Genomic DNA, 57,671 nt, shown 5'->3' on the forward strand with positions numbered 1-57,671 from the left:
TGACTCACGGATCCAACCGCTGAGCGCTCAAGGAATGGGCGCCAAGCGTGCGGATGTGCAGCCAGAGCCTCGTGCTATTCCGACGGCGATGAAGTAGTCGACAGCGGAATAGTCTCGGTCAAGACGGGGGAGCTGCGCGTACAGTGTGGCTCCCCCGTTTTCTTAGAACAGTGCGTCTGCGCACTGAGCGGCATGGTTGAAGCGCTGTCGCCCGCAGGGACGATAGGGAAGGACCTAGATGCCGGTCAAGTATGTCGTGCTGAATCAGGGATCGCTGGTGCTGGAGTTGTGGACGGGGGCGGTCTCCCACGACGAAGTCCTCGCGCATGTGCGCCAGCATTTGAGCGATGCCTCGATTGCACACGGCGCATCCGTTCTGGTCGATGCCACAGGCGCATCATTCGAGACAAGCACGGAAGCGGTTCATGAAGTCACCGATCTCTATCGACGATCGATAGAAAAATTGAGAGTGGGGAAAGCGGCGCTTCTGGTGAATGAATTGACCTATGATCGCGCGCGAGTATACGAGAAGCAATCAATAGACCTTGGCATGCGGGTCATCCTATTCAACTCGCTGGATGTGGCCTCTGCATGGTTGGGGGTTGACGTCACGAGGGCGCGTGAAGCATTTGAAAAGCTCCGGTCCTGTCTCGCTGGAATGGGAACGGTTTCACATCCCACGTAAACGGTGAGAGCGGTCGGTTTGCTGATGAGGGATGAGGCGATAGGCATGAGGGGATGGGGCGACATCTGTGAGAAGTGGGGCCGGGGCGTCCTATTGGTGCTCGCTGCGAGCCTCTTGCCGCTGGTCACTTGCTCGGGCATGGCGTACGCCGATCATTTGTCTCCCAAGCATGATCCCTGGGCGCAACCCTGGGAGCTGGAACGGTTGGCGTTGCTGGAGGTTCCCGAGGGGATGGTTCCTGTGCCGGGAGGACCGTTCTTGATGGGCAGCGATCCCAAGGTGGATCGCGCAGCCGGTCCTCAGGAGCAGCCGCAGCGGCCCGTCTCCCTCGATGCCTTCGAGATCGACCGGTATGAAGTCACCAACGTGCATTACCTTCGATTCGTGTTGGCGACAGGGGCAGCCTGGCCGGAGTTTTGGATGCAGGATCCCTTTCTCGAAAAGATGGCTTCGCATCCGGTGATCGGGGTGAGTTGGGGCGAGGCCACGGCCTATTGTCGGTGGGTGGGGAAACGTCTGCCGACCGAAGCCGAATGGGAAAAGGCCGCGCGCGGTGAGGACGGTCGCATGTTTCCATGGGGGAACGAACCGGCCGGGTGGCTGAAAAGTAATATCGCGCATTCGGGATCGAAACGCGGATTTAAGTATCCGCCGCTGGCCAATGTGAACCGGTATGACAAGGGTGTCAGCCCCTACGGTGTCCATCAAATGGCCGGTAACGTAAGTGAGTGGGTGTCGGATTGGTTCGACCCCGAGTACTACCGGAGCAGCCTGCCGGACAATCCGACGGGGCCGGCGACCGGCGAACTCAAAGTGTTCCGTGGCGGCTCCTGGAACGAAGATCCGGAGGTCGCGCGATCCGCCGGGAGGAATGGCGGCACGCCGGACCGCAGAAGTTATTTGACGGGATTGCGATGTGCGAAATCAACAGTGGGCAAGGGGCTAGAGGCGAAAGGCGAGGGGGGTGAGTCTGTCTCCCCCTCGCCTATTGCCTCGCGCCGCTAGCCTGGGCAACAAAGGAGGCCGGATGATGAATGTGGCGGGAATGGAAAGGTTGGTGACGGTCAATCGGGTGGTGAATGCGATCATCGCCACGGCAGTGGCCCTGGTGATTGCGAACGTCGCTTGGGGGCTCGATACGCAGGACGTGACGATGGAGTGGACCGGGGTGGGTAAACAGCTTGCGGCAGAACGGGTGGCCACATGGAAAGCCAAGAACGACATGGTCCTCGTGCCGGCCGGTGAGTTTATCATGGGCAGCGATAAGAAGACGGACCGGCTCGCCTATCGCGGCGAGATCCCGCAGCGGCGCGTCTATCTGGATGCGTTCGAGATCGGCAAGTACGAAGTGACGGCGCTGGAGTATCTCAAGTTCGTGCTCGCCACGAACCGCCCGCCACAAGTGGATTGGCGGTATGAGGGTGGAAATTTCCAGGAAGCGATGGCGCACCATCCGATCATGCACGTCTCCTGGTATGACGCCGATGCCTTCTGTAAGTGGGAAGGAAAGCGGCTGCCGACCGAAGCGGAATGGGAGAAAGCGGCGCGGGGAGTGGACGGGCGTCTCTTTCCCTGGGGCAAGGAATATGCGGGACCGAGCAGGGCGAATTTCGGGAGAACCGGCCTTTCCGGTCCGGTGCGGGATCGTCCAGAGCGACTCTTGCTCTATCCCCCGATTATTTCGGTCGATAAATATGAGAATGCCGTGAGTCCCTTCGGCCTCTATCAGACGATCGGGAACGTGTCTGAATGGGTGTCCGATTGGTACGACCAGGACTATTACGCCACGGCACCGGATCGGAACCCCAAAGGCCCTGAGGTCGGCACGCAGAAAGCCTTCCGTGGCGGTGGCTGGATGGACAGCACCACGACCATGCGGGTTGCCATGCGAAACGGGACCGATCCCAATACGAAGATCAACTGGATGGGATTCCGCTGCGCGAAGGATGCACACGAAACAGCAGGGGCCAAGGTGTCGCAGCTCGTGCCGTAAAGGAAGTCACCTGTGAAGGGTTTATTCATCATGCTGATGTCTCGGGCCGGCGAGCGCAAGTCAGCGCAACTGTCGGAGGACAAGGACTGTCCTCCGATGATCGCCCAGGGAGGGGAACATCATGCAGGTTCGGAAGGGAAACAGGAACATTGGAGTCAGGTCTGCCGTAGTTGCGATCATGCTGGGGCTCGCTGTCTGTGGTGCATCGCCGGCTTCGGCTGACGAGAGTATTGGCGCCGGCAACCAGGTGTTCTTCCGGGGGGGCGCTGCCGGGATGAATAGTAATCGGTCGGGCGAGGTGTTCACAGATGTGTACAGTGGTGCCGGTAGGAGCGGCCGAAGCAACGACAGTACGGCTGGCTACTATGTCGGGGGAGGCCTGGATCTCCTGATGCACAAGGATTTCCTGGGAATCAAAGGCATGTCGTTGCTGGGAGAAGTCGGGGTGGAGTTCAAGAGATGGAATTCCAATACCGTCAACCAAGCTGTACCGACTGTGGCTGGCGCCACAGGAGCAACCGTGACCGATAAAGTCCAAATGACCATGCTGACGGTGGATATCGCGCCGAAGCTCAAATTCATGGAAGGGAACAAGTTCCGTCCCTGGGTCATTCCGGTCGGACTGGATTTTCACGTGATCAGCCCGCCGTCGAATCAGTCGCAGTATCTGGACATTGGTGTGCAATTCGGAGCGGGTTTCGAATACAACTTCTGGGGGCCGCTCAATCTCGGGGTGGATGCACGCTATCACTTGGCGTCCAATCAAACCAACACCGTGAACAGCTATGGCACGGCGGGCGCGTATTTGGGGATACTGTACTAAATCATAGGCGACTATCTTTTTGAACTAACTCGTGGCGAGCGGATGAAGATCATCGGGAGCTAAGATGCAACTCGTCGTCCACATTCCATATCTGGTCGACGAAGACAGCGCACGAGCCTTGGGCCTAGCCCAGCAGGCTCCGAGCTTCACGATGAAATGGGTCGATGCCCGGAAGGTGGCGATTGGGATGTTCCCGTCGCTGCCGTCTGGCATCGACCTGGCGATTCAGCTCGTGGGCGAAACGGTTAGACTGTCCGGAGCCTGGGCGAGCATGAACTCGGAGCGAGTTTCGAGTTTAACCAAGCTCTGGCAGCGACTGAACTGTTATCGTGACAGTCTGAACGCGCAGGATCGCGAGCGGTATTGTCTGCAGAAAACCGCCTTCTTCAATACCCTGGTGGGGTGCGAAGGGCATCGGTGTCCTGTCTCGTGCCAGTTTATTTGCACACCCTGTATGCGCATGACCCAGGACCAGTCCTCTGTCGATGGAGAGGATCGATTCACGGTCGCGACGGAGCTGGCAGAAATTTCCTGGTGCCCGAACCTCAGCCTGTCGGGGCCAAGCAGTCAGGCCGGACGTCCACTTCTCACCATTGACCCCAGAATGACGAGCGGGTGATCGGTGGATTGGTTGCGGCGATGATCGTTCTCCTGGTCTGGTTCCATATGCTTGCGGCGGTCGCGTGGATTGGCGGGACGATTTTCTTGTCGGTGGTGCTCGTGCCGGTGCTTCGAGGTGAAGCGTTTGCTTCACAGAGATCGTTGCTCTTTCGGACCACAGCTCGGCGATTTCGCGCGGTGGTGTGGAGCGCTATTGCCGTTCTCCTCCTCACGGGCCCTCTGTTGCTGCATCAGCGGGGGATCCCGATTGCAGACCCATCAGGATGGCCGACGGTCCTGGCAGCCAAGCTGGGGCTCGTGGCGATCCTTTTTTTGTTGACGCTGACCCACGATCTCATCCTCGGACCTCGCGTCGGGAAGATACGACAACTCCCTGTGGAGAGCCGAAGCAGGTTCGATCAGGCCCTGGTTCTGTGGTCTCCCTGGGTGGCTCGCTTTTCACTCGCTCTTGCGCTGGTCATCTTACTTGCCGCGGTCCTGCTTGTGCGGACCTAACAGGACGCTAAGAGGCCGCCATTGTCACCTCCCCCAGCCCTCGGTGCGCCGTGCCCGCCAGCGTGCGTGGTACGTGAAGTACAATTAACAGGCAGGTTGCCCTGAATCTGTCTCGTCTATGTGGTCCATGTGGCCCGTCTCATGTGCTTGGTTGAAGCAGGCAAACCACTTAAACCGCGCGTTCAATAAGTGGAGTCAGCCTCTCGCTGGTATTTACTTGGACTCATAGCCGTCGCATCAGGTGTGGGCGTCATTCTGAAGAGAAATGGCATGCGCGGCCTGGGGCTTACCAAAGATCGCCTGATGGATTGATGATGCTGCCGACTCAGAGATCCGGGTTGATTGGCGCTTCGTAGGGGGATTGAAGTCCAAGGGAAGGTGAGCGATTTGCCCAACTGGCCCTTCAGATAGCTCCCTTTCTTGTCTCGCTCCATGCAGGTCGTGAGGGAACACTCCAGGGGAAACCTCGTATCGATTGACGCGTCGCATCATCGGTGCCTGAAGACAGGTGTGCCGACGGGAGTCCCCGCGACAGCCCCTGCTGAGAGTGAAGCCTCGTGCGTAGTGACGCCATCGATCGCATCAGACAGAAATCTTGGCATCGTGTGCGCACGAGACCGCAACCCACGCACCGTACTCAACGAGTCCGCAAACAGAGAGGGGGAATGGTCTTGCCGCATCATATGCTCGACAAATCCGTCAAGGAGGGAGAAATTTTCCGGTGTCATGCCCTGCATATTCCATATGGACATATTGCGCGGAAAGGATTGCCGATTCGCATGGACAAACTCGTGGGGGTGGCAATAGAACACCAGTCGTGAAGCACGTCGGAATATCCGGCGGACCATCCACTTCATCACCGGCAGGCCGAGCACTCTGAGCGTGGCCATATTGATAGGGAAGAGGAGCGCCGAGGGGGCCATCTCAATGATCGAGCTGTGTCCAGGCACGCGAAGGTGGCTTGATGAAAGACGATACGGCTCACTCGGAGCACGAAAGTATTTCAGGTAATGCACCCGCCCAAAGCCGCAATCGAATCGCCTGGCCGGAACAGATGAATCGTAGCGGTATCCCTCGTCTTCGAGCGCACGCAAAGTCGTTTCACCGATCCACAAGCTCGGTGCGCGAAAGACGACTGGACGAACCCCTGAGGCGTTCTCCACGGCCTCCGTGGCCCTTCGGATCCAATCTCGTTGCTGGGTATAACTGGCTGACCTGAAATCCTCGTCGCGCTCGAGACTCCCGTGTTCCCACCCATGAGTACCGAGTTCGTGCCCTCGCCGCCGGCATTCTCCGATCAGATTTCCATGAGTTTCCGCAAACCGCCCGGCCACAAAGATCGTGGCCTTCATCTTCCATCGGTCACAGAAATCCAGTAAGCCTTCCAGTCCGACCTGGGACCCTGGAACCCAGTCGACATCGATAGTGAAATGCCACGGCAGAACGGTTTGTGTACGCAGGGGATGGAGATGTAGCGATCCATCCAACGGCTCAGAGGGAACTCGCGCCTGAGCCCAGTGGATCGGTTGCTTTTCCAGTACTTGAACCTTCTTGTGCATCTCGGTTTTCGGTATATCTGACGTGGTCTTCGTATTCACTGTGCTCATCTTGGCTTGCATCGTATTCACCTCAGTGCGCCTCCGTTCAGATGCGCGCGTGTTTCTTCGTCCGGTCTTCCTTGACCCTCTCTGTCGCCTTCTTGGATTTCCTCCCGACGTCCTCGGCGGACATCAGACAAGTCTGCCGCCGACTACGCCGGCAGACGAGGAGAATTTCATCCACGTTTGCGACGTCGATCAGACCAGAGGCCCAGGCAAGGCGCGGTTGTAAGAATAGCCCGATGGGGAGAACGAGCCCGTTGTACCAACGCATGGCCTGAGCCCGTTTGTGAGTCATGCCCCACACGGCGAAGTCCAGGAGCCAGCCGCTTCGGGGTTGCATGCCGAATACGGCGCTTTGCTCAAGCACAAAGGCATGTTCTTCGAGGATGGCCAGGAGCTCGCCGGGGTCATAACGTCGAGCGTGGCCGACGAGGGCGTCGAAGCCTGTCCAGCGGTCTGGATGCAGTGGTACCGAAAAGATGACCGTCGCATCGTCCTTCGCCACCCGACTGAGCTCGCGAAAGGCCTGCCGGTCATCCTCGATGTGTTCGACGATGTCGAAGGCACAGACGAGGTCAACGCTGCAATCGGGGAAGGGCAGGGCGGTAATTTCGCCGAGCATCGCGTGACCGCCGCAGGACTTCAGACCGGAGAGCGCCAGCCGGCTGATGTCGATAAAGGACGTACCCAGGATAGGGAGTCTCGGGCGCAGGCCTGGGCCGATTTCGAGTCTCGCCGGTGCCGAGGCGGCGAGTACGGCGAGCAGCGGCCATGTGTTGAAGCGATGCGGCAGAACGACATGGCTTCCTGCCCAGAGTCCGTCGTAGAAGTTCTGGTTGATGGTCGCAACGGTCGGGCGCGTCGCCTCCTGCACCTGGCTGATCGGCGTGAGGCCACCATAGGCAGAGCCCGCGGTCCCCGCATTACTATGTTGACTATGGCTAAGCTCTCTTGAGGCGATTAGGCTCATATTGGGACATCATAGGTTCGTGGAGATGGGCAGGAGGTGGCGACACTGTTCGATTCACGTCAATGGTCGATTCTTGACTCAGGACGCCTTCGATCTCCAGCAATAACTCGCGTCGGCACATCTCTCCTTGAAGATACAGGACCTGAGCATGGGACGGTAGCCGGCTTTGGAGGACGTTGCGGATCGCCGAGGCATGCTCCGGGTGTCGGACATACGTCTTGAAGAGGGCCTGCCCGGACCACTGCCCGCGAGAGATTCCATGAAGCCGCTCTGTCTGCGTGAGTAGTGCCTTCAGGTTGTAGAGTATTTCGAGCGTCTGTTTGTGAGGCTCGCCGATGTGAGCACTGATATGACCGACCACGCTTGCCGTGCCGGCGATGAGCAGATTGGCCCCGGAGACGGAGGGTCGTAGGGTGGCTCTCGCGAACGACGGGCTGCGCGGACCGTACACAGGAGGATACTCGTACGCGCGCACCTGGCGTGGATTTTCGACATGCGTTCCCGGAAGCTTGGCTGCCAGAAAGTGGATGCTCAGCGGGCCGGACAATGTCCCGACGGCGGTTCCCGCAGGCAGGGTGCGAGGGAAGCCAGAAAGGCCCTCGGCCAAGGCCTGGTAGCGGCCGGCGCAAAATTGTTGGTATCGTTCAAGCCCGTTGGATTCACGGTTGATGTGGGGGAAGTAATTCCACATCCGCAACAGATGAGGGTAGCCCAGGGCACGGGTTTGGACGAGCAGGCGTCGATAGGCGTTGTAGGTCACGGTATCCAACTGCGTGCCCGGGCGTTCTTCTACGTGCAATGCGCCAAAGAGCACCTCATCGTTCATGGCGCAGTGGATGTCCTCGGCCTGGTGATAGGTGACTGGCTGGGTGCTCGCCCATATCTCGGCCAACGGAGGCCCGTTCAATTGTGGAAGATCGAGGTAGACAACCGGGCAGGCACCGGAATCACGGGGCTCCCCGTGATTCCGGTCATGACGGACGATACCCAAGACGTGAGAGGGCAAGGCCTTCAGAAGTGTGTCGAGCCGAGTAATCTCCACATATTCCATGCGGAACGCATGCGCAGTGGATACTGGGATAGGCGGAGCGGGCGTGACTAGGGGCCACGTAAGGCCGCGTTCCACCACACATTGGTTTGACTTGGTTCGGCTCACACCCTGATCTCCACTTGTGGTCGACGCGGCGGGAAGGCCGGCGAATTCACCGGGTCACTCGTGACCCCGGTCACCTCTCAGAAGACATCCATCTTGGTACGTCGGTATCACGGGAGAAACCAGTCTCACGTTGCGGCAGGATACCTCCCTCGCGGGTCATGGACCCCCTTGGGAGATATCCTTGAAACCAGGGCTCGTCGGGTATCACGCTTCGACTACGGAAGCAGCGCGTCTCCCGCGACGTTCGTGTATACCGGGGTGAAAATGAACCCCAATCCTGGAATGAGATACCACATGACCGACGTGTCAGATTGTACGATCCGTACCTTCGTGGCGCCGACTTTTTTGGCCTCATCCGCGAAGCTCTGGACGGTCGCGTTGAGTGTGGCGTCTCCCACGATCGGTTTGCTCATGAACAGGTTAATTGCATAGTTCCTCGTGTTGATGTGCGTCAGCTTGTCGCCGTCAACTCCTTTTATGCCGCGTAAATCACTCGCGGTATCGGTGATGGAGCAGCCGGCGCCAACTCCCATGACTAACACCAGCATCGCCATAGCGGAATATCTCATGGTTCCCTCCTGTGGATGGACACATGCCTGCGCATGTGTAAGTTCTGGTTAAGCCTATCTCACAAGCAGTCGGCAATCTGGTCACAATTGCTCACATTACAAATTAATGCGGAGTATGCGCAGCAACGTCTACTTGACGATAGTCGGCGAGGGGCGGCTCGCCTGTATTCTTCGGGCAGGGTCGTCACGACAATACCCGATGACGGGTTTCTAGCCAGAAGATTTTGGAACCGACGGCTGATAGCAGGCGAAGAGTTACCGAAACTTCCATTGGGGCCAGACCTTTCCTCCAGACTGAGCAATTGTGATCAGACGCTGAATCGTGCTCAGGGCAGACTAGACATAGTCCCGATCCGGACGCCGTGCGATGTTCCAGTGCCGGGCGGACTTGCCGGTGAAGTTGATGAAGCAGGATCAGAGTCGGTTCGGTGAACGGCTAGAGATAGACCGAAGAGATGTGCTTGTCAGGGGTTCGCGTGGCCCATCGCTGAATACTATGGTGCGGGATAGATCGAACAGATCCTTAATCGGAGGTGATATGTGAGCACAATACTTCTTGTCATTCTCATCCTTCTCCTTGTCGGCGCCTTGCCGACCTGGCCTCATAGCGCGAACTGGGGTTATGGCCCCAGCGGCGGACTCAGCTTGGTGCTCTTGGTGTTGCTCATTCTGTTGCTGACGGGTCGGCTGTAACGGCTGCTTCACTATCTTCATAGGGCCTGACGGGCGCTCACGTGAGCAAAGAGAGGACTATTATCATGATCCGAATTCCAAACGTTCTGATGACGCTAGCTGCTTCCAGCTTGCTTATCATCGGTTGCCAATCGAATCCTCAGACCACGGGGCATTATATCGACGACGCGGGCATTACGACGGCGGTGAAGGCGCATCTTGCTACGGACGGTCCGCTCAAGACGATGACACAGATCAGCGTCAAGACCGTCGAGAACACCGTCTATCTCACCGGCGTGGCGGCAACTCCGCACGATAAGAATCGAGCGGAGGAGATTGCACGCCAAGTGGAGGGGGGTTACACGGTTGTGAATAACATTACCGTTCAACCGTAGTGTTTGTCAGCGTTCAGCCCCGATACTCAAGTCAGCACTCTTCGGGGTGCATCGCCGGTCTAGCCTTTCCGACAACGACCGGGTTTCCTCTTTCATGTTGAATGGCCTCACCTCGGATATGAACGAGAAATGGCACTAGTTGTTGTGCGCACAATCAAACCAGTCTGAGTTGCTGCCGCATTATTCTTGAATTGAAAGTGCCTAGCCGCGCAGATCGTCTTCTCCGAATCGAAACAAAATCCGCTGTTCGCTCCGCGCGTTGCGGAAAACGGCCGAGTGAGGCCGAGGTCCTATCGTATCATTGCCCTGGCGATTCAGCGGGAGCCTGCGATCTGTTGCTTGCCCACGTCGGGAGAGTCAATAAGCCTGAGACGGTTCATCCAAAGATCAGTCAAGGTATGCTGGCGGACATCGCCGGTAGTACGCACTGTCGCGTCAGTTGCTTCACGACTACGTTCCGCAAATTGGGCTTCATTGACGGCACCTGCGAGTTAACCGTACACAATTGCCCTCCTCAACATCGTCCTTCACGACTACGTCCCCTGTCATTATCGGTGCCTTCGTTCAGCGAAGGTGCGATCTTGCATGCCTTGAATAATATTTTTCAGACCTGATCAGTTTTGACCAGCCTGGAATTAATCTACACGTCAGACTGTAATCAGAGCTGAAGGGATTGCAGCAAGCGGTACTGGCTGCGCTGATGCGGTGACCGGGTTCAATTCATTGTTTACAGGTTCTAACCGATTCAAGGAGGTGTCCCCATGAGACAGGTCAAGAAGATTGGCGCATTCGCGGGTGGGTGCATGTTCGTGCTGACATTGGTTGCCTGCTCGTCGATGACGAGCGCACCAACGATCGACCCGAGCGTGAAGCATTTGCAAAAAGAGAATGCGTTTTATGACCGGAATGTCAACGCAGCCTATAACCATGCGCGAGCTGCCGAGATCGCAGGGGGCCAGGGCAATAACGGCTTGCTCGTCCACCATGCACAAATAGCCTTGGGGCAGGCGCAAGAGGCGCAACGGACAGGAAGTAATATGCCACTGGACGAGGCAGTCATGTCGCTGAGGAAATCGGTAGAAGAAGGCCAGCAAAATGCCACGCAAGATGCGATGCAATCTGCGAAGGATGCGCGCGAGAAGCTCTCGCATGCGGCTGACGTGCGCATCGTCGAAAGCGCCAATAAGATCTCCTAGGAGGCTGCACATGGAGAAGTGGCCGGCGGAAAGCTGGAGAGGCAAGCTGTCAGGAAATCGAGTGGCAGTGCCTGTTCTGCTGCTTCGTCGGCCTGTAGAAGTCGTAAATTCACATGACCCAATCAAGGAGGTGCAGCATGAATGCAGATCAACTCAAAGGAAAATGGATGCAATTCAAAGGGGAACTGAAACAGCAGTACGGCAAGTTCACAGATGACGACCTGACGCAGATCGAAGGCAATTACGATAAGTTCGTCGGCAAAGTTCAGGAACGGTACGGCGACAAAAAAGATGAGCTCATGAAATGGGCTGACCAATGGCATCTGAAGTCCGCGCCGGATACGACGAAGATCAAGACGCATTAACGGAAAGTCATCAAGACGAGAGAGAGATCGCTGGGCAATTTCACATTTCAGTGAGGGGGAAGACAATGAACACAGGTTATGTACTGACACTTTGCACGGCCCTGGTTGTTGGTGGGGCATTCATCACCGGAGCAGTGACCGCTGCGGACAAGGCCGCAGAGAAGACTCCGATCAATGACACGTGGCTCACGGCGAAAACGAAGATCGCCCTTGCTGCCGATGGTCGGGTCAAAGGGCGGCACATCGATGTCGAGACCACGAAGAACGTCGTAATGCTCCGAGGCAAGGTCGATTCCGACGCGGCCAAGCAGGCGGCGGAGGGCATTACCAAAATGCTTGATGGCGTCAAGACAGTGAAGAACGACCTCGAAGTGGTGGCTCCATCCAAGCGTGAAGCGGTGGAGGAGAAGGATGAGGCTATTACGGTACGCGTCCAAAAGAAGATTGCGAAGGACGCACATCTGAAGAAGGCTGATATTGCCGTTCAGACCAACGCGGGAGTTGTCTCGCTGACTGGCGAGGTCAAGGACCTCATGACCAGCGCTAATGCGTCCTGGACGGCTTGGTTCGTGCCGGGGGTGAAGTCCGTGAAGAACGATCTCACGGTGAAAGAGAAGGCCTAAGGCATTGGGAAATGCCTCGCCCATTGTAGTTCGAAACGACAGAGTCAGCGCAATCGGATACACCACAATTACGTACAAGGAGGTTATGTCATGAAAAAGCTCATCGGGTTGTTCGTATGTGCAATGGCCATCGGTGTCGGCGCAGCATCCCTTTCATACGCAGCTGATGGCATGGCTGTGCAAGTCAACCAGACAGTCACCGGGGATCTGCTGAAGATCGACGGGGAGTTTTACGTGGTGAAGGACATGACCGGCAAGGAAATCCGCCTGCATGTCGACAAGACTACGACCCTGGATGGCTCCATCAATGTCGGCGAAAAAATCGAGGCCCAGGCTACGGAAAAAAACCACGCCGTGTCCATTAAACACGTACAGCCAAAGAAGTAGGTCGGCGGTGGAAATTCAAGCATAGAGAGCGGGCCAGTCTTTAGGATTGGCCTACTGTGCTCAAGAAGAGTTGGCCTTCTCGTCATGAGAGGGGGCCAACAGCAGGAGGGTTGTCTTATGCGCATCATGACGTTGACTAGGCTTGTGGGGGCATTGGTTCTGGCAGGCGTCGGGCTCGTTACGACTGCCTGTAACACGTCCAAAGCCACGGTCGATACGTTCGCCAAGTTTACATCGAGCACGAGTCCTGGGGAGATGTTCGATGCCGATGGCTACGTCAAGCAAAGCCAAAAGGCGCGTCTGTTTGCCGCGGTCGCGTTCGAGAATCTTGAGCAGGACATCGCACGCGGGAATGGAGAATATCTCGCATCGTTGGACTTGTTGCTGGACATTCCAGCCGCGGAGCAGGAGGAGTTTAGGACGCGCGCTCAGAGCGCATATCCCTTCCTATTCGCGTCCAATCGGCGGACGGCGGAAGGCCTATTGGCTATGCTGGCCCGCCAAAGAGCAGACGACCGAACCGACCGACAATAAATAGGCTACGTGTATCTGCCCGGACGTTCACCTTTATTTCTTAGCCCAAGGAGGCCGCTATGTCGTTATTTAAAATGTTCATCGTGGGTGGATTGATCGCCGTAGGCGCGTTGTCTGCAGAGGCTGCGGATATGGAGCTGCAGCTGGTCGATAAGAACTGTTGGATCGAGGTGTTCGATGACACCAAGTACGACGCTGATGATCCCCATGTCAAAATTCAGGGCCCCAAAGAGTACGCTTCGCTGAAGGATCTCAATGGTCGGGATTGGAACAATGACATTCAAAGCGTCATTGTCGGATCAAGCGCGACGGTGCTTGCCTATAAAGATAAGGATTTTAAAGCCACGGAGATCGCCTTCGCATCGGGGCAGCGCATTCCGGATCTGTCCAAGCTGGACATGTCCAACGACATTGAGTCGATGAAGATTGCCTGCGTGAAGTAGCCGTCCGTCGGATCATGCTCGGGATGAGCACTGCACGTGCTCATCCCGGCATGTCCTGCCGGTCGACCTGGACAGCGGGCGGCGGTCTTTCTGGCTGCGAGACCGTCGTGCAGGCACACGTTCACCGAAAAACAGGGAATCGTCCTTCGCCAGTAGTTTTCCCTTCACGAGACTTGTGGGCTCCGACCACGCGAGCGTGAAATTGCCTGCCTCTGGATTCTTCAGGCTGAGCAATTTTGACCAGACGGCCTTCCGTCGAGTTGGATAGAGTTGAAAAAAACTTTGCGCGCGTGGATTGCTAGCGTGCTGCCTTGTGACGAGCCTTCGATCGGTCAGGCCTCTGGCACGCACCTCCCTCCTCATGTCAGGCGCGGCGAGCGAGGAGTTCCTGGACTCCTACAGTCTGACGTAGATCGCAGTTGCGCGGGTGTTGCCAGGATCAACGGTCCAAGGGGAAGGATGCAGCCGCTGCTCACTCAGTCTACTCGCCAGCGCTCGATCTTCTGTTTCGCATTGGACGTCGACATACACGTTGGCCTTGAGACCTTCGTCTCGACCCGAACGTGGCCTTCGGTCGGACGCGCCGAAGAGCGGCATCCACATCCTTCACCTGATTGCGGACTGGTTCGCAAGACCTCGCCTCGAAGAAAGAGACCTCATAGATGAAGGTCCGCAGCAAGATCAATCTCAGCAGCTTGCTCCATCTGAGAGCAAGCTTTCCTGAAAACGATTTGGCAGAAAAATACGCCGGTGGCGAGCCTCCGCTGCGTTCGGAGCTTTTTAGCGCCGATCAAATGGAACAACATGGCAAGATTTTGGCTGGTCAGCACCAGTTAAGTCCGGGACAGGCCCCAGACCAGCTTCTAAGCAGGCTGGCTGAGAATGAAGACGTGCTGGTCGGCGTGCGCGATCTGTTGGCCGAAGCGGTCAAGGCGAACCGCCGGATTACGCCGGCGGGGGAATGGCTGCTCGATAATTTCTATCTCATCGAAGAGCAGATTCGCACGGCCAAGAGACATTTGCCCAAGGGGTACAGCCGGGAGCTGCCTCGCTTACTGAATGGCTCATCGGTCGGGCTTCCACGTGTGTATGCCATCGCGCTTGAAACGATCTCGCATGGCGATGGACGAGTCGATCCGGGAAGCCTCAGCCGTTTCGTGGCGGCCTACCAAACGATGACCAGCCTCACGTTAGGCGAATTATGGGCCATCCCGATTATGCTCCGCCTGGCCCTGATCGAGAATCTCCGGCGCGCAGCCACGCGCATCGCCGCGCACAGGATCGACCGTAATCGCGCCGACTACTGGGCGGATCAGATGATGGAGATCGCCGAAAAGGATCCCAAAAGTCTGATTCTGGTGACAGCGGATATGGCGCGGTCGAGCCCGCCAATGGCGAGTGCGTTTGTAGCGGAGTTCGCGCGCCGGCTGCAGGGACAGAGCCCCGCATTGGCGTTGCCCCTCACCTGGATCGAGCAGCAGCTCTCCGAGTCCGGCCTGACGATTGAACAGTCGGTGCAATCGGAAAACCAACAGCAGGCCGTCGATCAGGTCTCCATCAGCAACAGCATCGGCAGTCTCCGGTTTCTGGGCACGATGGACTGGCGCACGTTCGTTGAGACGATGAGTGTGGTCGAGCAGACGCTGCGGGAGGATCCCGCAGCCGCCTACGGCAAGATGGACTTTGCGACCCGCGATCGCTACCGCCATGTGGTGGAGAAAATGGCGAGGAGTAGCCGGCTCTCCGAAAGCGAAGTGGCGCGCCATGCGATCCGTCTCGCGCAGCAGAGCGCGAGCGGGCATGGCGGCGACCGTCGAGAAATCCATGTTGGGTTCTACCTGATCGACAAGGGGGTGCCGCAGCTCGAACGAACGGCAGAGGTGCGCCTCTCCACATACGACGCGCTTCAGCAAGCGAGCAGCCGGGTTCCGTTGCTCCTGTATGTCGGCACGATCGCGTTGATGACGGGGGGCTTCACCGGCGGCTTGCTGGCACAGGTGTCTATCGAGGGTATGGAGGGTTGGGTCCTCGCGCTGGCCGGCCTCCTGTCCCTGCTCGGCACTAGTCAATTGGCGGTGGCGCTGGTGAATTGGCTTACAACAAGGCTGGTGACACCACATGCGCTGCCGCGACTGGACCTCACCGGCGGCATCCCCCCGGAGTTGCGCACGCTGGTCGTGGTTCCGACGATGCTGAGCAGCATTGAACATATCGATGAGCTGACCGAAGCGCTCGAAGTCCGGTTTCTGGCCAATCGAGACGAATACCTATATTTCGGCCTGTTGACCGACTTTCGAGACGCGCATGAGGAAACACTTCCTGAAGATGAGCCCCTCTTGCGGCTGGCTCAGAAGAGAGTCGAAGCGCTGAATGAAAAGTACAGAGAGGTGACGCGCGATGCGTTCTTTCTGTTTCATCGCCCCCGCCGGTGGAATCCTGAGGAACGGATCTGGATGGGATATGAGCGAAAACGAGGAAAACTTGCCGACTTAAACCAGCTGCTTCGCGGTGGCTCACCGGATCGCTTCTCACTGATCGTCGGTGAGACGACCGTGCTGTCGAACGTGCAATACGTGATCACCCTCGACACGGATACACAATTGCCGCGCGATGCGGCGCGGCAGTTCGTGGGCGCGATGGCACATCCGCTGAATCGTGCGCGATACGACGAAGCCAAACAGCGGGTCTGCGAAGGATATGGCATCCTGCAGCCACGCGTCGCCGTGAGCCTCCCAGGCACGAGCCGATCGCACTATGCGCGACTCCACGGGAGTGAGCCAGGTATCGATCCCTATACGCGCGCCGTCTCCGATGTCTACCAGGACCTGTTCGCTGAAGGTTCGTTCATCGGTAAGGGGATCTATGAGGTAGACGCGTTCGAACGCGCCCTCGCAGGCCGCTGTCCCGAGAACCGGATTCTCAGCCACGATCTGCTGGAAGGATGCTACGCGCGGGCTGGGCTGTTGAGCGATGTGCACTTATACGAGGAGAATCCCTCTTGCTACAGCGTGGATATGAGCCGGCGGCACCGCTGGATCCGTGGAGATTGGCAGCTTGCGGGGTGGATCCTGCCGCGCGTCCCAGGTCCCGGAGGGCGGCGTCAGAAGAATCCGCTCTCCGGACTGTCTCGATGGAAGCTCTTCGATAACCTCCGGCGAAGTCTCGTCCCGTCGGCATTGACCCTCCTGTTGCTGCTCGGCTGGACGGTCGTATCCCCGTTCTGGTTGTGGACCCTGTCGGTGATCGGCATCGTCCTGATTCCTCCTATACTCGCCGCGATTCTCGATCTGTTTCAGAAGCCGGAGGATGTGTTGCCGGAGCAGCATGCCGCCACCGCGCTCCGCACGGCCGGCCGCCACGTCCTTCAGACGGTTTTGACGATCGCATTCCTTCCCTACGAGGCGTTCGTCAGTGTGGATGCGATTGTGCGCACGATCTGGCGAATGGCGGTCACGCAGACACGACTGCTGGAGTGGAGCCCGTCAAGTCACCCGGATCTCGATCGCCGCACAGACCTCGTCGCCTACTGTCGGACGATGTGGCTCGGACCCGTTCTTGCCACGGCCGCAGTGGTTTGCCTGGCGCTGTCGGAGCCGGGCGTCTTCGGTGTCGCGATGCCCATCCTGAGTCTCTGGTTCACCTCCCCTGCGATCGCGTGGTTTATCAGCCAACCGATCGTTCGGCGCGACGCGAATCTGACGGCCGACCAGACGATCTTTCTTCGGAAGCTCGCCCGAAAGACCTGGGCCTTCTTCGAGCAGTTCGTCGGGGCGGGTGATCATTGGCTGCCGCCTGACAATTATCAGGAGCATCCCGTGGCCGTCGTCGCGCATCGCACGTCGCCGACGAATATGGGGCTCGCGCTGCTCGCGAATTTGTCCGCATACGACTTCGGCTACCTGTCGGTCGGACAACTCATCGAACGCACGTCGAATGCGCTCCACACGATGAAAGCGTTGGAGCGGCATCGGGGGCACTTTTACAACTGGTACGACACGCAATCGCTGAAACCGTTGCTGCCGACCTATGTGTCGACGGTGGACAGCGGAAACCTTGCAGGCCATCTGCTGACACTTCGGCCGGGTCTGCTCGCACTCCCTGATCAGAAAATCCTGGGGTCGCGATTCTTCGACGGGCTCAGCGACACCCTCAGGATCCTCGAAGATAGGCTCGGGGGAGCCATTCCGGTCCAACTCGCGCACTTTCAGCAGCATCTGGATGCTGCCTGCGAGACCCGGCCAACGACGCTTACGACGGCGCGGCTCTGTCTCGACCGGCTGGCGACGACCGCCGAGGAGATACACTCGAACGTGAAGGCGGTCCCTGAGAGCCAGGCGGCCTGGTGGGCGCGCGCACTTGCCCTGCAATGCCAAGACGCCCTCGCGGATCTCATGTTTCTCGCTCCATGGGCCTTGCTGTCGGCCTCACAGAACAGGCTTATCGAATGTGGCGACATCGACGAGATCCCCACATTGCGAGAATTGGCGCGCCTTGACGAGGTGTGTCTACCGGCCATCGAACATCGAATGGACCTGGAGCCGACGCATGAGGGGAATGCATGGGTTGATCGTCTGCATGCACTCATCGCGGAGGCTAGCCAGCGCGCGCGAGAACGAATCGCGGCGGTCGAAGCCCTGGCACGTCAAGCCGGTCACTTTGCGAATGTGGAATACGATTTCCTGTTCGACAAGGGCTGTCATTTGCTCGCGATCGGCTACAACGTCGGCGAGCGCCGGCGGGATTCGAGTTACTACGATCTGCTGGCGTCGGAGGCGAGATTGTGCAGTTTCGTGGCAATTGCACAGGGACAACTGCCGCAAGAAAGCTGGTTTGCGCTCGGGCGTCTCCTCACGACCGCCGGTGGAGGGTCGGCACTGATCTCGTGGAGCGGGTCGATGTTCGAGTACCTCATGCCGCTGTTAGTGATGCCGACCTACGAGAACTCCCTGCTCGACCAAACCTGCAAGGCGGCGGTGGAGAGACAGATCGAATATGGCAGGCAGCGCAGCGTCCCGTGGGGCATTTCGGAATCCGGCTATAACATGATCGATGTGCATCTCAACTACCAGTACCGCGCGTTCGGCGTGCCCGGACTGGGACTCAAACGCGGGCTGGCCGACGATGTCGTGATTGCACCCTATGCCTCGGCGCTTGCGCTGATGGTGGCGCCCGAGGCGGCATGCCTGAATTTGCAGCGGCTCTCGGCTGAAGGAGTTGAAGGACCATTCGGGATGTATGAAGCGATCGACTATACGCCTTTCCGGCTCCCACGCGGGCAATCGAGTGCCGTGGTTCGATCGTACATGGCCCATCACGAAGGCATGAGCTTGCTATCCCTGGCCTACCTGCTCCTGGACCGTCCGATGCAGAAACGATTCGAGTCGGATCCCATGTTCCAGGCGACCACGCTGCTGCTGCAAGAGCGGATTCCAAAGGCCACGGCATTGTATTCGCCCACTGTCGAGTTGTCCGACGTCCAGACGGCTGCCAGTGGATGGGAGACGCCGGTGCGCCGATTCAGCAGTCCGCACACGCCGATCCCGGAAGTCCACCTATTGTCGAACGGCCGGTATCACGTGATGATCACGAATGCAGGTGGCGGCTATAGCCGTTGGAGGGACCTCGCCGTGACACGCTGGCGGGAAGATAGTACCTGCGACAACTGGGGGACGTTCTGTTACATCCGCGACGTGACGAGCGGGGAGGTCTGGTCCACGGCTTATCAGCCGACACTTATGCCACCGAAGTCCTACGAAGTCATCTTTTCCGAGGGACGGGCTGAGTTTCGCCGGCGTGACCACGATGTCGAGACGTATACCGAAATCGTGGTGTCTCCGGAAGACGACATCGAATTACGTCGAACCCGCATCACCAACGGCTCAAGGATTCGCCGAACGATAGAGATTACGAGTTACGCAGAAGTCGTGCTCGCCTCACCTGCGGCAGACGCCCTCCATCCGGCGTTCAGCAATCTTTTTGTGCAGACCGAGATCGTTCGCGAACAACAAGCGATTCTCTGTACGCGCAGGCCCCGCTCCGTCGACGAACACTCGCCATGGATGTGTCATCTCATGGCCGTGCATGGAGCAGACGCCGGAACGATGTCCTACGAGACGGACCGCCTCCAGTTCATCGGCCGCGGCCACACCACCGCCGATCCGCAAGCCATGGGCGGATCCGGCGCGCGACAAGGGGCTGTGGCGCTGTCCGGCAGCGAGGGCTCCGTGCTCGATCCGATTGTCGCCATCCGGTGTCGGATTACGCTCGATCCTGAAGAATCGGCCACGATCGATCTGGTGACCGGCATCGGCGACACTCGCGACATCTGTCTGGGCTTGGCTGAGAAATACCACGATCGGCGACTGGCCGACCGCGTCTTCGATCTGGCCTGGACCCATAATCAGGTGGTCATGCGGCAGCTGAATGCCACCGAGGCCGATGCGCAACTCTATGGCTGCCTGGCCAACTCTATCCTCTACGCCAATTCCTCCCTGCGGGCCGACCCGAGCGATCTGATCAAAAACCGCCGCGGGCAATCCGGGCTCTGGGGCTACGCGATTTCAGGCGATTTGCCGATCGTGCTGTTGCAGATCGGCAATCCGGCTAATATCGATCTGGTGCGCCAGCTCGTACAGGCTCACGCCTATTGGCGCTCTAAGGGGTTAGTGGTGGACCTGGTGATCTGGAATGAAGACCACACCGGGTACCGGCAAGTCCTTCACGAACAGATCATGGGGCTGATTGCCTCGGGTCTCGAGGCACAGGTGATGGATCGACCGGGCGGCATCTTCGTCCGCCCGATCGACCAGATCTCGAACGAAGACCGCATTCTGCTGCAATCGGTCGCCCGTGTCATTCTCACCGACAATCGGGGATCGCTTGCGGACCAGGTTGCCCGTCGCGTCTATACGGACGTCACGGTGCTGCGCCTGATACCAACCCGGACCCGCCGAACCGAACCCTTGCCGTCCGCGGCGGTCCCACGCCACGATCTCATGTTCTTCAATGGGCTGGGAGGGTTCACACCTGATGGCCGCGAGTATGTCGTCACGACCGCGCACGGACATGTGACCCCGGCACCGTGGGTGAACGTGCTGGCGAATCCGCATTTCGGCACCGTCATCTCGGAAAGCGGCCAAGCCTATACGTGGTATGAGAACGCCCACGAATTCCGCCTCACTCCCTGGCACAACGACCCGGTGAGCGATGCGAGCGGAGAAGCGCTCTACCTCCGTGACGAAGAGCGGGGCCACTTCTGGTCTCCCACGCCGCTGCCCAGCCGCGGGGCGACCCCGTATGTCAGCCGGCACGGCTTCGGCTATAGCGTCTTCGAGCATACGGAGCGCGGCATTCGCTCAGAACTATGGGTATACGTGGCCCTGGATGCATCGATCAAGTTCATGGTTTTAAAAGTAAGGAACGAGTCGGGCCGGAGGCGCAAACTGTCCGCGACGGGCTATATGGAATGGGTGTTGGGAGATCTGCGGCCGAAATCGGCGATGCACGTCGTGACCGAATTGGACGCGAAGAGCGGCGCGATCTTCGCGAGAAATTCCTATCACCCGGAGTTCGCCGGAAAGATGGCGTTTTTTGACGTGGACGAGACGACTCGAACCATCAGTGGAGACCGGACTGAGTTTATCGGGCGCAACGGTTCGCTGCGCAATCCCGCGGCGATGGCGGCGTCCGGGCTCTCGGGCAACGTGGGGGCCGGTCTCGATCCCTGCGCCGCGATCCATGTTCCATTCGAACTGGCCGACGGACAAGAGCGTGAGATCATCTTTCGGTCCGGCGTCGGGCGGGATGCGGATGATGCCGGAAATCTAATCCATCGCTTTCGGGGATCTGCGGCTGCGCGGGGCGCTCTCGAAGCGGTGTGGCAATATTGGACGCACGCGCTCGGTGCCGTGCAGGTGGAGACCCCGGACCAGTCACTGAACGTGCTGACCAACGGCTGGCTGATGTACCAAACGCTCGCATGCCGTCTATGGGCGCGGAGCGGATACTATCAATCGGGGGGCGCCTTCGGGTTCCGCGATCAATTGCAAGATTCCATGGCGCTCATCCACACCGCGCCGCATCTTGTGCGCGAGCATCTTCTGCTGTGCGCAGCCCGCCAGTTTCAGGAAGGTGATGTCCAGCATTGGTGGCACCCCCCTACAGGACGAGGTGTGCGTACACGCTGTTCGGACGATTACCTCTGGCTGCCGTTGGCGGCATGCCGATACGTGCTGAGCACAGGAGATAGCGGGGTCTTGGATGCACCCATCCACTTCGTCGAAGGCCGCCCGGTCAATCAGGAGGAGGATTCGTATTACGATCTGCCGGGCCGATCTGAACAGACGGCCAGCTTGTATGAGCATTGCGTGCAAGCCATTCTGAAAGGCCTCACACGCGGGGAGCACGGCCTCCCACTCATCGGATCCGGCGACTGGAACGACGGCATGGATATGGTCGGCAAGCAGGGCAGAGGCGAGAGCATCTGGTTGGGGTTCTTTCTCTACGACGTGCTCATGCAGTTCACGAAGGTGGCACGCTTGCGTGGCGACCTCTCCTTCGCGCAACGTTGCCAGACGGAGGCGCATGACCTGCGCCAGCATCTCGAGCAGCATGGCTGGGACGGAGCATGGTATCGCCGTGCGTACTTTGACGATGGCTCACCTCTTGGGTCGGCGAGTAACCCCGAATGCCAGATCGATTCGATTGCACAAAGCTGGTCGGTGCTCTCCGGGGCAGGGGATGCCGCGTGCTCGCACATGGCGATGGAGGCGGTGGATCGGCGCCTTGTGCGCCGGGATTCTGCGCTGATCCAACTGTTGGATCCGCCATTCGACAAGTCGACGTTGAATCCTGGCTACATCAAAGGGTACGTCCCGGGGGTGAGAGAAAATGGCGGGCAGTATACGCATGCGGCGATCTGGGCGGCGATGGCGTTCGCCGCATTGGGAGACGGACGGCGCGCGTGGGAACTGCTGTCCATGATCAACCCGATCAACCATGCGAGATCTCCGGAGGGGACCGCGACCTACAAAGTAGAACCCTACGTGGTCGCCGCCGACGTCTATGCGGTTTCGCCACACATTGGCCGCGGAGGATGGACCTGGTACACGGGCTCAGCCGGCTGGATGTACCGGCTCATCGTCGAATCACTCCTCGGGGTGAGGCTGGAAGTCGACAAGTTATATGTGGCTCCGTGCCTCCCTGCGGATTGGAAGGAGTTCACGCTGCACTACCGATACCGGGACACGCGCTACCATATCACCGTCTCGCACGTCATGGCCGGGAACGGTGCGACGAGCGTGACGGTCGATGGCGTCGAGCAATTCGATCAGGCGATTCCTCTTGTGGACGATCGGCAGGAACATTCGGTTGAGGTCACAATACAGGCCGCGGGCGGTTAACGGAGAAGGATCGGCCGCAGTTCATGACATGGTTCAACACGACACGATATTGACCAGACCACGCGCTGTCTTTTCGCCATACGAAGGCCAGTGCCTGACATGCTCTCTCGCCGTCACCCTCAGCAAGAAGGAGGCGGCACCATGCCGACTTGCTGAAGCGGCCGGCGGTCTCAAGCCTCCACACACTGCCAGCCTTAGCGGGAGCGGGAACTTTCGGCAGCCGTGAAGCGCAAGGACTGGTTGGTCTCTCGTATGTATTTGGTCTATGTCGTTGCACGAGACTGACCAGATGAACCAGATCAGCGCTCATCCATCCCGCCCGCCTCGCGTGTCAACCTGTCTGAAAGAGTGAAGCCTCGAATCCCATTCGAGTCGCACAAGCGGTATGCGCGCCAAGCTGCGATCGGATTCATACTCCCTAATCTGAGCAATTTTGACCAGACTGCTGCCGGTCTTCTCGCGATACTAATCTTGCATGGAGAAGATCATGAAGACGGGGCCAGATCGAGAGAACCGCTCAAGGGGAGAGACCGTATGAACGCGGATCGACTCAAAGAGAAATGGATGCAGTTCAAAGGCGAACTGAAACAGCAGTATGGCAATTTTATCGATGACAGCGCGAAACAGATCGAAGGCAACGACGACACGTTCATCGGTAAAGTTCAGGGGCGGTATGGCGAGAAAAAAGATGCGTTCATAAAAGAGGCGGATCGGCGGCAGCAACAGCCGTGGCCACAATGTTGGGGAAGCAGCCCCACTGAATGGATGCGATTCACGAGAGATGAACCAACGACCTCACGATGAAAGAGAGGGCCTGAGCAATGGGGAACAACATATTGATGCCGCTGAACCAACCCGCCATCTCATGGCGTCCCGTTGCCCCTGCGCTGTGTCTGGCCCTCGCCCAGGCAGGCCGCCGGAAGCACAGTTCCCAGCCGCAGCCCGGATCACCAGGCACGTCGGCGAGCGGAACATGGCGGCCACGTTGATGCGGCGGATGTCGCGTTGCGAGCTGGCATTCGTGGAAGCTGTCCGAGAATGACAGGCAAGCCTCGGGTGACTCGTAATCGGGACACTAGAAACGGGGCATTCGCCGAAAGGAGAGAATCGTGAAAGACACTACATCGATCAAAGAAGCCACATCGACAACGACACAACCTGAAACAGCAGTACCTCGGAGGTCCCGGAAAGAGGAAATCGTGAGGGAAACCATCGGTCTGACAGATGTGAAGACGCTCCGGGCTCGGGCACGGCAGGGGATCGAGGACGGTGCCATGACCGCAGGCTATAAGGCCAAAGTGGAGACAGTGATCAAGCTGCTGAACGAAGCCCTCGCCACGGAAATTGTCTGCATCCTTCGCTACAAGCGCCATTATTTCATGGCCAGCGGGATCAATTCTCTCAGCGTGAAGGCCGAGTTTCTCCAGCATGTTATTGAGGAACAGGCCCATGCCGATCAATTGGCCGAACGCATCGTTCAACTCGGGGGTGAGCCGGACTTATCTCCTGAAGGGCTGCTGAACCGGAGCCACTCGGAATATGTCGAAGGGGACTCCTTGCTGGAGATGATTACAGAAGACCTGATTGCCGAACGGATCGCGATCGACAGTTACCAAGAAATGGTCACCTGTGTCGGCACGGATGATCCCACGACCCGTAAGGTGTTGGAGCAGATCCTCGCTCAAGAAGAAGAACATGCCGAGGATCTGTCCAGTCTCTTGAAGGACCTCGGTTCTGAATCTCAACCTCATCGCTCGGGTCGCTAATCGGGTGGGAAAGAAGGTGCACCATGGGAAAGGCATTTATTCTCTGGCTACTGGGAGTGCCGTTCACCTTGCTCGTCGTCCTCTGGGTATTCGGTGTCCTTCGATGATCTGGCGTGTGAAGAATTTCCATCTCGCAGAGCCGCATAGCGGAGGAGGCGCGTGATGATTGTCGAGATTGCCCTCTGTGTGGGGGCGGGGGCGTTAGTCGTGCTGGTAAACGCGTTGGTTCCGCTGTTGAGACAGCTCAGGAGGCCGGTGGCCGAATCAGAACATCTGCTGGTCCAGATGAATGCCGAGCTGCCGTTGTTGCTCAAAGAGATGCGGGCCACGACTGAGAACCTGAACGCGCTCATTGCGCAGGCGCAGGGAGGAGTCGAGCATGCAGCAGTGCTGCTGCACGCCGCCGGTGCATTGGGCGACACCGTGCAGCGGGTTCATGAGATGGTCGGAGGTACGAGCCGGTCGTTGTTGGTCAGCCTGGCCAGCATGGTGGCGGGGTTGAGGGCGACGACGACCGTCGTCAAGTCACACATTCACCGAGAAGGAGGGACGCATAATGGGAAATGACAGAGGCTGTTCACTGGGAGCCGTGGGATTGGCGTTTGTGGGCGGAGGGTTGTTGGGCGCTGCGATGGCGCTGTTGCTGGCGCCGCAGTCCGGCCGTGAGTCACGAGAGCAGTTGCGAGGCTATGCGCGGCGAGCGGAAGAGAATATCCATGAGTTCGCCGATACCGCCACCCAGGTCGTGGAGCAGGCGGTGGACAGAGGCCGCGAGTTCGTCCGGGAGAACAAGACGGTCCTGACCGACGCGGTGGAGGTCGGGCGTGCGGCGATGTCACGGGAGCGTGAGCGGCTGTCTGGCGAAAAAAACGCGTGACGGTAGAATGTCTAGACGCAGCTGAGAGCCGATAGGTTGAACGCGGAGAAAAAAGAGGCCCACGATGAATATGATTGTGACCGTATTGCTGATTTTGTTGCTCGTTGGCGCGCTGCCCACCTGGCCGCACAGCGCCGAGTGGGGCTATTACCCGAGTGGCGGGTTGGGTGTAATTCTGCTGGTCCTGGTCGTCCTGGCCCTGACCAACCGGCGCGGACGGACAGCGTACTGAGAGATCTGTGGCAATTGCTCGAGCTCGCCCGCGGCGCCCCCGTCTCATGCACAGGGATTGGCATCGCAGGGAAGAAGCAGCCCGTCATGTTCGCATGCGAAAGGATAGGACTATGAAAACAGCAACGATTCTCGGCATTGCGCTCATTATGCTCGGCATCGTCGCGTTCACCTACCAAGGCATTACGTATACCACCCGTGAAAAAGTGATCGACCTCGGCCCACTCCAAGCCACGGTCGACAAGAAAGAGACCATTCCGCTGACGCCCCTCGTCGGGGGATTGGCGCTCGTCGGCGGTATCATGTTGCTCATCGGTGGAGCCAGGAGAGCCTCATGACGTGACGACACTTCTTGCGATGCAGCGCAACGAGGCTTGTCGGTGACAGGCGGAAGCCGCGGGAGCGAGAAACCGTGAAGACCGTGACCGTCCTCGCAAATGTGCTGATGAGTCTGGTGCTGGTGGCCGGATGTGCAGACCCGACTGAGCAGCGGCTCAGGCAGGTGCAGCATGAGTTGGAGCAGGTGCTACGAAGGGCCTTGCGCGATGGTGACATCAGTATCCAACGGACCAGCGATCATCTCACCATCGTGATTGCCGAACGGCTCCTCTTCGACGCCGGGAGTCCTGAGATCACGCTGAACGGCATCGACGTGCTGACCCGGATGGGAATAGTTTTCACCGCGGCATCGTTCAAAGAAATCCGAGTGGCTGGGCATGCCGACAAGGCTCCAGCCTCCGACCCTTCCACCCAGTATTTCGAAAAATTAGCCTTATCCAAAGCTCGTGCGACGCACACGGTACGTGCGATGAAGGCATACGGGGGGAATTCACAGAGTTTCATCGTCGAATGGTTCGGGGACATCCGGCCGATCGCCAGTAATGAGACTGAAGAAGGGCGGCAAATGAATCGCCGCGTCGAAATCCTGCTGTACATAGGAATTTGACCGGACATTTTCATGCGCGAGCAGCAAAGGTCACGGACAAGTTATGATGCAGAATCTGGATGCAACGTCATTGTTATTCATGTTGCTGGGCCTGATTGCCGGCGTTGCCGCGATCTATTATGCATTCGGGACCGCTCGTGAATGGCTGGGGCGATGGGGACGCGCCACCAACGGCACGATCCGCAGGGCGGTCGTGCCCGATTTGTCTCTCGATGGGCACATCGCCACCCAATGGACTGAAGGCCGGGTGCGGTTGGATTTCCTTCTGGCCATGATGAAGAAGCTTGGACTCTCGTTGGAGCAGGAGGTGGAGACCCTGAGGGGGCTCGATCATGCCGATCCCCGGTACGAGAGCGAAGCCCGTAAGATGGTCGAACCCAACCTGCGGCGTTTCACCTTCGATCGACATTTGCGGGATGAGTGCCGTACGCTGATCCCCTTCCTCCAGTTCTGCGCCCATGATCTGGCGGAATCTCAGGGCCTCGACATGACCCAGAAATTGCGCGTCCTCGCCGAGATCCAAGCGGCTTTCGAGTTGGTTGATCGCGGCTGACTGAACGTGCGGTCAATCGGTTATCCCCTTTGCTCACAGGAGGTCCCGTTATGAACGTCCTACGCGCGTGTGTCGTAGTGTCACTTCTGTTTCTCGGCGCTCCAGCGCATGCACAACACCTCTGCGAAGACTGTCTCAAGGCCGCGCAGGACCAGCTGAAGCAATGCCGCGAGAGTGCGATTAGCGCAGAGGATAAGAAGTCCTGCCTGGAGAGACAGGAAGCCAAAGCGAAGACCTGCGAAATCGGTGCATGCAAGATAGAACGGGACAGGAGTACGAAGAGAGATGATACCCTCCCCCAGAAGAAGTAACGGGCTTATGAGAGGGAACAGACATCTGGCCTCCCCTGATTGACAGCAATACGTCATGTTTTCATAATAACCACGCGTGTCAGGCACCGGCGTGCTGTAGGTGCTGTCCCTTCTTTTGAATGGAGTTCCCCTGATGGCGCGTAAGCAACCTCCGCAGTTTGTCCCCAAGACCTTTCTCGCAAAAGTCGTCCTCGGCACAACATTGCTGTAGTCCGCAAAGCGTCAACTGATTTTTTCGCAAGGGGATGCGGCGGATGCCGTGTTCTATGTTCAGACCGGCCAGGTCAAGCTCACCGTGGTCTCGCAGCAGGGCAAAGAAGCCGTCATCGCGATGCTGGGGCCGGGAATTTTTTTCGGGGAAGGGTGTCTTGCCGGGCAGCTGGTATGCATGGCCACGGCGACCGCCGCGGCAAATTCCACGCTCGTCCGCATTGACAAACAAGCGATGATTCGTGTGTTCCACGACGACCCCAGCTTCTCCGAGAAGTTCCTTGCCTATCTCCTGACACGCAACATCCGCATCCAAGAAGACTTGGTGGATCAACTCTTTAACTCGTGCGAGAAGCGGCTGGCGCGAGTGCTGCTGCTGATGGCCCACTTTGGGAAAGACGGCAAGTCGGAGGCGATCATTCCGAAGATCAGTCAGGAGATGCTGGCCGAAATGGTCGGCACCACGAGGTCACGGGTGAGTTTCTTCATGAACAAGCTTCGGAAGCTGGGCTTCTTGGAGTACAACGGTGGTGTCCACGTGCATAGCTCCTTCCTCAGTATCGTGCTCCACGACTAGCAGGCTGTTCAGGAAGGCCGCCAGCAGCGTTCTCGCGGCGCGCAGAGGCTCAACGTACTGCCGAGAGTACGCTTTTCGCCTCTCCGCTTGCTGCGGCCTTGCTTGGGACAAGACGCGTCTTGGCGCGCCAGGGTTGGGCGGGTGAGAAGTCTGGCCTTTCTGGACAGCCTGCGACTACTTTTGACAGCGTCTACAGCTGTTCTGGCATGCGCATTTCTGCAGTGGCTTGGTAGTTTGTCAAGAACCTGCTAGCCGAATATAGCAGCAGTCCTCCAGCAGAAGAGGATGGCTTCCCCTTAATGGTGCTGCGCGGCCCCATCATTTTTTCCAACCTGAGCAACTCTGAACAGATGCCTCGTCATCGACAGGCGTAGTCTTACAGGTAGCCCCTCACGGGTCATCTGGTCCTGACCGTTGTATCGTCTTATCGGAGAGGAAGGAGTCGCAACCTGCTCAGCACAATTCTTATTGTTCTCTTGGTTCTGTTTCTCATCGGTGCTTTGCCGACCTGGCCACACAGCACCAACTGGGGGTATTACCACCAGTGGTGGAGTCGGCTTACTCCTTCTGATCCTGCTCATACTCCTTCTGACTGGACGGCTCTGAGGCCCGGCCCGGTGATGCGCAGATTCCAGCAAGCCAGCAAGTTCCTGCGGGCATTCCTCACTGGCACCTTCGTCCTCGTGTCGCCCGGCACAGGATTCGCTCAGGAGCCTGCCACCACCGATGAGCTGAGAGCTCCGGCATCGCCGCAGGCTTCTCCCATCGGCCCGCCTGCTCTCGATGGGCCGAATCAGTCTCTGAACTGGGAGACAAGGGCCGGTCGGAGCTACGTCATCCCGGCCGGCGAGCTGATCGGGTATCTCGTACTCTTGAATCAGTTCGACCGCCGTTTCGTCGATCCCAAGGACGTCTACCGCACCGGCACCAAGTCGACATGGAAGAACCTGACCGACTCCAAGTGGGTGGTCGATACAGATCCGTTTGCCACGAATCAGTTCCTGCATCCCTATGGAGGGTCGATCTACTATGGGATCGCGTGATCGACCGGCCTCACCTTTTTGGAGTCATTCGGGTATGCCGCCGTCGGCAGCTTTATCTGGGAGTTCGCGGGCGAGACCGGAGCGCCCTCTATCAACGACCAAATCACCACTCCGATCGCGGGAAGTTTCTTGGGCAACCGCTCTTCCGGATGGCCAGCCTGTTGTTCGAGAGCGGCGGCGGCAGGCCCGGGTTCTGGCAAGAGCTGGGTGCGGCGGTGCTTTCGCCGCCCATCGGTTTCAACCGCCTCGTCTTCGGCAACCGGTTCGATGCCGTATTCCCGAGCCACAATCCGGCCATCTCGACGCGGTTTCAGCTCGGCGCAAGTGTCAATACGGTCCTGACCGGTCCAGCCACCTCGAAATTCAGAGAGAATGAAGCGACCGCAGATTTCCAGTTGGCCTACGGGCTACCCGGGAAGCCCGGCTATCGCTACACACGCCTATTCGATTACTTTAGCTTCCAATCCACCGCCTCTTCCGCCAACACGTTCGAGAATATCATCACCCGCGGCCTCCTGGTCGGAGCACCGTACGGAATCGGCGATTCCTATCGCGGAGTCTGGGGCCTCTAGGGGACCTACGATTACATTTCGCCGCAGGTCTTCCGTGTCTCCAGTACGGCCCTCTCGCTCGGGACGACCGCCCAATGGTGGCTCTCACAGAGCGTGGCGCTCCAGGGAACGGCCCTCAGTGGCGTCGGCTATGGCGCAGCGGGCACCATCCGCGGTTCGGGTGAACGCGATTATCACTACGGGGCCACCCCGCAGGGGCTCCTCGAACTTCGTCTGATCATGGGCGATAGGGCCATGGTTAACATGACCCTGCACGAATACTATGTGAGCGGCGTGGGGTCCACCGAGAATCGTGGATCGTAAACCATCGCCCGCGGGACGGCGTCGTTCACCCTGCGAGTGTACGACCAACATGCCATCGCGCTCAGGTACATCGCGTCGACTAGGGATGCGCATTATTCGGACCTGCCCGACAGGCACCAGACGGTGGGAACCATCACCATTGGCTACACCTACCTCGGGAGCACCGATTTCGGCGCGGTGGAATGGCGCTAGAGCCGCCGTCGGCTGCTGAACCGACAAACGGATTTGTGGCTAGACGTAGATGAGCCTGTCATCGGGGGTGAGGAACAGACGATGCTCCACATGTAATGTAACAGATAAGTGGCATTAACCCGGCGGCGATTGCCGTGAAGCTGAATCGTTCGGCCTCGACAGGTTCTCACGATCTTTGTCGAAACGGTCGGACTCGATCGAAGACGCGTTGTGGCCTTGGATGACGAATTGATGGGGAAACCTGCTCCCGCCTGCTGCACATCCTTGCAGCGGCAGGTCCTTGGGGTGTATCCATAGATCGGTCCCAACGAGACAATCGTGAGAAACAGAGTTGGGTTTCTGAGAACAAGAGGGGAAGAGCGTTGACGCTTCAGGCACGATTGGACCTCGACAAACCCTGGTGGTCGGGAATCTTATTGCCCCTGGCGTTGCTCCTATCATTTGCAGTCGCCGTCGGAGTGGTATTTTATACGACGGCGTCTTTGAGAGCCGTGCTGGTCGAAGAAAGGGGCGCAGACCTCGCCAGAACTGCCGCCAGGGTCGCGGATAGGCTTGACCGTGTCTTGTTTGAGCGGTTCGGCGATATCCAGTTGTTTGCGAATGACAGAGTGCTCTTAGAAAGCAACCCGGCTGCGAAGAGACAACGGTTACTGCAATACAAGCAAATGTACTGGCAGTATTCCTGGATTGGGGTGACCGATGCGACTGGTCGAGTGGTCGCGGCGACCGACGTGGTTGTCAGGCCAGAGACCGGCGGGCCGACAAAGGGCTCGGTAGAGGGTGGAACTCGGCCAGAATGGTTTCAACGGGTGCGACAGACGGGGCAGGTACATCTGGACTCGGCTCAGCCTTCACCAGAGTCAGAGGGGATTATGGTGGTGGGGTTCTCGGCTCCGATCTCTGGGCCACAGGGAGAGTTTCGCGGAGTAGTGACGAGCCAGGTCCCGCTGGAAAGCCTTCGAACCATTCTTGCGCAGGAAGCGAAGCTCCAACATGGAGAAGAAGCCCACGACTGGTTGGTGCTGGACCGTCAAGGAGCGGTCATCATCGAGAAGGACCAACCGACGGGTTTGGACCGTACTCTGCCGATGATGGACCTGTCTTCCGTCAGACGAGCAGCCGGGGAGCGTGACAAGTCCGGCTTTGTGGAAGAACTGCACCAGCGCCGGCAGATTCCTGTGGTGACCGGCTACGCGACCGCAGGAGGCTATAGTAAATTTCCTGGATTCGACTGGACTGTGTTGGTTCGGTTGGATCGTGACCGTGCCTATGCTCCGATCAACCGGCGCGTCTGGGCCATCGTCTCCGTTGGGCTCCTGCTCGTCATGCCGTTGGCCGGCTTCGGCATATGGGCGTCGTGGAGGCTGATTCGCGAGCAGCGCATTCTTGTGGTGTCGCAGCAGGCGCTGAAGGATAGCGTCGCCGAACTCAGCCGCTCCAACTCCGATCTGCAACAGTTTGCCTATGTCGCCTCCCACGACTTGCAGGAGCCGCTGCGGATGGTTGCCAGTTACGTGCAGCTCTTGGCGAGGCGCTACAGGGGCAAGCTGGATTCCGATGCCGACGAGTTCATCTCGTATGCCGTGGACGGGGCCAAGCGCATGCAACATCTGATCAATGACCTGTTGGCGTACTCACATGTGACCTCCCAGGGCCAAGTCTTTGAACCGGTGGACTGTAACGGGGTTCTGGAGGAGGTGCTGAACAATATACAGGTCGCGGTTGAGGAGAGCCGGGCGGTCGTGACTCATGATCCTCTCCCCACCGTGATGGCCGACGAGAGACAACTGGGGCAACTCTTTCAGAATCTGATCGCCAATGCCATCAAGTTCCACGACGCGGAGCCACCGAACATTCACCTGTCGGCTGAGCAGCGGTCCGGCGATTGGCTCTTCTCGGTTCGTGACAATGGCATCGGGATGGACCCCCAGTATGCCGAGCGGATCTTTGTCATTTTTCAGCGCCTGCACGACAGAGAAAAATATCCCGGCACCGGCATCGGCCTGGCCATCTGCAAGAAGATTGTGGAACGCCATGGCGGACATATCTGGGTGGCATCGCAGATAGGACAGGGAGCCACCTTTTATTTCACCCTGCCGATAGTCGCCCAGAGCCACCAGGGCTCGTGAGGCGTGACATGAGCCGTAGGGCACCTATGACGTTGAGCGAAGGAGGCACGACCGCATGAACACCTATATGAATGTCAGGCCCGTGAAGATTCTCTTAGTGGAAGACAATCCCGGTGATGTCCGTCTCACAATTGAGGCCCTCAAAGAGGCCAAGGTTCTCAACAAGCTTATATTCGCCAAGGACGGCATCGACGCCTTGTCGTTACTACGTCAGGAAGGGCAGTATGCAGACGTTGCGCCTCCGGATCTCATCCTGCTCGACCTCAACCTTCCCAAGAAAGACGGTCGGGAGGTGCTGGCTGAGATCAAGAATGACGACAAGCTGAAACACATTCCCGTGGTCATTCTTACGACCTCTCGGGACGAAGAAGACGTGTTGAAGAGCTACAACCTCCATGCCAATTGCTACATTAACAAACCGGTGGATTTGGATCAGTTCATGAAGGTGGTGAAGACGATCGAAGATTTCTGGCTCGGGATCGTGGTGTTGCCGAAGAATGACAAGAACAATGCCGTGTGAGTCATACCGATGCACATCCTCCTGATTGAAGACAATCCTGGCGATATCCGGCTGCTGCAGGAGTATCTGAAAGAGGGCAGCACCTGCCGGTTTCAGATCACGCAGGCGGACAGGCTGTCGATCGGGCTTGAGCGCCTGGCTGAAGCACGTTTTGATGCGGTGCTGCTGGATCTCTCGCTTCCCGACAGTCAAGGGATCGACACGCTGCTCCGATTGCATGGGGCCGCGAAGGGCGTGCCGATCGTCGTCCTGACTGGCACCGAGGATGACGTGCTGGGGGTACAGTTAATCCAGGCCGGCGCCCAAGACTATCTGGTCAAGGGGCAGGTGACCGGCCATCTGTTAATACGTTCCATCCGTCACGCTGCTGAACGCAAGCGGGCAGAGGAAGCGCTGCAACGCGCATTGGGCGAACTGCGTGCCCTCACACGGAAGATGGAAGCCGTGCGGGAGGACGAACGGACCAGGATCGCTCGGGAATTGCACGATGAATTGGGGATGCGCATGACCTGCCTGAAAATGGACCTTACGCGGCTACAGATCCTCATGAACAGCGCGTCTCATTCCGCAGTGGAGGAGAAGTTTCAGTCGATGATCGAGGTCGTGGACACCACCATCGTCGCCGTGCAGGCACTGGTCTCAGAACTGAGGCCCGGGGTGCTGGATGATCTCGGATTGGTGGCAGCCGTTGAATGGCAGTGCCAGGATTTAGAACGGCGGAGTGGCATCCGATGTCTCGTGGACTCCGAGGCCGGGGATATCCCGCTGGGTTCTAGCAAGGCCACAGCCGCCTTTCGTATCTGTCAAGAAGCGCTCATTAACGTCGTGCGGCATGCCGGGGCGAAGGAGATCCGCGTGCGACTGGAGGCATTCGAGGGAGTCCTGAGACTGGAGATTCACGATGATGGACAGGGGATCCTGCCGGAGACAATCACCGAGGCGACATCGTTGGGTCTGTTAGGGATGCGTGAGCGGGCAGAAGCAGTCGGGGGTACGTTCCGGATTGTCGGCCTGCCGGGACAGGGGACGACCGTGACGGTGCGAGTGCCTTGCGGGTAAGCCGTAGGGCAGAGGTAGGAGGAGCCGGTGCTGAAATTTTTGATTGCCGACGATTTCCCGCTGTTTCGGCGGGGGGTGAAAGAATTGCTGGCCGACGGCCTGGGGGAGGTCACGGTTGGCGAATGTGGCAACGCATACGATCTGCTGGAGCTGGTCCGGCTGAAGAAATGGGACATGGTGATCCTGGATATCACCATGCCAGGAACCACCGGGACGGAGGCGCTGACGCAGCTGAAAACCAAATGCCCGAAGCTGCCGGTCCTTGTGCTCAGCATGCATCCGGAGGATCAGTACGCCGTCCGCATGTTCAAGGCCGGTGCGGATGGATATCTGGCCAAGGCGAGCGCACCGGAAGAACTCGTGAAAGCCATCAAGAAGATACTCGGAGGAGGACAGTATGTCAGCCCCGCGTTGGCAGAAACATTGGCGCTGACGCTCAAGGCGAATACCGGCGACACCCCTCATAAGCAACTGTCAGACCGTGAATATGAGGTGATGTGCCTCATTGCATCAGGAAAGACGGTCTCTGAAATCGCCGAGACGTTACATCTCGGCGTGACGACCATCAGCACTTATCGGGCGCGCATCCTGGAGAAGATGAATCTCAAGAACAACGCTGAGCTCACTCGATACGCGCTCCACCGCGGACTGGTCAGCTGACCAGTCCGGTTCCCCTCTCGTGTCCGTAGGCCCCGCCAATCATGCATCCATTATTCTGTCGTTCAAACCACGACAGAATAATCGAACTGCCGCCGATGGTGTCCCCCACGTTAGGACAGTATAAGTAAAGCACGGAAGATTCAGGCGCTCAACGCAACACCGTGCAGAGGAGGGAACCATGAAGTACGAATCCACCCAGATCATGTCACGCATCGAATGGTGCCGGCTCCAGCAACAACTCCACTCGGTCACGAAGGATGAACGCGCAGGTTGGCGGGCCGAGGAAGCCGGCCTCACGGATGCCTTGGGCGGTAGCGATCGGATCGCGTTCATGCGAGGGGAACACCAATCTCAGTTCCCTCGCTATCAACGAGGTCTCCAGGATGGGCAAGCGCTCCTCCGTCTTAGCACGTCGACTCCCTGTGGCATGACACGTATGGAGGGCTGGAGCCCGCTCTTGGCCCCAGCCTTGGTGAACAGCCGGCCCTCACAAGTTTTTCCGTCAGCGCAAATGGAGTCTGTACGATGATCTGCCCATATGATGATGGCCTTGTGGCCCATGAGTATCTGTTCGATCCTCCGGAAGGGCTTGTTTACCGGGTGAATGAAAGAGGTGGTGTATGTCTCTTATGAGAATAGTTGCTCAGTCCACTCGGAGGGTGCCGTCCACTCTAAGGAGCGCAACGCTCATCGCACCAAGACTGCTTCCTGTTTGTTGTGTGTGTGGACTCATTCGAGAGGAGACCGGATTGTCTCTTCATCGCGAGCGCTGGGTATCGCCACGGACCTATCGACAGACCCATGGCGTGAACTCAACCAAGCTCGCACTCACGCACACCTACTGCCCGAAATGTTTCATGAGGGTCCAGAAGGAAGTGCAGCAGTACCTCAAGACGATCGGAACGCCATCATGAATCCGCGCATTGGTGTTGCAAACATCGATTCCGCTCCGTTCACCCTGTCCGATGTGTCTCGCCGGACAGCGGTCAGGGCCGCACAGCCGCGCAAGCAGGCGTCGGCTCCGTCTGACACATCCTGTCTGCGTTGTGGTGGGTTATTCGTTCCCAGTTATACGGCATCCCTGGAACGGGACTTTATCGGCGCACCGGAGACGCTGTGGCGTTGCGTCAACTGCGGCGATTGCGTGGATCCCGAGATCCTGGCCAACCGAGGGGCGCGTGTCTTGCCAGCGCGCCAGCGTGCGAGACCACGAACTCATGTGCCGATACCGTTGTTCCGCAGCCTGCGACAGGCGGTGTGAGGGGGAGCACATGCCGCTGACCGATGAAACCATGAAGTAGGCCACTACCGGCACGATCGATCCTGTACGTAGATCACGAGTGTATTCGACCCGAAAGGAGTTCCCGTCATGACTACCACCTATTCGCTTTCCGCAAGCCCTCGCACCTCAACCGTGAGATCTCCTGGAACGGTGCCCGTCCGAAGCACAGAAGCGGTGCCATTCAATCCCCGGACTTTTCTGGCACAAGCCGGCGACAGTCGAACGACTCTGCAATGCCAGAAACACCAGATGCTTTTTGCGCAAGGGGATACGGCCACCGCCGTGTTCTACGTCCAGACAGGCCAGGTCAAACTCTCGGTCGTGTCGCAGCAAGGGAAAGAGGCCGTGGTCGCGATCCTGGAACAGGGAAATTTTTTCGGGGAAGGGTGCCTCGCGGGGCAACTCCTGTACATGGCCACGGCGACTGCCATGGGCCACTCCAGTATCGTGCGGATCGATAAACAGGCGATGATTGATGTGCTCCACAACGAGCCGGCGTTCTCCGAGCTGTTCATGGCCTATCTCTTGACGCGCAGCCTTCGCATTCAAGAGGACTTGATCGATCAACTCTTTAATTCTGCCGAGAAGCGGCTGGCGCGGACGCTGCTGCTCCTGGCTACGTTCGAGAAAGCCGGTCAATCGGTATCGGTCATTCCCAAAATCAGTCAGGAAACGTTAGCCGAAATGGTCGGTACCACGCGGTCGCGGGTGAGTTTTTTTATGAATCGGTTCAAGAAGCTCGGCTTCATTGAGTACACCGATGGCTTGCATGTGCACAAAGCTCGCCTCAATGCCGTACTGCTCAATTAGCAGGATGCCGGCAACGTCCGCCGGCCTGTCTTGTTCCTAGCGAGAGAACCGTATGAATGGTCCTGTTCAAGAGAGTCAAGAAGCTGTAGACAATACAAGGATTAAAACTGATGGGAAAGATGATGATTCTCGGTTCGATGGTTCTGAGTTTGTTGGTGCTGGAGCCCTATGGGTTTGCCGACGAAGCCGGGAAGTCCGGGACAATCGCGCCGCATATGAAAGTCAGCGGGGTCGTGTCCAAAGTACAGGTGGATCAGGTGACGGTAAAAACGTCTTGGGGACAGATCGTCATCTCGTCTGCCACGGCACCGAGCAATCTGAAAGTGGGCGAAGAAGTGGACATGCAGGTGAGCGGTAACAATGTCGTGATCGATGTGCACCGAAAAGGGGAGAAGGCGCTGTCCCATCGGTACCTGTCGGGCAACCTGACCTATGCGTCATCGGACAAGAAAGAGATCAAGCTGTGGACACCGGATGGCGAGAAGACGTTTGACGTGCAAACGGGCCGATCGAAGATGTCGGCGTTCGAGGAGGGCGCACCCATCACGATCGAACTGAACGAAGCCGGGAAAGTGATCGACATCCATCGCGTGTCGGTTGAGATGAGTTTTGACGAGCACCCCCGCATGTCGCCTGGCCATGTGATCCAGGTGAATGGAGCAGTCACCAAGATCCAATCCGGCGTCATCTATGTGAAGACGCCGACGGGACAATACACCATCAGTGCGAACACCGCTCCTGCGAATGCGGCAGTCGGTGATGAGGTGTCGCTCTGGCTCAATGACGAAAATATGGTCATCGACCATCACGGAAAAACCAAGCATATGAAGGGCGCCCATCGTCTGATTTTCGGCAAGTTGATCTATACCGGCACGACGAAGAATCAGATCAAGCTCTCGACTCCGGAAGGAGAGCAAGTGTTTCCGCTGGAGCGGATGGAAGTGAAGACCAAGGCGATCGCGGAAGGCTCGCAGATTGTGGTGGAGCTGAACGAGGAGGGGACTGTGATCGATCTTCGAAAGGCACAGTGACGGCGTCCGACTGTTGAGCGTATCGGCGACAGGGGCCATCGTCGGACTGACGATGGCCCCGGCCGATACGCAGCGCCTAACCCGTGAATCGTGACGCGCGGCGCGTATACCCGAAGTGATGAGTAGGAGGTCAGATCATGGATAAATCGGTCATTGCAGCCAAACAACCGGCGGTGCTCACATTGGATCCGGGCACCTATCATTGGTGTCAATGCGGGCGTTCGAAAACCCAACCGTTTTGCGATGGGTCCCATCAGGGAACCGGGCTGACGCCGGTCGAGTTTTCGTTGACGGAGAAGAAGCAAGTCGCGTTGTGCCAGTGCAAGCAAACCAAGACCCCACCGTTCTGCGACGGCACCCATACGTCGTTGTGAACTCGCCGGAAGGCTCGTCAGGAGACCAAGGTGTCAGAGCGCATTTCGCGAGAGGTGGCGTGGGCTAGTTCATCGGTCCTGCTAGTTTCCTTGGTCTCTCTCGTGTATTTGGTTCGACAAAAGAAAGAAACAAGACAGGCCTCGCACCAACGGGGGGTCTTCGCGAAAGACAGCACGACCCGATACCCCTACATATCTATCGGCACTGCCGCTGACGATGGAGTTGCGGTTTGCTGACCTTGCAGCGTTCCCTTCTCAATATCGTCCTCCACGACTTTGTCCATCATCGCATCAGGGTCGGCGGTTTCTCCAGGAACCTGCGTGACGTTGCCCCGGATCATCACTATTCAGATGTGAGCTGTTTTGAGCATCTCCTCATCGGTCGATGGGGCATATTGCGGCAGCCTGGTCGCCCGAATGAGACATCAGCGAGCCCTGGCAGCAGGGCACTCGCGCGATGAGGTGTATGGAGGTTCTGCCCCGCAAGACTGTGCGCGGAGAGCGACTCCGTCGAAAAGTTAAGCATTCACTTGTCGTCGTCCAAGCCTCGGATGGGACGGTCAAAAAATCCGTTTCAATGAATGGCGCGGCTCTTGCCTGGTTGGAGCTGGACTGCAGATTTTCGGATGGCTCATTCGGGGTAAAAGGAGAAATAACATGCTCGAGACTATTGCTGTCGTGTTGGTTGTTCTCTGGATTCTGGGTCTTGTCAGCTCGTACACCATGGGCGGATTCATTCATGCCCTCTTGGTCATTGCGATCGTGGTGATTCTGGTTCGTGTCATTCAAGGTCGACGCGTGTAAGGTCCCCTTAAGGGATAAAAACTGTGCCAACAACTGTCGTGGGTTTGCGCAAGCCGCTCGAATGAAGGGGGAGATAACAGTGTGGGGCCGTTGTAAGATTCGAGCCATTCAGGTGAATGTCTGTTGGGTGTTGGTGCTGGGGGTTGTACTGTGGGTGACCGGGGTGTCTGTGGCCCGGGCGGGTGACGCCGAGGGCGAGAAGGTGGCTCCTCCTGTCGATTGTCGATACGAGTCAGCCACTCAGGGCTCTGCGGCAGAAGGCCCTGATTCGACGGTGAGTATTCCCTTCCCCGGTGGCGATGTCTTTCGTCCGCTCTTTGCGGACCCGAAGCAGCCGCAGACGTTCGCAACCTTACAGGCCGTGAGGAACCGAGACTCAAAGACCTCGACCACGGTGGGATCGGTCGGGTTCGGAGAGAACTTCGGATTCTATTCGCGCCGGGACGGCTGTAACGGATGGCAGGTGGGGCTTCTGGCCGGTGTCTTCTCTCAATTCGATATGAATGCGCCGTCCTCAGACCTCATCAATACCGATTACGTGGTCGGTATTCCGGTGTCCTGGCGGAGCGGCCTCTTCTCGACGCGTGTGCGCCTCTATCATCAGAGCACGCACTTGGGCGATGAGTTTGTGCTCCATAATCCCGGAGTCGGCCGGGTGAATTACAGTTATGAAGAAGCGGAAGCGATTTTGTCCCTGGATGCCCCTGGCGGCTGGGGCCGCCTCTATGCCGGTGGCGGATACTTACTGCATCGCGAGCCGGCCAACCTGGACCGGTTGAAAGTCCAGGCAGGGGTCGAACTGCGAGGGCCGACGTGGAGCAGCGGTCCGATTGAACGATTCGTGAGCGGGCCGCTCGTCGTGACCCCGGTCCTCGGGGCGGACTTCAAAACATTCGAACAATTGCATTGGACCCTCGACGTGAATGTCGTGGGCGGGCTGGAATTTGCGCGGGCTGGAGCACTACGACGGTTCCGAGTCCTCGTCAACTACTATCACGGCAACAATCCCTATGGGCAGTTCTATGGGCAGAAGGTTGAAAGTGTGGGGCTCGGTATTTATCTGGCGTTCTAGCAGGACGCTGAAAAAATCCGCCAGCTGGAAAACGCTGAACGATGAGTGCTGAACGATGAACGAAAAGCGATGTTCACTTCAGCACTCACCGTTCAGTTGTTCGCTCGCTGCGGCCTTACTGGACGACATTTTTGAGCATCCTGAGGCGATTGAGGCCTCCATGCCATGCGGAGTATTCACCCGTATTTTTCGCATGCACCGAGTTTTTCCGCAGCCTGCTAGTCGTGGCGGGAATCTGAGGCTCTGGTCATCCGAAGCAAGACGAGTACTCGTGAGCCAGTGACTAACAACATATCCATTTCGATCTGATCCGCCATTTTTCTCAAGGCGTGGGGCTCGATATGTTCTGGTCGTCGATCCCGCAGAGGCAGTGTTCGCGCACGGCGTACGGCGGGCTGGTATGTTGCTCCCTGCCGTTGCTGTTGTCTGAATGCCCATTAGACCGAATGTAGCCTTCCGCTACAGCGCGAGTTTTCTGTGCTGTCGCAAGACTCCCCATACGTCGTGGAATCTTCTCGCTTGAATGGTTTAACTACTCAATAATGCAAGGAAAATCTGTGCGATTTCCTGAGCAGCAAACGGCCTTTGGTTTGCAACGATCTGCTTGCGACGCGGTCGCTCACCCTCGCTTTGCGAGGGTGGCACTATGCGATCGTCTTTACCCTCTGCTCTCTCTGGATAGGTGCCAGCTATGCCAGTGAATAACAAAATATCTTTTTCGATCTGGTACGTCTTTCTCGCCATTTGGGCGGTCATTCTCGTGCACGATTTCATTCAGGCCATGCAGAAGCTTGAAGAGCTTCCCTATAGCGAGTTCAGGACACTCGTAGCGGCCGGTAAAGTGGAGGAAGTTATCGTTACTCACCAGACACTGACTGGGAAGCTGAAGCAGGAAGAGAGTGCCAAATCGCAGAAGCCGTTTACGACGATTCGTGTCGAGGACCCGGATCTTGTCAAAGAGCTGAACGCACATCACGTGAAGTTCACCGGTGTGATTGAGAGTACGTTCCTGAAGGACCTCATCTCGTGGCTGCTGCCGACGCTGGTCTTCGTGGGCATCTGGTTTTTCATCTTCCGTCGGTTAGGGCAGGGCCAGGGCGGGTTCATGACGGTGGGGCAGTCGAAGGCGAAGATCTATGCCGAGAAAGACACGAAGGTCACCTTCGCTGATGTGGCCGGCGTGGACGAGGCGAAGGACGAACTGCGCGAGGTGATCGAATTTCTCAAGACGCCGGAAAAGTTCACGCGACTCGGAGGAAAGATTCCAAAAGGGATCTTACTCGTCGGCCCGCCAGGCACCGGCAAGACGCTCCTGGCCCGCGCCGTGGCCGGAGAGGCCGGGGTGACGTTTTTCAGCATCAGCGGGTCCGAGTTCGTGGAAATGTTTGTGGGGGTGGGGGCAGCCCGCGTGCGGGACCTGTTCGAGCAGGCGAAGGTCAAAGCGCCCTGCATCATCTTCATCGATGAACTGGATGCGATCGGAAAAGCGCGCGGCATGGGACCGATGGCACATGAGGAGCGTGAACAGACCTTGAATCAGTTGCTGGTCGAGATGGATGGCTTCGATCCCCGCATCGGCGTCATTCTGATGGCGGCGACCAACAGGCCGGAGATTCTGGATCCCGCATTGTTGCGGGCCGGTCGCTTCGACAGACAAGTATTGGTCGATCGTGCGGACAAGATCGGACGCCTGGCCATCTTGCGTGTCCATGCGAAGCAGGTGGTCATGGGTCCCGATGCGGACCTTGAGGTGATCGCCGCGATGACTCCCGGTTTCTCGGGCGCCGATCTCGCCAATATCATCAACGAGGCGACGCTGTTGACCGTTCGCCGTGGCAAGGAGCAGGTCGGTCTCTCGGAATTGCAAGAAGCGGTCGAGCGGGTCGTGGCTGGGTTGGAAAAGAGAAACCGGGTGCTCAACAAGATGGAGAAGGAACGGGTCGCCTACCATGAAGTGGGCCATGCGCTGGTGGCGCTGTCGTTTCCGGGGGCAGACCCGATTCAGAAGATCTCGATCATTCCTCGCGGGATTGCCGCGTTGGGCTATACCCTTCAGCTCCCGACCGAGGATCGATTTCTCATGACGAAGACGGAGTTGGAGAACAAGGTCGCGGTGTTACTGGGAGGACGGATTGCGGAAGAATTGATCTTTGGCGAGGCCTCCACGGGTGCGCAGAACGACCTAGTCAAGGCCACGGACATTGCCAAGAGTATGGTCAAGTCCTACGGGATGAGCGGCAAGCTGGGCACCGTTACGCTCGATCGTGAGCGCCAGTCGTTCTTTATGCAGATCCAGGCGCCTCAGGAGAAAGGCGACTATTCGGAAGAGACCGCCCGTGAGATCGACTGCGAAGTCCGCCGTATCATCGATGAGCAGTATGAGCTGGTGAAGCGGCTGTTGGCGGAGCAGAAGGCCTCGCTCCTCGAAGGCGCGAAGCAGTTGCTCGAGCACGAGGTGATCAGCGGGGCGGAACTCAAAGCGATTATGGACAAGTAGGAATGTGACGTCTATGACGGCGGCAGCTCAATTGGAACAAGCGGGCATCACGATCGGTCACGACCAGATCGTGCACTGTGTCGGCCCCTGGACACTCGATCACCTACTGGATCTTGAACGAGAGCTGGTGAGCCTGTCGTGGCCCCGGTCGAGAGAACTGGTGTGCGAAGCGGGTCACGTCACAGCAATGGACACGGGTGGAGCGGTGCTGTTGTACCGAGCGGTGATGCAACTCCGCAGGCAAGGACGGCAGGTGTCGGTCGAAGGGTTGCGTGCTGAGTTCTCCGAGCTGCTTCGCCTGGTGTCTGCCAATTGGGATCGCATCGAGGCGGCTCCGCCGCCAACACCTGACCGACTGGAGCAGCTGAGTCGATTCATCGCGGATCGCGCCCGGCACGTCGTGACGGCGCTTGGCTTTATCGGTGAGAGCACAGTCGCGGTCTGGCGGTCCTTGAAGAGGCCGTCGCTCATTCGTTGGCAGGCGCTGTTCAGAAGTCTCGAACTGGATGGATTCAATGCGCTGCCCATCACGGGCCTTCTCGCCTTCCTGATCGGAGTGGTGATCTCCTATCAGGGGGCGGAGCAGTTACGGAAGTTTGGCACGAATATTTTCGTGGTGGATCTGGTCGGGATTTCGTTGTTGCGCGAGATCTCTCCATTGATCGTCGCCATATTGATCGCCGGCCGCTCCGGTTCGGCCTATGCCGCGGAGATCGGTACGATGAAGGTGACGGAGGAGCTAGACGCAGTCCAAACGTTAGGCCTCTCACCGATGCAATTGCTGGTACTGCCCAGGGTTTTCGCGCTGATGATCGCCTTGCCCTTGCTCACGGTCTATGCGGACGGATTGGGCGTGTTCGGTGGCATGTTGATCGCGTCGAATTTGCTCAATGTCAGTTTCACCGAGTTCGTCTCACGCTTTGAAGAGGCAGTGGCGGTGCGCCATTTTCTCATTGGAATCGTGAAGGCGCCTTTCTTCGCAATGATCATTGCGCTGGTGGGCTGTTATCAGGGATTTCAGATTCGAGGGGGCGTGGATGATGTAGGGCGGCACACGACCACCAGCGTTGTGCAGAGTATCTTCCTCGTCATTGTGTTCGATGCCATGTGCAGCATTCTGCTCAACTGGTGGGATTTATGACGGGATGTTGAAAATGGCTTCCAGCTTCGTTCTCGCATCGCTCAGGGGCTCAACGTTCTCGGAAGCACTGGAGGGGATTTTCCGTTCGCCAAGACCCATGAAAATGGCGAACGGATCGCACAAAGTGAGGTTTGTACCTCCTCGCCTCTTCGCTCGCTGCGGCCTTGCTGGAAATCCATTTTGAACATCCCTTGGAGTAGGCAAGGGATCTATAGGTAATGGCTATCGTGGCGAACGAGAAGAATGTCCCGATCATCGAGGTCAATCATGTCTCGACTCGTTTCGGGACGGCGGTCGTGCACCGGGATGTGAGTTTGACGATTCAGCGGGGCGAGGTCTTTGCCATTGCCGGGGGGAACGGCTGCGGGAAGTCTACGCTGATGCGTGAGATTGTCGGATTGCTAGATCCGACCTCCGGATCGACGAAGCTCTTTGGCATGGATAGCCGATTGTTGCGCGATGGGCACCCGCAAGAGATCCATCGCCGGTTCGGCGTGATGTTTCAGCAGGGCGGCTTGTTCAGTTCTCTCACCTTGGCGGAGAATGTCGCCGTGCCATTAAAAGAACATACGAAGCTGAGCCGTGAGATCGTCCATGACATTGTCGCCCTGAAGATTGCTTCGGTCGGGTTGCCGGCGGACAGCGCCGCGAAATTTCCGAACGAACTCAGTGGCGGCATGAGGCGGCGGGCGGCCCTGGCACGGGCCATCGTGATGGACCCGGAGGTGTTGTTCCTCGATGAGCCGACCGCCGGCTTGGATCCGATCATCGCGGACGGGTTCGATGAATTGGTCCTGCAACTCAAAGCGTTACTAGGGCTCACGGTGGTGATGGTGACTCACGATCTCGATTCGCTCTGGCGCATTTCAGACCGTGTGGCAGTGCTGGGCAACGGGACGGTCTTGGGGATCGGCACCATGCAGGAATTGTCGCGCTCGGCCGATCCCGTGATTCACGAATACTTTCACGGTCCGCGCGGCCGCGCGGCGGAAGCGCAACATGGGTAGCGACTATGGATAACAAGGTAAATTACGTCATCGTCGGAGCATTTGTCGCAGTCTTAGGAGCGGCGATTCTGCTGGTCGTCCTCTGGCTGGGAAAGTCTGATTACCGCGGGGTCTATGATCGGTACTACACCTACATGCAAGAGTCTGTAGCCGGGTTGAGCGTCAACTCCACGGTGAAATATCGGGGGGTCGAGGTCGGGCGCGTGAAGGATATTCAGTTAAATCCGGAGAATCCTGAAGAGGTTCGGCTCACCCTCGACATTCTCCGTGCCACACCGATCAAAACGGATACGGTGGCGGTGCTTGAAACGCAAGGGCTGACCGGACTGGCCACCGTCAATCTGAACGGGGGGAGTCGAGAGGCGCCGGCGTTGGCGAGTGCACCGGGCCAGGAATACCCGGTCATCAAGAGCGGCCCCTCGCTGTTCTTTCGCCTCGACATGGCCATTTCGCGCTTGCTCTCCGATCAGGGGCTGACGAAGCTGCTCGCCAATGTGAATCTGCTCAGTCAGAATGCGACGGCGGTGGTGGATGAAGAGAATCGCACGACCATCAAACAGATTCTCAAAGACCTGTCGGATATCACGCGCACCGTCGCAGATCAGAGTGAGCGAGTGGACAGCGGTTTGGTCGGCGCCTCGAACGCGGCGCAGAACGTCGCAAAGATGACCGAGACCATGAATAAACAGGTGCCGGTTTTATTGGAACGAGTCAACAAGAGTGCGGCGGCGCTCCAAACCATGACCGAAGAATTGGCTCACACGGGAAGATCTGTGAGGTCGGCTGTGCAAGAGAGCCGCCCCGATATAGAACAGTTCACCCGACAGACGTTGAGTGAGACCGGTGCGCTGGTGACAGAGCTGCGCCAGCTCACAGGCACGTTGCAGCGAGTGGCTCGTCAACTGGAGCAGGAGCCGAGTTCGCTCGTGCTGGGGAAGAAGTCTCAACAACGAGGACCGGGAGAGTAGCCGATGGGGATGCTGCCGATACGGCTCGGTACAGTCATGGGAACCGGGATCGTCGCGCTGGCGCTGGCCGGCTGCCTGTCTCTTCCGCGTGACGAGCAGCAGACGCAGACCTTCTTCTTGAGTCTGGACCGGTCGGCTGGAGGGGCTTCGATCCCTGACGTACAACCGAAAGCCGGTATTCTCGTCGTGAATGTGCCGGTGGCGCAGCCGGGGTTCGATACGCAACGAATGGCCTATGCGCAACGGCCGTATGAAGTGAGCTACTACGCGACCCATCAATGGGCGGACTCCCCGGCCAGAATGGTGACTCCCTTACTGATTCAGGCGTTGGAACAGACGGGTTATTGGCGAGCCATTGTCCCGATGCCGACATCCGTGCGCGGCGACCATCGCGTGGAGATCGATCAGCTGGAACTCGTACAGACCTTTCTGCAGAAACCGAGTCAGGTGCGTCTTGCGTTGCGCGTACAAGTAATCAAGCTGCCGGAATATCTGGTGCTCGGCACCCGCCTGTTCGAGGTGGTCGAAGGAACGCCCACTGACGATGCGTACGGCGGGGCGGTTGCCGCAAACCGGGCGGCCGATAAGCTACTGAGGGAGGTGGCCGGCTGGCTGAGCGGTTGTGTGTCGGGCAGCCAGGGAAGTGGCTGCTCACGATGAAGCAATCGCTCAAGACCGGTTTCAGCTTTGGGTTGACCTCGGGGGTGATCACGACGCTCGGCCTTATGGTCGGATTGAATGCGGGGACTCATTCGCGGCTCGCGGTCATCGGCGGCATTGTGACGATCGCGGTGGCCGATGCCCTCTCCGATGCGTTGGGGATGCATATTGCCGAGGAGTCCAAGAATAACGGGAACGCCTCGGAGATCTGGGAGTCGACCATCGCCACCTTTGTGGCCAAGTTCCTGATCGCGTTGACCTTTGTCGTGCCGGTGCTCATGTTGCCGCTAGAGGAGGCGATGCTGGTGAGCGTGGGATGGGGCCTTATGTTACTTGCGGTGCTGAGCTATTTTCTGGCGCGGGCGCAGCAGATCTCGGCCTGGAATGTGATCGTGGAGCATCTAGTCATTGGCGTCAGCGTGATCGCGATCACCCATGTCTTAGGTGATTGGATCCACTCGCATTTGAGTTAGTCTGCAATAGCACGAGGACGTCACTGAGGGAAATATTGATGGTGCAGCCACCGCTCGTCGCATACTTCTCCATGGAGATCGGCCTGGAGTCCGGGATGCCGACCTATTCGGGAGGGCTCGGTGTGCTCGCCGGCGATACGATTCGCTCGGCCGCAGATCTCGATGTGCCGATGGTGGCGGTGTCGTTGCTGCACCGGCGAGGATATTTTTTTCAGCGACTGGATGTGCAGGGCCATCAAAGCGAGGAGCCTGTCGCCTGGCCGGTCAATGATTTCGCGGACCTGATCGACGAGCGGGTCACGGTCGACATCGAAGGTCGCACGGTCCATGTCAGGGCCTGGCGCTATCGCGTCACCGGTGAGTCCGGACATGTCGTTCCGGTGTATCTGCTCGACACCGATGTGAGCGAGAACCAGCCTTGGGACCGGACCCTCACCGATGTGCTCTATGGAGGCGACGACCATTATCGCTTGTGTCAGGAGGTGGTGTTGGGGATCGGAGGCCTCCGCCTGTTACGGGCGCTTGGACACCAGGACATTCTCCGGTTCCATATGAATGAGGGGCATGCAGCCTTGCTCGTCCTCGCGCTGGTGGAAGAGAAACTGGCCTTGCAGGGTCAATCGGACTCCCTGTCGGCCGATCTCATCGACACCGTTCGTGAGCAATGTGTTTTTACGACCCATACCCCCGTGCCGGCAGGTCACGATCAATTTTCCGAGGAACTCGCGCGCAACGTATTGGGAGAGCAGCGGTGGGCCAGGCTGAAGGACTGCGGCATCGAGCAGCGATTGAATCTGACGCAACTGGCCCTGCGGGGCTCCCGGTATGTCAATGGGGTTGCGATGAAACATGGGGAGGTCTCGCATAGCATGTTCCCCGGTTATCCGATCCATTCCATTACCAACGGAGTCCACGCGGCCACCTGGACCGCGCCGTCGTTCCAGAAGCTCTTCGATACCCATCTGCCGGATTGGCGGCGCGATCAACTCTCGCTGCGCTACGCTGTGGGCATTCCGACTTCGGAGATCTGGGCGGCGCACGTAGATGCCAAACGCACGTTGGTTGAGCATGTGAATCGAGAATCGAACGCGGGGTTCGATCGCGAAGTCTTGACGATCGGATTCGCCCGCCGGTTTGCGGCCTACAAACGTGCCGGTCTGATCTTTCAGGATCTCGACCGGCTCAAGCAGATTGTCCGAGCGGCCGGACCGATCCAGATCGTCTTTGCCGGCAAGGCGCATCCACACGACCGTGAGGGCAAAGATTTGATTGCGCACATCCATGAGATGCGTGATGCGCTGCAGGGCATGGTTGCGGTGTCGTATTTGACCAATTACGACATGGAGGTGGCCAGGATGCTCTGTGCCGGTTCCGATGTGTGGCTCAATACCCCGTTGCCGCCGCTGGAGGCATCGGGGACGAGCGGGATGAAGGCAGCGATGAACGGGGTGCCCAGCTTGAGTGTGCTCGATGGCTGGTGGATCGAGGGCCATCTGGAGGATGTGACCGGCTGGTCGATCGGCGATCGGGTGGAAGCCTGCATGGAGCCCCAGCCAGGGATGGATACCTGTCACGCAGCAAAGCTCTATCGAAAATTAGAAGAGAAAGTCTTGCCCTGTTTCTATAAGGACCAAGGTCGTTTTATCGAGATCATGCGGCATGCGATTGCCTTGAACGGCGCATTTTTTAATACGCAGCGCATGGTTGCTCAGTACCTCCACGATGCCTATCGCTTGGGGCCGGCATGAAATCCCAACAGGGTTTCATTCTGACCATCAATGGAGGCTCGTCGAGCCTGAAGTGTTCGCTCTTCCAGGTTGGTCCCTCGCTCACGCCTGTTGTCTCCTGCCTGGTCGACCGAATCGGGTTTCCAGATGTCACGCTGACCCTCACGGACCTGGCCAGCGGTACCAGCGAGCGCCGGACGATTCAGGCCGCGCATCACAAGGATTGCGTCGATCCGCTCGTCACATGGCTGGAACAGAAGTTCACGATCGCAGACCTTGTGGCCATTGGCCATCGCGTGGTGCATGGAGGTCATCGGTATCGCGAGCCGCACGTGATTACGTCTGAAGTCATGGGCGAGTTGCGCCGGCTCAGTCCCTATGATCCGGAACATCTGCCTGCGGAGATTGAGCTGATCGAGACGTTTGGCCGTCGGTTTCCGACGATCCCGCAAGTCGCCTGTTTCGACACCGCCTTTCATCGCGATCTGCCGCAGGTCGCACGCCTCTTGCCGATCCCCAGACGGTACGAGGCCGCTGGAATCAGGCGCTACGGGTTTCATGGCCTCTCCTATGCCTACTTAATGGGGGAACTCAGGCGGCTTGCGCCTCATGAGGCGCAGGGCCTGGTGATTCTGGCTCATCTGGGCAATGGGGCGAGCATGGCGGCGGTGCGCGGGGGTAAGAGCATCGATACGAGCATGGGTTTTACGCCCACGGCGGGGTTGCCGATGAGCACACGCTCAGGCGATCTCGACCCGGGCTTGCTGTCCTATTTGTCGAGAACGGAAGGTATGACGGTGGCGCAGTTCCATACGATGGTCAATCGGCAATCGGGACTGCTCGGTCTGTCGGAGACGAGTTCCGATATTCGCGACCTCCTTGCCTGTGAGGGCAGTGATGTACGAGCGGCTGAAGCCGTGGCGCTCTTCTGCTACCAGGCCAAGAAGTGGATCGGCTCATTTGCCGCGGCGTTGGGCGGATTGGATACGCTCGTCTTCAGCGGCGGGATCGGTGAGCATGCAGCGGTCATCCGCGCGCGTATTTGTGAGGGGTTGGAATTCCTCGGTATGACCGTCGATGAGGTTCGGAATGGAGCCGGTGACCCCGTCATTTCCACAGCAGGCAGCCGTGTGACCGTTCGCGTCATCCACACGGACGAAGAGCGTGAGATCGCGCAATCTGTCTTTCATGTGCTGGCAGAGGATCGCCGGGATCGATGAGGAGATTATGCTGAGAAGCCACAAGCGGTTGAAGCCGGAGCAGCTTCGGAAAATGGATGCCTATTGGCGTGCAGCCAATTACCTGTCCGTCGGCCAGATTTATCTCTACGATAATCCGTTGCTGAAGAAGCCGCTCACGCTGGCCCATATCAAGCCGCGCTTGCTCGGCCACTGGGGCACCACGCCGGGGCTGAACTTCGTCTATGTCCACCTGAATCGTGTCATTACAGAATATGAGCTGAACGTCATGTACATTACCGGGCCGGGCCATGGTGGTCCCGGACTGGTGGCGAACGCCTATCTCGAAGGCACCTATAGCGAGGTCTATCCGAACGTCTCGCAAGATGAAGAGGGCCTGAAGCGGCTGTTCACGCAGTTCTCCTTTCCCGGCGGCATTCCGAGTCACGTCTCACCGGAGACGCCGGGATCGATTCACGAGGGCGGCGAGCTGGGGTATTCGCTGTCCCATGCGTTCGGCGCGGCGTTCGATAATCCGGACCTGCTCGTCGCCTGTGTCGTGGGCGATGGAGAAGCGGAAACCGGCCCGTTGGCAACCAGCTGGCATTCGAATAAGTTTTTGAACCCTGTGCACGACGGCGCCGTGCTGCCGATCCTGCATTTGAACGGGTACAAGATCGCCGGCCCCACGGTGCTGGCGCGGCTTCCGCATGACGAATTGGAATCGCTCTTTGTCGGGTATGGCTACCAGCCCTATTTCGTCGAGGGCGACGATCCTGCCACGATGCATCAACAGATGGCCGCCACGCTCGATGTCGCCGTCGCGGACATCAAGAAGATCCAGCGGACTGCGCGGGCCAAAGGATTTAGAAAGCGGCCTCGCTGGCCCATGATCGTCCTGCGTTCGCCGAAGGGCTGGACCGGGCCGAAGGTCGTGGATGGGAAGCAGGCTGAAGGGACATTCCGGTCACACCAGGTGCCGATGGGCGATATGGCCAAGCCCGGTCACCTCAAGATTCTCGAGAAGTGGATGAAGAGTTACAAGCCGGGGGAGCTGTTCGATAAGGCCGGCCGACTCATTCCTGAGTTGGCAGCTCTAGCACCGGCCGGCTCCCTCCGCATGAGCGCCAATCCTCATGCCAACGGCGGTCTCCTGTTGCACGACCTGCGTTTGCCGGATTTCCGCGACTACGCAGTGAAAGTGCGGAAGCCCGGGGCGGTGGATGGCGAAGCCACGCGCGTCCAAGGGGAGTTTATTCGCGATGTGATGAAAGGTAATGCCGGCAACTTTCGTGTCTTTAGCCCGGACGAGACGAACTCGAACCGCTGGGGGGCGCTGTTCGAAGTAACGAACCGCTGCTCGACCGCGGAGATCCTGCCCGGCGACGACCATGTGGCGCCAGATGGCCGCGTGATGGAGATGTTGAGCGAGCATCAATGCGAAGGCTGGCTCGAAGGTTATCTCTTGACGGGCCGCCACGGCATGTTCTCCTGCTATGAAGCCTTTATCCATATTGTCGATTCGATGTTCAACCAGCATGCCAAGTGGCTCAAAATGTCGAATCATATTCCCTGGCGGCGGCCGATTGCGTCTTTGAATTATCTCTTGTCATCGCATGTATGGCGGCAGGATCACAACGGTTTCAGCCACCAGGACCCTGGGTTCATCGACCATGTGGTGAATAAAAAGGCCGAGGTCATCCGGGTCTATCTTCCGCCGGACGCGAACTGCCTCTTGTCCGTCACCGATCATTGTCTGCGCAGCCGTAACTACGTGAACGTCATCGTCGCCGGGAAGCAGTCTGCGCCACAGTGGTTGAACATGGACGCCGCGATCAAACATTGCACCGCCGGGCTCGGTATCTGGCCATGGGCCAGCAACGACCGCGGTGGTGAGCCCGATGTCGTCATGGCTTGCTGCGGCGACGTTCCCACGCTGGAAACGCTGGCCGCCGTCGGCCTGCTCAGGACATTGTTCCCTCAGCTAACCGTGCGAGTGATTAACGTGGTGGACTTGATGAAGCTCCAGCCGCAGCGCGAGCATCCGCACGGGTTGAGCGACAAGGAGTTCGACAGCCTGTTCACGACCGACAAGCCGATCATCTTTGCGTTTCATGGTTATCCCTGGCTGATTCACCGGCTGACCTACCGCCGGACAAACCACAAGAATTTGCATGTGCGCGGGTATAAGGAGGAAGGGACGACCACCACGCCGTTCGACATTACGGTCATGAACGATCTCGACCGGTTCCATCTGGTCGGCGATGTGATCGACCGTTTGCCCCAGTTGGGGTCTCGCGCTGCCTATGCCAAGCAATGGCTCGGGGAGAAACTCATTGAGCATAAGCAATACATCTCTGAACATGGCGATGATTTGCCGGAGATTCGGAACTGGCGATGGAGCGGGAAAGGATGAGTGCTGCGCGCTGTTGTGCAAAGGACCGGGCACGGCGAGGGAGATGAAAAGTTTATGACGACGCCAGGCAAAGCCGACCTCGACGCAACGTACGAACATCTTATGACCCTCTGGACATCCGGAGTACGGGACTATCACACAATGCTCTCCGACTACCTCACGGCCAATTCCATTTTTGTCGCGGTGATCGGGCTGATCCTCTCGCGGGAATTACTGGCCTTGTCCTTTACGGTGCTGATCGTGCTGTTGTGCATTTTTGGGGTTCTTCTGTGTCTCCAAATGGCCATCGTTCTCGGTCGGTTGTCAGGTCAGAACGCATTGTGGGAATGGCGATTGAGAGGAATCGAGCAAGATCCTGCCTGGCATAAAGAGAAGCTGATAACCAGTCTTCGCTTGCTCCATGAGGTTCGGCAACCGATCGAGGATCGACGGAATGAGCCCACGGTGTTTGAGCCGAACTGGGCCTTTCGGCAGCACCGCCAATGGTGGGCCCATCGCGCCGTCAGTTTCCCCTGGTTTTTCGGCAGCGTGTACGCGTTGTTGCTTGTATGGAGCCTCACCAAGTTGATGAATGCCTAGGCCCTAGGCGGGCCCGAGAGGATTTCTCTCACGATGTCAGATACGTGGAGTTTTTGGAGCCGTTCATCGGCCGAGGTGCTGCGGCAGCTTGAAACGGCCCCCCAGGGCCTATCGGGCGATGAGGCGCGACGGCGTCATCTGCGCGATGCGCATCTCTTGTTGAAGCCGAAGAGCCGGCTGTCCACTTACGAGCTGCTGTTCCGGCAATTTACCAGCCCGATCATCCTCATCCTCCTGGCCGCCGCGGGGCTGGCGTTCTTTCTGGCGGATCCGACCGACACGGCGATCATTCTCCTGATCGTGCTCGCCAGCGGTCTGCTCGGGTTCTGGCAGGAACGAAGCGCAAACCAAGCGGTGGCCAGCTTGCTCGCGATCGTGCAGATCAAAGCCGATGTGTGGCGTGACGGAAGTCAGGTCGCTGTGCCGGTCGATGAGGTCGTGCCGGGGGATGTCGTCCTGCTCAGAGCGGGCGACACGGTTCCCGGCGATTGTCTCCTGCTCGAATCGAAAGATCTCTTTGTGGACGAGGCGGCGCTCACGGGCGAAACCTATCCGGCCGAAAAAGTCTGCGGCGTCCTGCCTGCCGATATTCCCTTGGGGCGGCGGACGAACAGCCTCTTTCTAGGGACCCATGTCATCAGTGGAAACAGTACGGCAGTCGTGGTGCACATTGGGTCGGATACGGAATTCGGGAAGGTCTCTGGCCGGTTACAGCTCAGGCCTCCCGAGACGGAGTTCGAGCGAGGCATCAGGCAATTCGGGTATCTGCTCTTGGAAGTAACCGTCGTGTTGGTCGTCGCCATCTTTGCGGTCAACGTGTATCTGGCCCGGCCTGTGCTCGAAGCATTTCTGTTCTCCCTTGCCCTCGCGGTCGGTCTCACTCCGCAGCTGTTGCCGGCGATCATCAGCATCAATTTGGCCCATGGGGCCAAGCGCATGGCGCAACAGAAAGTGATCGTCAAACGCTTGGCCTCGATTGAAAATTTCGGGAGCATGACCGTCTTCTGTTCGGACAAGACAGGGACATTGACCGAGGGGCTCGTCCGGCTGAAGTCCGCCTGCGACATCGCGGGCAATCCGAGCGAGCGAGTGTTCTTGCACGGCGCGCTGAATGCGAGTTTCGAAACCGGATTTCATAACCCGATCGACGAAGCCATTCGCACCGCTCGACCGTTCGATCTCTCTCCCTATCGGAAATTGGATGAAGAACCCTACGACTTCGTTCGCAAACGACTCTCGGTATTAGTGGCGACGCCGACCACGCATCTCTTGGTGACCAAGGGCGCCCTGGCGAATGTGTTGGCGGTCTGTTCAACCGCCGAGAATGCGGATGGCACAGTGGTTGAGTTGGCGGTCGTGCGGGATGCCATCCAAGCGCAGATGGCGCAGTGGGCCGGCCAGGGATGGCGGGTGCTCGGGCTTGCCTCGCGGGAGATGGGCGCGCGAGAGGGCATCACCAAGGACGACGAGGCGGGCATGACGTTTTTGGGGTTTCTGGTGTTCGAAGATCCCATCAAGGCCGATGTCCCGGAAACGATCGGTCGTCTCAAGGGGCTGGGTGTCACGTTGAAAATCGTGACTGGCGACAATCGTCTCGTTGCGGCCCATGTCGGACAGGCGATAGGTTTGATGAATGGACATCTGTTGACCGGCGAGGATTTGCGGAAAATGAGCGACGAAGCGCTGGTGTCGCGCGTGAATGACGTCCATGTGTTTGCCGAGGTCGAGCCGAATCAGAAAGAACGGATCATCCTGGCCTTGAAGAAGGCAGGCCATGTCGTTGGTTATGGGGGCGATGGGATCAACGATGCGTCGGCTTTACATGCGGCGGACGTCGGCGTGTCCGTCGAAAGTGCGGTGGATGTGGCGAAAGAGGCGGCGGATATCGTATTGCTGGAAAAGGATCTCGGCATTTTGGTCGAAGGCGTCCAGGAAGGGCGGAGGACGTTCGCCAATACGTTGAAGTACGTCTTCATGGCGACCAGCGCGAACTTCGGCAATATGTTCAGCATGGCGGGGGCTTCGCTCTTTCTGTCCTTTCTGCCGCTACTGCCCAAGCAAATATTATTGACCAATCTCCTGACCGACATTCCGGAAATGACCATCGCCGGCGATCGTGTGGATGAAGAGCTGATCGATCGGCCCAGGCGGTGGAATATCGCGTTCATCAGAAAGTTCATGCTCACGTTCGGTTTAGTGAGTTCTATCTTCGACTATCTGACGTTCGGGGTGTTGCTCTGGTTTCTTCAAGCCGGTGTCGAGGAATTCAGAACCGGGTGGTTTGTGGAGTCGGTGATCTCCGCTTCGGTCATCGTGCTGGTCGTGCGGAGCCGGCGGCCGTTCATGCGCAGCAAACCGAGCCGGGGCTTGCTGGCAGCGACGCTCGCGGTGGTGGGATTGACGCTGCTCTTGCCCTATACTCCGCTGCGCGGACCGCTGGGGTTTGTGCCGTTACCGGCATCGTTCCTGGCGGCCTTGCTCTGCATCGTGATCGCCTATGTGGGAGCGGCCGAGTTCGCCAAGAAGATCTTTTACCGGCATGTGGTCTATTGAGAGGGCCGGTGTTGCTACGGCGTTCCACTGTAGCCCCTTGATATTGCTGACCGAGACGACTATCACAACAGGGGCTGACCAACCGGTGAATCCTTTCCTGCTCCCGTCGATCATACAGGTAGCGTAAACCGGGAGGTGATTCGATGAAGCTCAATGAATGGTTGCGGTTGATTGCCGGGCTCTTTGTCCTGCTGGCGATTGTCCTTGGGGCCACCGTCCATCCCTATTGGAATTATGCCGCGGTGTTTGTGGCGGTGAACCAGATCCAGTCTGCATTCACCGGCTGGTGTCCGATGATGGCCTTCTTACGTTGGCTGGGTGTGCAGGAATAATTCATATGCGGGTCGTTGGGATGGATGTCGTGACTAGAGAGGGAGAGAATCTGCTCATGTACCGGCTCGTGCTTGCCGTCATGATGGTTGTTTCGATCACAGCCTGTAACTCTCGGGAGGAGCCGGTCCAACCGGCGCGGACTCCCACAGTTTCTGCACCGATCCAGGCCGCGGTGACAGAGGTGCAGACGGTTCAAGTTCCGCTACGTGTCGAAGTCACGGGGCAGATCACAGCGCTGGTACAGGCGACGTTGTCGAGCCAAGTCCAATCCACGGTGGACAAGCTCTTGGTTCGAGAGGGCATGATCGTAAAGAAGGGCCAGACGTTGGTGGTCCTCGACAGCCGTGACCTTCGTGAGGAACTCGCCCGGGCGCAAGCAGAGTCTGAGAATGCTCGCGCGCATCTCGATCGCATGAAGCAACTCTATGGTGAGGATGCAGTCTCGAAGCAGGAGAAGGAGAACGCCGATCGCACGTTCAAAGTGGCCGAGGCCAGCCGGCGGGCTGCTCTCACGAAGGTGAGCTACACCATCGTCACGGCGCCGTTCGACGGGGTCATCACGGAAAAGAAGATCGAGGCCGGCGAGATTGCCTCCCCAGGACAGCCGCTCCTGAAAATGGAAGACCCGCAGCGATTACGTCTGGAAGCGACCGTGGCAGAAGGAGACCTTCAGGCGCTCTCGCGTGGCGCGACGATCCCGGTCATGATCGATGCGCTCGGTTCTAAGACGTTGCCCGGCACGGTGGCGCAGATCCTTCCAGCGGGAGACGCAGCGACCCATACGTTCCTCGTCAAGGTGGAGCTGCCTCCGACGCCCGGGCTGAAGACCGGCATGTTCGGGCGCATGCTGGTGGATAAGGGAACCGGCCAGACGCTGGTTGTTCCGAGGGCTGCAGTCATAGAGCGAGGCGAGCTTACGGGCCTCTATATCGTCGGGCCCGATTCGTTGGCCCGCCTACGTTGGGTCAAGCTGGGCCGCACGGTGGGCGAGTCGATCGAGATCCTGTCCGGGGTCACAGCCGGAGAACGGCTGCTTGCGGACGCCAGTACTGGCATTGAGGGGGCTCGGATCGAAGCCGTGACGCGGTAACAGGCTTCCCCGCTCGCAGTGAGCAGAGATAGGGCGACAGGAAGGCCGCTTCCCTCGTCATCGTTCACGCATCACGAGTCATCATGTCCACCCACGTCGGTCTCTCAGGACGTCTCGCCGGTCTGTTCATCGGGAGCAAGCTCACGCCTCTGATCTTATTAGGGGCGCTGTTGCTCGGGGTGTTCGCCGTTGTCGTCACACCGCGAGAGGAAGAACCGCAAATCGTCGTGCCGATGGCCGACGTCTTCCTGTCATTTCCCGGCGCGTCAGCAAAGGTCGTCGAAGAACAACTCACCAAACCCTTCGAGCGCAAGATCTCCGAGATTCGCGGAGTCGAATATGTCTATTCGATCTCCCGGCCCAGCGGTGTTCTGATCATTGTGCGGTTCTACGTCGGTGAACCGATGGAGCAGAGTCTCGTCGACCTCTACGACAAGCTCATGTCCAACCAGGATCTGTTTCCGCCGGGCGCCGGGACCTTCCTCGTGAAGCCGCGGGACATCAACGATGTGCCGATTGTCACAGTAACCCTCTCCAGCAACCGCTACGGCGATGCTCAGCTCCAGCAACTGGCGGAGCATGTGCTCGAACACGTGAAGAAGGTGCCTGGGACGGCCGGAGGATTCTTTGTCGGCGGACGCCCGCGTGAACTGCGTATTCAGATCGACCCGGCCCGCATGCGTGCCTATGGGGTGACGCCGCTCGACATGGCCGGAGTAATCAGGGGCGAGAATCTGGCGCTGCCTGCCGGCCGTTTCCAAAGTCAAAACCAAGAGTATGTGCTGGAAACCGGCCGCT

At 58.3% G+C, this 57,671-nt stretch carries 55 protein-coding genes and 4 pseudogenes (1 of these 59 running past the window's edge); 54 read left to right on the plus strand and 5 right to left on the minus strand.

What is annotated here, in order from left to right; all coding sequences use genetic code 11:
- The first annotated feature begins 238 nt into the window (after window positions 1-238).
- The 6 genes from Q7U76_06700 (at window position 239) to Q7U76_06725 (ending at window position 4,617) form a co-directional block, all read left to right on the plus strand.
- Window positions 239-685: a hypothetical protein gene (locus Q7U76_06700; GenBank protein ID MDO8356062.1), complete on the plus strand. Its 447-nt coding sequence runs from the start codon at window positions 239-241 to the stop codon at window positions 683-685.
- Window positions 686-730: 45 nt separating this feature from the next.
- Window positions 731-1,690 (plus strand): formylglycine-generating enzyme family protein, encoded by a 960-nt coding sequence (locus tag Q7U76_06705; GenBank protein MDO8356063.1) that lies wholly within the window; start codon window positions 731-733, stop codon window positions 1,688-1,690.
- A 22-nt stretch (window positions 1,691-1,712) separates the two neighbouring features.
- Complete coding sequence (locus Q7U76_06710) at window positions 1,713-2,678, plus strand: SUMF1/EgtB/PvdO family nonheme iron enzyme (protein ID MDO8356064.1); 966 nt, start codon at window positions 1,713-1,715, stop codon at window positions 2,676-2,678.
- A 121-nt stretch (window positions 2,679-2,799) separates the two neighbouring features.
- Complete coding sequence (locus Q7U76_06715) at window positions 2,800-3,501, plus strand: hypothetical protein (protein ID MDO8356065.1); 702 nt, start codon at window positions 2,800-2,802, stop codon at window positions 3,499-3,501.
- 64 nt (window positions 3,502-3,565) lie between these two features.
- A complete protein-coding gene (locus tag Q7U76_06720) occupies window positions 3,566-4,120 on the plus strand; it encodes a hypothetical protein (protein ID MDO8356066.1) in 555 nt (184 codons plus the stop codon).
- A complete protein-coding gene (locus tag Q7U76_06725; protein ID MDO8356067.1) occupies window positions 4,117-4,617 on the plus strand; it encodes a CopD family protein in 501 nt (166 codons plus the stop codon). The genes Q7U76_06720 and Q7U76_06725 overlap by 4 nt, the downstream gene beginning before the upstream one ends.
- A gap of 488 nt (window positions 4,618-5,105) precedes the next feature.
- On the opposite strand, the gene Q7U76_06730 is transcribed toward Q7U76_06725, so the two are convergent.
- From Q7U76_06730 to Q7U76_06745, 4 genes are all read right to left on the minus strand, one after another.
- Entirely contained in the window at window positions 5,106-6,236 is a 1,131-nt protein-coding gene (locus Q7U76_06730) for a polysaccharide deacetylase family protein (protein MDO8356068.1), read from the minus strand.
- A 25-nt stretch (window positions 6,237-6,261) separates the two neighbouring features.
- Window positions 6,262-7,188, minus strand: a complete 927-nt coding sequence (locus Q7U76_06735; GenBank protein ID MDO8356069.1) for a methyltransferase domain-containing protein — start codon at window positions 7,186-7,188, stop codon at window positions 6,262-6,264.
- Entirely contained in the window at window positions 7,160-8,344 is a 1,185-nt protein-coding gene (locus tag Q7U76_06740) for a hypothetical protein (GenBank protein MDO8356070.1), read from the minus strand. Before Q7U76_06740 ends, Q7U76_06735 begins: the two co-directional genes overlap by 29 nt.
- 215 nt (window positions 8,345-8,559) lie before the next feature.
- Window positions 8,560-8,913, minus strand: coding sequence for a hypothetical protein (locus tag Q7U76_06745; protein ID MDO8356071.1), 354 nt, complete (start codon window positions 8,911-8,913; stop codon window positions 8,560-8,562).
- A gap of 540 nt (window positions 8,914-9,453) precedes the next feature.
- Here Q7U76_06745 and Q7U76_06750 point away from each other — a divergent pair.
- The 32 genes and pseudogenes from Q7U76_06750 to Q7U76_06905 all read left to right on the plus strand — a co-directional run bounded on the left by Q7U76_06750 (window position 9,454) and on the right by Q7U76_06905 (window position 38,375).
- The gene (locus Q7U76_06750; protein ID MDO8356072.1) at window positions 9,454-9,606 is read left to right on the plus strand and encodes a DUF3309 family protein; all 153 of its coding nucleotides are present in this window, start codon (window positions 9,454-9,456) and stop codon (window positions 9,604-9,606) included.
- A 65-nt stretch (window positions 9,607-9,671) separates the two neighbouring features.
- The gene (locus Q7U76_06755) at window positions 9,672-9,980 is read left to right on the plus strand and encodes a BON domain-containing protein (GenBank protein MDO8356073.1); all 309 of its coding nucleotides are present in this window, start codon (window positions 9,672-9,674) and stop codon (window positions 9,978-9,980) included.
- 761 nt (window positions 9,981-10,741) lie between these two features.
- Window positions 10,742-11,176: a small metal-binding protein SmbP gene (gene smbP, locus Q7U76_06760; protein MDO8356074.1), complete on the plus strand. Its 435-nt coding sequence runs from the start codon at window positions 10,742-10,744 to the stop codon at window positions 11,174-11,176.
- A 137-nt stretch (window positions 11,177-11,313) separates the two neighbouring features.
- Window positions 11,314-11,541, plus strand: coding sequence for a CsbD family protein (locus Q7U76_06765; protein ID MDO8356075.1), 228 nt, complete (start codon window positions 11,314-11,316; stop codon window positions 11,539-11,541).
- A 65-nt stretch (window positions 11,542-11,606) separates the two neighbouring features.
- The gene (locus Q7U76_06770) at window positions 11,607-12,164 is read left to right on the plus strand and encodes a BON domain-containing protein (protein MDO8356076.1); all 558 of its coding nucleotides are present in this window, start codon (window positions 11,607-11,609) and stop codon (window positions 12,162-12,164) included.
- Between the two features lie 90 nt (window positions 12,165-12,254).
- Entirely contained in the window at window positions 12,255-12,551 is a 297-nt protein-coding gene (locus tag Q7U76_06775; GenBank protein ID MDO8356077.1) for a hypothetical protein, read from the plus strand.
- 117 nt (window positions 12,552-12,668) lie between these two features.
- The gene (locus tag Q7U76_06780) at window positions 12,669-13,085 is read left to right on the plus strand and encodes a DUF3015 family protein (protein ID MDO8356078.1); all 417 of its coding nucleotides are present in this window, start codon (window positions 12,669-12,671) and stop codon (window positions 13,083-13,085) included.
- Between the two features lie 59 nt (window positions 13,086-13,144).
- A complete protein-coding gene (locus tag Q7U76_06785) occupies window positions 13,145-13,528 on the plus strand; it encodes a beta/gamma crystallin domain-containing protein (protein ID MDO8356079.1) in 384 nt (127 codons plus the stop codon).
- A 662-nt stretch (window positions 13,529-14,190) separates the two neighbouring features.
- Complete coding sequence (locus Q7U76_06790) at window positions 14,191-22,929, plus strand: glucoamylase family protein (GenBank protein MDO8356080.1); 8,739 nt, start codon at window positions 14,191-14,193, stop codon at window positions 22,927-22,929.
- 534 nt (window positions 22,930-23,463) lie between these two features.
- Window positions 23,464-23,733 carry a CsbD family protein gene (locus Q7U76_06795; GenBank protein MDO8356081.1) on the plus strand — a complete coding sequence of 90 codons (270 nt, stop codon included), beginning with the start codon at window positions 23,464-23,466 and terminating at the stop codon, window positions 23,731-23,733.
- Between the two features lie 395 nt (window positions 23,734-24,128).
- Window positions 24,129-24,695 carry a ferritin-like domain-containing protein gene (locus Q7U76_06800; protein MDO8356082.1) on the plus strand — a complete coding sequence of 189 codons (567 nt, stop codon included), beginning with the start codon at window positions 24,129-24,131 and terminating at the stop codon, window positions 24,693-24,695.
- Between the two features lie 162 nt (window positions 24,696-24,857).
- The gene (locus Q7U76_06805) at window positions 24,858-25,262 is read left to right on the plus strand and encodes a DUF948 domain-containing protein (GenBank protein ID MDO8356083.1); all 405 of its coding nucleotides are present in this window, start codon (window positions 24,858-24,860) and stop codon (window positions 25,260-25,262) included.
- On the plus strand, window positions 25,252-25,572 hold the full coding sequence (locus Q7U76_06810; protein ID MDO8356084.1) for a YtxH domain-containing protein: 321 nt from the start codon (window positions 25,252-25,254) through the stop codon (window positions 25,570-25,572). Before Q7U76_06805 ends, Q7U76_06810 begins: the two co-directional genes overlap by 11 nt.
- 64 nt (window positions 25,573-25,636) lie before the next feature.
- Window positions 25,637-25,804 carry a DUF3309 domain-containing protein gene (locus Q7U76_06815; GenBank protein MDO8356085.1) on the plus strand — a complete coding sequence of 56 codons (168 nt, stop codon included), beginning with the start codon at window positions 25,637-25,639 and terminating at the stop codon, window positions 25,802-25,804.
- Between the two features lie 112 nt (window positions 25,805-25,916).
- Window positions 25,917-26,141 (plus strand): DUF3185 domain-containing protein, encoded by a 225-nt coding sequence (locus tag Q7U76_06820; protein MDO8356086.1) that lies wholly within the window; start codon window positions 25,917-25,919, stop codon window positions 26,139-26,141.
- Window positions 26,142-26,215: 74 nt separating this feature from the next.
- Window positions 26,216-26,749 (plus strand): OmpA family protein, encoded by a 534-nt coding sequence (locus Q7U76_06825; GenBank protein MDO8356087.1) that lies wholly within the window; start codon window positions 26,216-26,218, stop codon window positions 26,747-26,749.
- A 43-nt stretch (window positions 26,750-26,792) separates the two neighbouring features.
- Complete coding sequence (locus tag Q7U76_06830; GenBank protein ID MDO8356088.1) at window positions 26,793-27,302, plus strand: hypothetical protein; 510 nt, start codon at window positions 26,793-26,795, stop codon at window positions 27,300-27,302.
- A gap of 444 nt (window positions 27,303-27,746) precedes the next feature.
- Window positions 27,747-28,400: pseudogene (locus Q7U76_06835) on the plus strand (Crp/Fnr family transcriptional regulator).
- Window positions 28,401-28,849: 449 nt separating this feature from the next.
- A pseudogene (locus Q7U76_06840) lies at window positions 28,850-29,006 on the plus strand (DUF3309 family protein).
- 14 nt (window positions 29,007-29,020) lie between these two features.
- Window positions 29,021-29,443, plus strand: a complete 423-nt coding sequence (locus Q7U76_06845) for a hypothetical protein (GenBank protein ID MDO8356089.1) — start codon at window positions 29,021-29,023, stop codon at window positions 29,441-29,443.
- Window positions 29,440-30,015: a hypothetical protein gene (locus Q7U76_06850; protein MDO8356090.1), complete on the plus strand. Its 576-nt coding sequence runs from the start codon at window positions 29,440-29,442 to the stop codon at window positions 30,013-30,015. The genes Q7U76_06845 and Q7U76_06850 overlap by 4 nt, the downstream gene beginning before the upstream one ends.
- A gap of 93 nt (window positions 30,016-30,108) precedes the next feature.
- Window positions 30,109-30,318, plus strand: coding sequence for a hypothetical protein (locus tag Q7U76_06855; protein ID MDO8356091.1), 210 nt, complete (start codon window positions 30,109-30,111; stop codon window positions 30,316-30,318).
- 683 nt (window positions 30,319-31,001) lie between these two features.
- Window positions 31,002-31,745, plus strand: a pseudogene (locus tag Q7U76_06860) (cache domain-containing protein).
- Between the two features lie 189 nt (window positions 31,746-31,934).
- Window positions 31,935-32,639 (plus strand): annotated as a pseudogene (locus tag Q7U76_06865) (ATP-binding protein).
- 55 nt (window positions 32,640-32,694) lie between these two features.
- The gene (locus tag Q7U76_06870) at window positions 32,695-33,159 is read left to right on the plus strand and encodes a response regulator (protein ID MDO8356092.1); all 465 of its coding nucleotides are present in this window, start codon (window positions 32,695-32,697) and stop codon (window positions 33,157-33,159) included.
- A gap of 9 nt (window positions 33,160-33,168) precedes the next feature.
- Entirely contained in the window at window positions 33,169-34,218 is a 1,050-nt protein-coding gene (locus tag Q7U76_06875) for a response regulator (protein MDO8356093.1), read from the plus strand.
- A gap of 27 nt (window positions 34,219-34,245) precedes the next feature.
- Window positions 34,246-34,878 carry a response regulator transcription factor gene (locus tag Q7U76_06880; protein ID MDO8356094.1) on the plus strand — a complete coding sequence of 211 codons (633 nt, stop codon included), beginning with the start codon at window positions 34,246-34,248 and terminating at the stop codon, window positions 34,876-34,878.
- A gap of 178 nt (window positions 34,879-35,056) precedes the next feature.
- Window positions 35,057-35,407, plus strand: coding sequence for a hypothetical protein (locus Q7U76_06885; GenBank protein MDO8356095.1), 351 nt, complete (start codon window positions 35,057-35,059; stop codon window positions 35,405-35,407).
- 381 nt (window positions 35,408-35,788) lie between these two features.
- Window positions 35,789-36,139, plus strand: a complete 351-nt coding sequence (locus tag Q7U76_06890) for a hypothetical protein (protein ID MDO8356096.1) — start codon at window positions 35,789-35,791, stop codon at window positions 36,137-36,139.
- A 108-nt stretch (window positions 36,140-36,247) separates the two neighbouring features.
- Window positions 36,248-36,970, plus strand: coding sequence for a Crp/Fnr family transcriptional regulator (locus tag Q7U76_06895; GenBank protein MDO8356097.1), 723 nt, complete (start codon window positions 36,248-36,250; stop codon window positions 36,968-36,970).
- 110 nt (window positions 36,971-37,080) lie between these two features.
- Window positions 37,081-38,001, plus strand: a complete 921-nt coding sequence (locus tag Q7U76_06900) for a hypothetical protein (protein MDO8356098.1) — start codon at window positions 37,081-37,083, stop codon at window positions 37,999-38,001.
- Window positions 38,002-38,138: 137 nt separating this feature from the next.
- Window positions 38,139-38,375 (plus strand): CDGSH iron-sulfur domain-containing protein, encoded by a 237-nt coding sequence (locus tag Q7U76_06905; protein MDO8356099.1) that lies wholly within the window; start codon window positions 38,139-38,141, stop codon window positions 38,373-38,375.
- Between the two features lie 188 nt (window positions 38,376-38,563).
- Here Q7U76_06905 and Q7U76_06910 read toward each other — a convergent pair whose 3' ends face one another.
- Window positions 38,564-38,716, minus strand: a complete 153-nt coding sequence (locus tag Q7U76_06910) for a hypothetical protein (GenBank protein ID MDO8356100.1) — start codon at window positions 38,714-38,716, stop codon at window positions 38,564-38,566.
- Window positions 38,717-39,032: 316 nt separating this feature from the next.
- On the opposite strand from Q7U76_06910, the gene Q7U76_06915 reads away from it, so the two are divergent.
- The 16 genes from Q7U76_06915 to Q7U76_06990 all read left to right on the plus strand — a co-directional run.
- On the plus strand, window positions 39,033-39,179 hold the full coding sequence (locus tag Q7U76_06915; GenBank protein ID MDO8356101.1) for a lmo0937 family membrane protein: 147 nt from the start codon (window positions 39,033-39,035) through the stop codon (window positions 39,177-39,179).
- Window positions 39,180-39,258: 79 nt separating this feature from the next.
- Window positions 39,259-40,251, plus strand: coding sequence for a DUF1207 domain-containing protein (locus tag Q7U76_06920; protein ID MDO8356102.1), 993 nt, complete (start codon window positions 39,259-39,261; stop codon window positions 40,249-40,251).
- A gap of 691 nt (window positions 40,252-40,942) precedes the next feature.
- Window positions 40,943-42,748 carry an ATP-dependent zinc metalloprotease FtsH gene (gene ftsH / locus Q7U76_06925; GenBank protein MDO8356103.1) on the plus strand — a complete coding sequence of 602 codons (1,806 nt, stop codon included), beginning with the start codon at window positions 40,943-40,945 and terminating at the stop codon, window positions 42,746-42,748.
- A gap of 13 nt (window positions 42,749-42,761) precedes the next feature.
- The gene (locus Q7U76_06930; GenBank protein MDO8356104.1) at window positions 42,762-43,889 is read left to right on the plus strand and encodes an MlaE family lipid ABC transporter permease subunit; all 1,128 of its coding nucleotides are present in this window, start codon (window positions 42,762-42,764) and stop codon (window positions 43,887-43,889) included.
- Window positions 43,890-44,107: 218 nt separating this feature from the next.
- Window positions 44,108-44,896 carry an ATP-binding cassette domain-containing protein gene (locus Q7U76_06935; protein MDO8356105.1) on the plus strand — a complete coding sequence of 263 codons (789 nt, stop codon included), beginning with the start codon at window positions 44,108-44,110 and terminating at the stop codon, window positions 44,894-44,896.
- Between the two features lie 5 nt (window positions 44,897-44,901).
- Window positions 44,902-45,864: an MlaD family protein gene (locus tag Q7U76_06940; protein ID MDO8356106.1), complete on the plus strand. Its 963-nt coding sequence runs from the start codon at window positions 44,902-44,904 to the stop codon at window positions 45,862-45,864.
- 3 nt (window positions 45,865-45,867) lie between these two features.
- Window positions 45,868-46,524, plus strand: coding sequence for an ABC-type transport auxiliary lipoprotein family protein (locus Q7U76_06945; protein MDO8356107.1), 657 nt, complete (start codon window positions 45,868-45,870; stop codon window positions 46,522-46,524).
- Window positions 46,521-46,997, plus strand: a complete 477-nt coding sequence (locus Q7U76_06950; protein ID MDO8356108.1) for a hypothetical protein — start codon at window positions 46,521-46,523, stop codon at window positions 46,995-46,997. The genes Q7U76_06945 and Q7U76_06950 overlap by 4 nt, the downstream gene beginning before the upstream one ends.
- Window positions 46,998-47,035: 38 nt before the next feature.
- Window positions 47,036-48,745, plus strand: a complete 1,710-nt coding sequence (gene glgP, locus Q7U76_06955; GenBank protein MDO8356109.1) for an alpha-glucan family phosphorylase — start codon at window positions 47,036-47,038, stop codon at window positions 48,743-48,745.
- The gene (locus Q7U76_06960) at window positions 48,742-49,944 is read left to right on the plus strand and encodes an acetate/propionate family kinase (GenBank protein MDO8356110.1); all 1,203 of its coding nucleotides are present in this window, start codon (window positions 48,742-48,744) and stop codon (window positions 49,942-49,944) included. Before glgP ends, Q7U76_06960 begins: the two co-directional genes overlap by 4 nt.
- A 7-nt stretch (window positions 49,945-49,951) precedes the next feature.
- Window positions 49,952-52,318 (plus strand): phosphoketolase family protein, encoded by a 2,367-nt coding sequence (locus tag Q7U76_06965; protein ID MDO8356111.1) that lies wholly within the window; start codon window positions 49,952-49,954, stop codon window positions 52,316-52,318.
- A 54-nt stretch (window positions 52,319-52,372) separates the two neighbouring features.
- Complete coding sequence (locus Q7U76_06970) at window positions 52,373-52,897, plus strand: hypothetical protein (GenBank protein ID MDO8356112.1); 525 nt, start codon at window positions 52,373-52,375, stop codon at window positions 52,895-52,897.
- A 33-nt stretch (window positions 52,898-52,930) separates the two neighbouring features.
- Window positions 52,931-55,450: a magnesium-translocating P-type ATPase gene (gene mgtA, locus Q7U76_06975; GenBank protein ID MDO8356113.1), complete on the plus strand. Its 2,520-nt coding sequence runs from the start codon at window positions 52,931-52,933 to the stop codon at window positions 55,448-55,450.
- A 143-nt stretch (window positions 55,451-55,593) separates the two neighbouring features.
- Window positions 55,594-55,782 carry a DUF2892 domain-containing protein gene (locus tag Q7U76_06980; protein ID MDO8356114.1) on the plus strand — a complete coding sequence of 63 codons (189 nt, stop codon included), beginning with the start codon at window positions 55,594-55,596 and terminating at the stop codon, window positions 55,780-55,782.
- Between the two features lie 5 nt (window positions 55,783-55,787).
- Window positions 55,788-56,873, plus strand: coding sequence for an efflux RND transporter periplasmic adaptor subunit (locus Q7U76_06985; protein ID MDO8356115.1), 1,086 nt, complete (start codon window positions 55,788-55,790; stop codon window positions 56,871-56,873).
- Between the two features lie 83 nt (window positions 56,874-56,956).
- Window positions 56,957-57,671, plus strand: the beginning of a protein-coding gene (locus tag Q7U76_06990) for an efflux RND transporter permease subunit (protein MDO8356116.1). Its footprint extends 2,576 nt past the window's final position; the window shows 715 of its 3,291 coding nt (coding positions 1-715); the start codon lies at window positions 56,957-56,959; its stop codon lies beyond the right edge, outside the window.

Source organism: Nitrospirota bacterium (assembly GCA_030645475.1).
Classification (GTDB): Bacteria; Nitrospirota; Nitrospiria; order Nitrospirales; family Nitrospiraceae; genus Palsa-1315.

Bases quoted from the DNA above. Each gene is read 5' to 3' on its own strand.
- Q7U76_06755 (MDO8356073.1), top strand. From the start codon at position 9,672: ATGATCCGAATTCCAAACGTTCTGATGACGCTAGCTGCTTCCAGCTTG.
- Q7U76_06915 (MDO8356101.1), top strand. From the start codon at position 39,033: ATGCTCGAGACTATTGCTGTCGTGTTGGTTGTTCTCTGGATTCTGGGT.
- Q7U76_06745 (MDO8356071.1), bottom strand. From the start codon at position 8,913: ATGAGATATTCCGCTATGGCGATGCTGGTGTTAGTCATGGGAGTTGGC.
- Q7U76_06890 (MDO8356096.1), top strand. From the start codon at position 35,789: ATGAATCCGCGCATTGGTGTTGCAAACATCGATTCCGCTCCGTTCACC.
- ftsH (MDO8356103.1), top strand. From the start codon at position 40,943: ATGCCAGTGAATAACAAAATATCTTTTTCGATCTGGTACGTCTTTCTC.
- Q7U76_06945 (MDO8356107.1), top strand. From the start codon at position 45,868: ATGGGGATGCTGCCGATACGGCTCGGTACAGTCATGGGAACCGGGATC.
- Q7U76_06940 (MDO8356106.1), top strand. From the start codon at position 44,902: ATGGATAACAAGGTAAATTACGTCATCGTCGGAGCATTTGTCGCAGTC.
- Q7U76_06900 (MDO8356098.1), top strand. From the start codon at position 37,081: ATGGGAAAGATGATGATTCTCGGTTCGATGGTTCTGAGTTTGTTGGTG.
- Q7U76_06805 (MDO8356083.1), top strand. From the start codon at position 24,858: ATGATTGTCGAGATTGCCCTCTGTGTGGGGGCGGGGGCGTTAGTCGTG.
- Q7U76_06870 (MDO8356092.1), top strand. From the start codon at position 32,695: ATGAACACCTATATGAATGTCAGGCCCGTGAAGATTCTCTTAGTGGAA.
- Q7U76_06895 (MDO8356097.1), top strand. From the start codon at position 36,248: ATGACTACCACCTATTCGCTTTCCGCAAGCCCTCGCACCTCAACCGTG.
- Q7U76_06885 (MDO8356095.1), top strand. From the start codon at position 35,057: ATGAAGTACGAATCCACCCAGATCATGTCACGCATCGAATGGTGCCGG.
- Q7U76_06780 (MDO8356078.1), top strand. From the start codon at position 12,669: ATGCGCATCATGACGTTGACTAGGCTTGTGGGGGCATTGGTTCTGGCA.
- mgtA (MDO8356113.1), top strand. From the start codon at position 52,931: ATGTCAGATACGTGGAGTTTTTGGAGCCGTTCATCGGCCGAGGTGCTG.
- Q7U76_06905 (MDO8356099.1), top strand. From the start codon at position 38,139: ATGGATAAATCGGTCATTGCAGCCAAACAACCGGCGGTGCTCACATTG.
- Q7U76_06965 (MDO8356111.1), top strand. From the start codon at position 49,952: ATGCTGAGAAGCCACAAGCGGTTGAAGCCGGAGCAGCTTCGGAAAATG.
- Q7U76_06815 (MDO8356085.1), top strand. From the start codon at position 25,637: ATGAATATGATTGTGACCGTATTGCTGATTTTGTTGCTCGTTGGCGCG.
- Q7U76_06785 (MDO8356079.1), top strand. From the start codon at position 13,145: ATGTCGTTATTTAAAATGTTCATCGTGGGTGGATTGATCGCCGTAGGC.
- Q7U76_06730 (MDO8356068.1), bottom strand. From the start codon at position 6,236: ATGCAAGCCAAGATGAGCACAGTGAATACGAAGACCACGTCAGATATA.
- Q7U76_06775 (MDO8356077.1), top strand. From the start codon at position 12,255: ATGAAAAAGCTCATCGGGTTGTTCGTATGTGCAATGGCCATCGGTGTC.
- Q7U76_06820 (MDO8356086.1), top strand. From the start codon at position 25,917: ATGAAAACAGCAACGATTCTCGGCATTGCGCTCATTATGCTCGGCATC.
- Q7U76_06705 (MDO8356063.1), top strand. From the start codon at position 731: ATGAGGGGATGGGGCGACATCTGTGAGAAGTGGGGCCGGGGCGTCCTA.
- Q7U76_06875 (MDO8356093.1), top strand. From the start codon at position 33,169: ATGCACATCCTCCTGATTGAAGACAATCCTGGCGATATCCGGCTGCTG.
- Q7U76_06930 (MDO8356104.1), top strand. From the start codon at position 42,762: ATGACGGCGGCAGCTCAATTGGAACAAGCGGGCATCACGATCGGTCAC.
- Q7U76_06770 (MDO8356076.1), top strand. From the start codon at position 11,607: ATGAACACAGGTTATGTACTGACACTTTGCACGGCCCTGGTTGTTGGT.
- Q7U76_06790 (MDO8356080.1), top strand. From the start codon at position 14,191: ATGAAGGTCCGCAGCAAGATCAATCTCAGCAGCTTGCTCCATCTGAGA.
- Q7U76_06710 (MDO8356064.1), top strand. From the start codon at position 1,713: ATGATGAATGTGGCGGGAATGGAAAGGTTGGTGACGGTCAATCGGGTG.
- Q7U76_06700 (MDO8356062.1), top strand. From the start codon at position 239: ATGCCGGTCAAGTATGTCGTGCTGAATCAGGGATCGCTGGTGCTGGAG.
- Q7U76_06960 (MDO8356110.1), top strand. From the start codon at position 48,742: ATGAAATCCCAACAGGGTTTCATTCTGACCATCAATGGAGGCTCGTCG.
- Q7U76_06935 (MDO8356105.1), top strand. From the start codon at position 44,108: ATGGCTATCGTGGCGAACGAGAAGAATGTCCCGATCATCGAGGTCAAT.
- Q7U76_06720 (MDO8356066.1), top strand. From the start codon at position 3,566: ATGCAACTCGTCGTCCACATTCCATATCTGGTCGACGAAGACAGCGCA.
- Q7U76_06950 (MDO8356108.1), top strand. From the start codon at position 46,521: ATGAAGCAATCGCTCAAGACCGGTTTCAGCTTTGGGTTGACCTCGGGG.
- Q7U76_06910 (MDO8356100.1), bottom strand. From the start codon at position 38,716: ATGATCCGGGGCAACGTCACGCAGGTTCCTGGAGAAACCGCCGACCCT.
- Q7U76_06845 (MDO8356089.1), top strand. From the start codon at position 29,021: ATGCGCAGATTCCAGCAAGCCAGCAAGTTCCTGCGGGCATTCCTCACT.
- Q7U76_06715 (MDO8356065.1), top strand. From the start codon at position 2,800: ATGCAGGTTCGGAAGGGAAACAGGAACATTGGAGTCAGGTCTGCCGTA.
- Q7U76_06735 (MDO8356069.1), bottom strand. From the start codon at position 7,188: ATGAGCCTAATCGCCTCAAGAGAGCTTAGCCATAGTCAACATAGTAAT.
- Q7U76_06970 (MDO8356112.1), top strand. From the start codon at position 52,373: ATGACGACGCCAGGCAAAGCCGACCTCGACGCAACGTACGAACATCTT.
- Q7U76_06830 (MDO8356088.1), top strand. From the start codon at position 26,793: ATGATGCAGAATCTGGATGCAACGTCATTGTTATTCATGTTGCTGGGC.
- Q7U76_06810 (MDO8356084.1), top strand. From the start codon at position 25,252: ATGGGAAATGACAGAGGCTGTTCACTGGGAGCCGTGGGATTGGCGTTT.
- Q7U76_06985 (MDO8356115.1), top strand. From the start codon at position 55,788: ATGCGGGTCGTTGGGATGGATGTCGTGACTAGAGAGGGAGAGAATCTG.
- Q7U76_06980 (MDO8356114.1), top strand. From the start codon at position 55,594: ATGAAGCTCAATGAATGGTTGCGGTTGATTGCCGGGCTCTTTGTCCTG.
- Q7U76_06765 (MDO8356075.1), top strand. From the start codon at position 11,314: ATGAATGCAGATCAACTCAAAGGAAAATGGATGCAATTCAAAGGGGAA.
- smbP (MDO8356074.1), top strand. From the start codon at position 10,742: ATGAGACAGGTCAAGAAGATTGGCGCATTCGCGGGTGGGTGCATGTTC.
- Q7U76_06795 (MDO8356081.1), top strand. From the start codon at position 23,464: ATGAACGCGGATCGACTCAAAGAGAAATGGATGCAGTTCAAAGGCGAA.
- glgP (MDO8356109.1), top strand. From the start codon at position 47,036: ATGGTGCAGCCACCGCTCGTCGCATACTTCTCCATGGAGATCGGCCTG.